The 43,132-nt window shown below is 63.9% G+C and carries 38 protein-coding genes and 1 tRNA gene (1 of these 39 cut by a window edge); 15 read left to right on the top strand and 24 right to left on the bottom strand.

Translation table 11 applies throughout. The features are described from left to right. Positions 1–56: 56 nt before the first annotated feature. The 4 genes from ACMZ6R_RS05245 to ACMZ6R_RS05230 form a co-directional block, all read right to left on the bottom strand. On the bottom strand, positions 57–656 hold the full coding sequence (locus tag ACMZ6R_RS05245) for a class I SAM-dependent methyltransferase (RefSeq protein ID WP_416109834.1): 600 nt from the start codon (positions 654–656) through the stop codon (positions 57–59). Positions 657–820: 164 nt separating this feature from the next. Then, positions 821–2,044: a M20 family metallo-hydrolase gene (locus tag ACMZ6R_RS05240; protein WP_416109833.1), complete on the bottom strand. Its 1,224-nt coding sequence runs from the start codon at positions 2,042–2,044 to the stop codon at positions 821–823. A gap of 246 nt (positions 2,045–2,290) precedes the next feature. After that, entirely contained in the window at positions 2,291–2,533 is a 243-nt protein-coding gene (locus ACMZ6R_RS05235; protein WP_416109832.1) for a PxxKW family cysteine-rich protein, read from the bottom strand. Positions 2,534–2,621: 88 nt separating this feature from the next. Continuing rightward, positions 2,622–3,956, bottom strand: a complete 1,335-nt coding sequence (locus tag ACMZ6R_RS05230) for an amidohydrolase (RefSeq protein ID WP_416109831.1) — start codon at positions 3,954–3,956, stop codon at positions 2,622–2,624. A 109-nt stretch (positions 3,957–4,065) separates the two neighbouring features. Here ACMZ6R_RS05230 and ACMZ6R_RS05225 point away from each other — a divergent pair, with 109 nt between their 5' ends. After that, a complete protein-coding gene (locus tag ACMZ6R_RS05225; RefSeq protein WP_416109830.1) occupies positions 4,066–4,581 on the top strand; it encodes an adenine phosphoribosyltransferase in 516 nt (171 codons plus the stop codon). 140 nt (positions 4,582–4,721) lie between these two features. Further along, the gene (mtnP, locus tag ACMZ6R_RS05220; protein ID WP_416109829.1) at positions 4,722–5,465 is read left to right on the top strand and encodes an S-methyl-5'-thioadenosine phosphorylase; all 744 of its coding nucleotides are present in this window, start codon (positions 4,722–4,724) and stop codon (positions 5,463–5,465) included. A 72-nt stretch (positions 5,466–5,537) separates the two neighbouring features. On the opposite strand, the gene ACMZ6R_RS05215 is transcribed toward mtnP, so the two are convergent. Next, positions 5,538–6,761, bottom strand: coding sequence for a DUF5343 domain-containing protein (locus ACMZ6R_RS05215; RefSeq protein ID WP_416109828.1), 1,224 nt, complete (start codon positions 6,759–6,761; stop codon positions 5,538–5,540). A gap of 340 nt (positions 6,762–7,101) precedes the next feature. Here ACMZ6R_RS05215 and ACMZ6R_RS05210 point away from each other — a divergent pair, with 340 nt between their 5' ends. Then, positions 7,102–9,951 carry an FAD-binding and (Fe-S)-binding domain-containing protein gene (locus tag ACMZ6R_RS05210; RefSeq protein ID WP_416109827.1) on the top strand — a complete coding sequence of 950 codons (2,850 nt, stop codon included), beginning with the start codon at positions 7,102–7,104 and terminating at the stop codon, positions 9,949–9,951. A gap of 316 nt (positions 9,952–10,267) precedes the next feature. Next, positions 10,268–10,513, top strand: coding sequence for a hypothetical protein (locus ACMZ6R_RS05205; protein ID WP_416109826.1), 246 nt, complete (start codon positions 10,268–10,270; stop codon positions 10,511–10,513). An 85-nt stretch (positions 10,514–10,598) separates the two neighbouring features. Here ACMZ6R_RS05205 and ACMZ6R_RS05200 read toward each other — a convergent pair whose 3' ends face one another. The 8 genes from ACMZ6R_RS05200 to ACMZ6R_RS05165 form a co-directional block, all read right to left on the bottom strand. Then, positions 10,599–11,384 carry a tRNA1(Val) (adenine(37)-N6)-methyltransferase gene (locus ACMZ6R_RS05200; protein ID WP_416109825.1) on the bottom strand — a complete coding sequence of 262 codons (786 nt, stop codon included), beginning with the start codon at positions 11,382–11,384 and terminating at the stop codon, positions 10,599–10,601. 672 nt (positions 11,385–12,056) lie between these two features. After that, entirely contained in the window at positions 12,057–12,779 is a 723-nt protein-coding gene (locus ACMZ6R_RS05195; RefSeq protein WP_416109824.1) for a TerC family protein, read from the bottom strand. A 49-nt stretch (positions 12,780–12,828) separates the two neighbouring features. Continuing rightward, positions 12,829–14,370, bottom strand: a complete 1,542-nt coding sequence (gene murJ, locus ACMZ6R_RS05190; RefSeq protein ID WP_416109823.1) for a murein biosynthesis integral membrane protein MurJ — start codon at positions 14,368–14,370, stop codon at positions 12,829–12,831. Between the two features lie 12 nt (positions 14,371–14,382). Next, complete coding sequence (gene mutM / locus ACMZ6R_RS05185; protein ID WP_416109822.1) at positions 14,383–15,228, bottom strand: bifunctional DNA-formamidopyrimidine glycosylase/DNA-(apurinic or apyrimidinic site) lyase; 846 nt, start codon at positions 15,226–15,228, stop codon at positions 14,383–14,385. Between the two features lie 4 nt (positions 15,229–15,232). Further along, the gene (locus tag ACMZ6R_RS05180; protein WP_416109821.1) at positions 15,233–16,453 is read right to left on the bottom strand and encodes a ChaN family lipoprotein; all 1,221 of its coding nucleotides are present in this window, start codon (positions 16,451–16,453) and stop codon (positions 15,233–15,235) included. 150 nt (positions 16,454–16,603) lie between these two features. Continuing rightward, positions 16,604–17,869, bottom strand: coding sequence for a phenylacetate--CoA ligase family protein (locus ACMZ6R_RS05175; protein ID WP_416109820.1), 1,266 nt, complete (start codon positions 17,867–17,869; stop codon positions 16,604–16,606). Positions 17,870–17,926: 57 nt separating this feature from the next. Then, the gene (locus ACMZ6R_RS05170) at positions 17,927–19,579 is read right to left on the bottom strand and encodes an ATP-binding protein (protein WP_416109819.1); all 1,653 of its coding nucleotides are present in this window, start codon (positions 19,577–19,579) and stop codon (positions 17,927–17,929) included. Positions 19,580–19,611: 32 nt separating this feature from the next. Next, entirely contained in the window at positions 19,612–20,505 is an 894-nt protein-coding gene (locus ACMZ6R_RS05165; protein ID WP_416109818.1) for a tRNA (adenine-N1)-methyltransferase, read from the bottom strand. Positions 20,506–20,517: 12 nt separating this feature from the next. On the opposite strand from ACMZ6R_RS05165, the gene ACMZ6R_RS05160 reads away from it, so the two are divergent. The 5 genes from ACMZ6R_RS05160 (at position 20,518) to ACMZ6R_RS05140 (ending at position 25,333) form a co-directional block, all read left to right on the top strand. Further along, positions 20,518–21,564: a radical SAM protein gene (locus tag ACMZ6R_RS05160; RefSeq protein ID WP_416109817.1), complete on the top strand. Its 1,047-nt coding sequence runs from the start codon at positions 20,518–20,520 to the stop codon at positions 21,562–21,564. 61 nt (positions 21,565–21,625) lie between these two features. After that, on the top strand, positions 21,626–23,086 hold the full coding sequence (locus ACMZ6R_RS05155; RefSeq protein WP_416109816.1) for an Rne/Rng family ribonuclease: 1,461 nt from the start codon (positions 21,626–21,628) through the stop codon (positions 23,084–23,086). Positions 23,087–23,090: 4 nt separating this feature from the next. Continuing rightward, positions 23,091–23,651 (top strand): epoxyqueuosine reductase QueH, encoded by a 561-nt coding sequence (locus ACMZ6R_RS05150; RefSeq protein WP_416109815.1) that lies wholly within the window; start codon positions 23,091–23,093, stop codon positions 23,649–23,651. Positions 23,652–24,040: 389 nt separating this feature from the next. Beyond that, positions 24,041–24,958: a CobD/CbiB family cobalamin biosynthesis protein gene (locus ACMZ6R_RS05145; protein WP_416109814.1), complete on the top strand. Its 918-nt coding sequence runs from the start codon at positions 24,041–24,043 to the stop codon at positions 24,956–24,958. A gap of 168 nt (positions 24,959–25,126) precedes the next feature. Further along, complete coding sequence (locus ACMZ6R_RS05140) at positions 25,127–25,333, top strand: cold shock domain-containing protein (RefSeq protein ID WP_416109813.1); 207 nt, start codon at positions 25,127–25,129, stop codon at positions 25,331–25,333. Between the two features lie 77 nt (positions 25,334–25,410). Here the strand turns inward: ACMZ6R_RS05140 and proC are convergent, their stop codons facing one another. The 4 genes from proC to ACMZ6R_RS05120 form a co-directional block, all read right to left on the bottom strand. Then, complete coding sequence (gene proC / locus ACMZ6R_RS05135; protein WP_416109812.1) at positions 25,411–26,211, bottom strand: pyrroline-5-carboxylate reductase; 801 nt, start codon at positions 26,209–26,211, stop codon at positions 25,411–25,413. 4 nt (positions 26,212–26,215) lie between these two features. Beyond that, entirely contained in the window at positions 26,216–26,632 is a 417-nt protein-coding gene (gene ndk, locus ACMZ6R_RS05130) for a nucleoside-diphosphate kinase (RefSeq protein WP_416109811.1), read from the bottom strand. 261 nt (positions 26,633–26,893) lie between these two features. Then, positions 26,894–28,132 carry a DUF190 domain-containing protein gene (locus ACMZ6R_RS05125; protein ID WP_416109810.1) on the bottom strand — a complete coding sequence of 413 codons (1,239 nt, stop codon included), beginning with the start codon at positions 28,130–28,132 and terminating at the stop codon, positions 26,894–26,896. Positions 28,133–28,193: 61 nt separating this feature from the next. Then, entirely contained in the window at positions 28,194–28,571 is a 378-nt protein-coding gene (locus ACMZ6R_RS05120; protein ID WP_416109809.1) for a fluoride efflux transporter FluC, read from the bottom strand. 274 nt (positions 28,572–28,845) lie between these two features. Between ACMZ6R_RS05120 and nifU the strand changes: the two genes are divergently transcribed. Both nifU and nifS read left to right on the top strand, forming a co-directional pair. Beyond that, positions 28,846–29,697 (top strand): Fe-S cluster assembly protein NifU, encoded by an 852-nt coding sequence (gene nifU / locus ACMZ6R_RS05115; protein WP_416109808.1) that lies wholly within the window; start codon positions 28,846–28,848, stop codon positions 29,695–29,697. Beyond that, on the top strand, positions 29,694–30,878 hold the full coding sequence (nifS, locus tag ACMZ6R_RS05110; RefSeq protein ID WP_416109807.1) for a cysteine desulfurase NifS: 1,185 nt from the start codon (positions 29,694–29,696) through the stop codon (positions 30,876–30,878). The genes nifU and nifS overlap by 4 nt, the downstream gene beginning before the upstream one ends. 198 nt (positions 30,879–31,076) lie before the next feature. Here the strand turns inward: nifS and ACMZ6R_RS05105 are convergent, their stop codons facing one another. Together ACMZ6R_RS05105 and murA are read right to left on the bottom strand one after the other, a co-directional pair. Beyond that, entirely contained in the window at positions 31,077–31,430 is a 354-nt protein-coding gene (locus ACMZ6R_RS05105) for a hypothetical protein (protein ID WP_416109806.1), read from the bottom strand. A 16-nt stretch (positions 31,431–31,446) separates the two neighbouring features. Continuing rightward, a complete protein-coding gene (murA, locus tag ACMZ6R_RS05100) occupies positions 31,447–32,697 on the bottom strand; it encodes a UDP-N-acetylglucosamine 1-carboxyvinyltransferase (protein WP_416109805.1) in 1,251 nt (416 codons plus the stop codon). Between the two features lie 155 nt (positions 32,698–32,852). Here murA and ACMZ6R_RS05095 point away from each other — a divergent pair. Next, positions 32,853–32,928 (top strand) — tRNA-His (locus ACMZ6R_RS05095). A gap of 376 nt (positions 32,929–33,304) precedes the next feature. On the opposite strand, the gene ACMZ6R_RS05090 is transcribed toward ACMZ6R_RS05095, so the two are convergent. After that, positions 33,305–33,754, bottom strand: a complete 450-nt coding sequence (locus ACMZ6R_RS05090) for a hypothetical protein (protein ID WP_416109804.1) — start codon at positions 33,752–33,754, stop codon at positions 33,305–33,307. A gap of 1,083 nt (positions 33,755–34,837) precedes the next feature. On the opposite strand from ACMZ6R_RS05090, the gene eat reads away from it, so the two are divergent. The 3 genes from eat to eutC all read left to right on the top strand — a co-directional run bounded on the left by eat (position 34,838) and on the right by eutC (position 38,471). Then, positions 34,838–36,211 carry an ethanolamine permease gene (eat, locus tag ACMZ6R_RS05085; RefSeq protein ID WP_416109803.1) on the top strand — a complete coding sequence of 458 codons (1,374 nt, stop codon included), beginning with the start codon at positions 34,838–34,840 and terminating at the stop codon, positions 36,209–36,211. Positions 36,212–36,298: 87 nt separating this feature from the next. Beyond that, positions 36,299–37,681: an ethanolamine ammonia-lyase subunit EutB gene (locus tag ACMZ6R_RS05080; protein WP_416109802.1), complete on the top strand. Its 1,383-nt coding sequence runs from the start codon at positions 36,299–36,301 to the stop codon at positions 37,679–37,681. Further along, positions 37,668–38,471 carry an ethanolamine ammonia-lyase subunit EutC gene (eutC, locus tag ACMZ6R_RS05075; RefSeq protein ID WP_416109801.1) on the top strand — a complete coding sequence of 268 codons (804 nt, stop codon included), beginning with the start codon at positions 37,668–37,670 and terminating at the stop codon, positions 38,469–38,471. Before ACMZ6R_RS05080 ends, eutC begins: the two co-directional genes overlap by 14 nt. Before the next feature lie 358 nt (positions 38,472–38,829). Here the strand turns inward: eutC and ACMZ6R_RS05070 are convergent, their stop codons facing one another. The 4 genes from ACMZ6R_RS05070 to ACMZ6R_RS05055 form a co-directional block, all read right to left on the bottom strand. Beyond that, entirely contained in the window at positions 38,830–40,749 is a 1,920-nt protein-coding gene (locus ACMZ6R_RS05070; protein WP_416109800.1) for a methyl-accepting chemotaxis protein, read from the bottom strand. Between the two features lie 206 nt (positions 40,750–40,955). After that, positions 40,956–41,831: a CoB--CoM heterodisulfide reductase iron-sulfur subunit B family protein gene (locus ACMZ6R_RS05065; protein WP_416109799.1), complete on the bottom strand. Its 876-nt coding sequence runs from the start codon at positions 41,829–41,831 to the stop codon at positions 40,956–40,958. Between the two features lie 2 nt (positions 41,832–41,833). Beyond that, complete coding sequence (locus ACMZ6R_RS05060; RefSeq protein WP_416109798.1) at positions 41,834–42,799, bottom strand: succinate dehydrogenase/fumarate reductase iron-sulfur subunit; 966 nt, start codon at positions 42,797–42,799, stop codon at positions 41,834–41,836. Continuing rightward, positions 42,799–43,132, bottom strand: the 3' end of a protein-coding gene (locus ACMZ6R_RS05055; protein ID WP_416109797.1) for an FAD-dependent oxidoreductase. Its footprint extends 1,379 nt past the window's final position; the window shows 334 of its 1,713 coding nt (coding positions 1,380–1,713); the start codon falls outside the window, past its right edge; its stop codon occupies positions 42,799–42,801. The genes ACMZ6R_RS05060 and ACMZ6R_RS05055 overlap by 1 nt, the downstream gene beginning before the upstream one ends.

Raw genomic sequence — 43,132 nt, 5'->3', positions numbered from 1 at the left:
TATCCATATATAACTATGAAAATTTTTTGGAAGGGGGTCCGGGGGGAACTTTTTTTTTAAAAAAAGTTCCCCCCGGCCGCCGGAGGCCCCTTCTTTCGCCCGACGCAGCAGATCCAGCCTTCCTCGGTGTGCTCGTAGACGCCGATGCCGTCGAAGCCGGCGGCGGTGAAGCAGTCGTGGAATTCCGTCGTGTCGAGGTAGGCCATGGGCGTGAGTTCCAGCCATTTGCGGTTGCGGGCGTCGAAACGGTCGCAACGGTAGATTTCGGCGATCAGCAGAAAGCTGCCGCCCGGCCGCAGCACGCGTAAGATCTCGGTCATGCCCTTGGTGATGTCGGGCCAGAAATAATGCGTCTCCACGGCCGTGACCAGATGGAAGCTGTCCGCCGGGAAAGGGAGTTCCATGACCGACGCCTTGCGGATGGCCACATGGCCTTGCTGGATGGCCTTGCGGTTGACGCGGCGGGAAAGGCCCAGGCTCTTGTCCGAGACGTCGATGCCGACGACCAGACCGTCCGGGGCGAGTCTGGCCAGCCGGCCGGCGGTACGGCCGCCGCCGCAGCCGATGTCCAAAATGAAATTGTCTTTCCCGACCAGGACGTGGTCCAGGCCCCAGCTGGTCAGCGGATAATGGTAGCGGTTCATGCGCCGGGCCACGTATTCGCCAAGAAGGCCTGACGGTCGGCGACATTGGCCGAGGCGTCTCTCTTTCAACCACTGCAGGAACCGCATTTCTCTCTACCCTTGTCAAGCGTGGAGGTGGACCGGGGGGGACTTCAGCCCCCCGGTGGGGTGCGGGGCGGAGCCCCGATTGCTTTTTGCTACTCGAACAACACCCGGGCCATGACCTTGGCGTCGCCCAGGGTCGCGCGGATGCTGGAGCGTTCGTTGGGCTGGTGGGCGTTGTGCACGAGGGTGGCCCAGACCACGGTCGGGTAGCCGCGCCGGCGCAGGTAGGCGGCCACGGTGCCGCCGCCGATGCCCATGGGGCGCGGATTGACGCCGTAGACCGCCCGGACGGCGTCCATGACTTTGCGCACGATGGGGGCGTCGTCCGGGGTGGCCGGGGCGGCCTGTTCCTGCTGCACGACTTCGTAGTCGATGGTCACGCCGCAGGCGGCCTCGACCTTGGCGCCGTCTTCGCGGATGGCGGCGAGCACGTCGTTTAGGGGATATTCGGGCAGTACCCGGCAGTCGACGTAGAAGACGTCGCGGCCAGGGATGGTGTTGATGTTTTCCACGTTGGCTTCTTTCTTGGTCGGCTCGAAGGTGGAGTTGGCCGGCTGGAAAAGCGGATTTCTGGCCGGGAAGCGGTCGTGGAGCTTGGGGATCTTGAGAATGAAAAGGGCGGCGGCGGCCAGGGAGTTGATGCCGGCTTCCGGGGTGGAGGCATGGCATTGCCGGCCGTTGACGACAATCTTCAGCCACAGCATGCTTTTTTCGGCCACCTCGACCATCTCGCTGTCGGCCTGACCGAAGTCGGGCACGAGAAAGAGGTCGTCCGGGGTGAAGAGGCCGTCGTGGTGTTCGGCCACGTAATCGAGGCCGTACCGGCTGCCGGTTTCCTCGTCGGCCACGAAGAGCAGGCCGTAATTGATGGGCGGCATCTCCCCGGCGTCGAGGATCGCCTTGCCGAGGGCCATGGAACTGGCGATGGCCTGCTGGTTGTCTTCCACGCCCCGTCCGAAAATGGAGTCGCCGTCCACGGCCAGGGTGTAGGGATCCGTTTTCCACAGGGTAAGGTCCCCGGGCGGCACGATGTCGATATGGGAAATGACCCACAGGGTGCGTGAGGTGTCCTGGCCCGGGATGACCACGGCCAGATTCGGCCGGTGACCGCAGGGCACGCGGGGATCGGGGGCGTTTATCTCCCGGGGCGCGGGAAAGCCCAAGCCGGCGAGCAGGGCTTTTAGGCGATCGGCCTTTTCCCGTTCGCCGGGGCCGCCGTTGTCCGGACCGAGGGCGGGGATGGCGGTCAGTTCGCGTTGCAGGTCGATGACCGTGTCGCGCATGGCGTCGAGCCGCACAAGCAGGGCGTCTAACATAGGGGCTCCGGGCGGTTGAAGGGACATTTCGGCATACCGTTCATGCATAGCCGCTTGGTTGGGCGATGGCAAACCGGACACGCAAACGCAAAAAGCCGGAAGGCAAAGCCTCCCGGCGCGGACACGAAAAACGGAATGGAATACCCGTAAAAGGTAAGAAATTGAGGAAGGGGAGAGCGCGAGAGGGGAGAACCCTTTTTAAAGGGTTTCCTCTCTCGCATTCTCCGCCTGCCTGTAAATTCTCGCCTAACGGCCGCGGGCGGCGCGCTTGGAAGCCTTCAAGGGGTTGATCTTGACCTTGCCGCCCTTTTCGACCTCGAGCTTGACGTGGGTGGCGAAGTTGCAGACTTTCTGAGCCCATTTGCGTTCGGGCATGGGATAGCTCTTGCAGTATTTGCCGCCGTCCTGCTCCAGGATGCGTTCGCAGCCCTCGCATTTTTCCACGATGGGATGGCACTCGACGCCATTGATGGTAATGACCTGGGACATTGGGAATAACCTCCGGGCCGCGCAGGATTGGGGCGCGGGAATGATTTCAGCGGAAAGCCAGCCTTTATTATGGAGTTGGCGGGTCTTGTCAAGAGGCCGGGCGCACCAGTCGTGCTGCGGTTTTCTTGAAGGCGGCCAGGAGGGCGGGATAGTCGCAGCCCGGGAACGCGCCGTTTCGGTAGAGCACCGTGCCCGCCACCATGGTGCAGGCGACTTCGCCGCCGTTTGCCGCGTAGACGGCGTCCGAGACGGGATCGAAGGCCGGGGCGAGCTGGGGCCGGTTCAGGTCCAGGGCGCACAGGTCGGCCGGACCTCCGACCGCCAGGCGTCCGAGCTCCGGCCAGCCGACGGCGTCCGCGCCGTCCCGGGTGGCCATGTCCAGGGCCGCGCCGGCCGAAAGCGTCGTCGGATCGCAGGCGGCCACTTTCTGGAGCAGGGCGGCGGTCTGCATTTCCGAAAAGAGGTTCAGGGTATTGTTGCTGGCAGCGCCGTCGGTGCCGAGCCCCACCGTCACCCCGGCCGCGCGCAGGGCGGCCACGGGCGCGATGCCGCTGCCGAGCTTCATGTTGCTTTTGGGGCAATGGGCCACGGACGTGCTGGTTGCGGCCAACATGCCGATATCGTCGTTATTAAGGGCCACGCCGTGGGCGAGCAGGGTTTGCGGGCCGAGCAGCCCCAGGCCGTTGAGGTAGGCAATGACCCGCGCGCCGTTGGCTTGGAGGCAATCCTCGTTTTCCCGGGCGGTTTCCGCGGCGTGGGTGGAGAGCAGCACATTTCGGGAATGGGCGAAATCGGCGCAGCGCGTCAGCGTTTTCGCCGAGCAGGTATAGACCGCGTGGGGAAAAATGGCCGGACGCAGCCGGTCGTTGCCGGCCAGCCGGTCGGCGAGCGCCCCGGCGGCGTTTAAGGCCGCGTCCACGGTCTTGAATCCGGCGTTTTCGATCTCGAATACGCCCTGGCTGATGACGGCGCGCATGCCCGAGGCTTGCACCGCGTCGGCGATGGCGTCGACGTAGAGGTAGGCGTCGCAAAAACAGGTTGTGCCCGTGGCCAGCATTTCGGCGCAGGCAAGCCGCGTGCCGAGCGCCACCGCCGCCGCGTCGAGCCGGGCCTCGGCCGGCCAGATGTGTTCGGAAAGCCAGACGTGAAGGGGCGCGTCGTCGCACAGCCCCCGGAAAAGCGTCATGGCCGCGTGCCCGTGGGTGTTGACGAGTCCGGGCAGGACCAGACAGCCTGACAGGTCGAGGGTTTCTTTCGGGGCGTATGCGTTGGCCAGGGCGTCGGCCGGGCCCAGGGCCGCGATGCGCCCGTCGGTTACGGCCAGGGCCGCATCGGCCAGGATTTGCCGGTCGTCGTTTTGGCTGACCAGGACACCGGCTGTCACAAGCGTGTCGCAGGGGATGGCGTGGTGTTGTGTTTGCATGCCGGCCTTTTAGCCCAGCTTTCCCTTCGGGCCAAGGGCGGCTTGACCGGGCCAGGCAAAATCCCTAATCCGACTCGGTACCACTCTGCATTTTCTCAAGGAGACGGCCATGGATCTGCGCAAACTCATCCGCGATATTCCGGACTATCCCAAGCAGGGCATTCTCTTTTTCGACATCACGCCGCTTTTGGGCGATCCGGAGGGGTTTCGCCGGGCCGTGGACGCGCTGGCCGAACGCTTTGCCGCGTCCGGGGCGACCAAGATCGTGGCCGCCGAGGCCCGGGGATTCATTTTCGGCGCGGCGCTCGCCTACAAGATGGGCATCGGCTTCGTGCCGGTGCGCAAGCCCGGCAAGCTGCCCTACAAGACGCGGTCCGTCTCCTATGACCTGGAATACGGTTCCGATACGCTGTGCATGCACGAGGACGCGCTGTTGCGCGGCGAAAAAGTGCTGGTCATCGACGACCTACTGGCTACTGGCGGCACGCTTTGCGGCGTGATCAAACTGGTGGAAGCGTTCGGGGCCGCAATCGTCGGCATCGGCGTGGTCATCGAACTGACCTTTTTAAACGGCAAGGAACAGTTCCGCGCCTACGACTGCGAAAGCATTTTGCAGATAGCCTGACATCAGATTCAAATCAGAACGTCAGGTTGGATTTGAAGAGTGAATGATACCACTCGGCGTCCGGCCGGCAGCGACAACTTGCAACACGGAGTCGGTCCGCTAGGCCTCGCCGGCCACGGACCGTCGGAGAGCGCAACAGCATGAAGATCGGCATTATCGGCGGTAGCGGCCTGGACGATCCCAACATCCTCGACAACCCCACCGACCTGGAGATCGACACCCCGTACGGGCCGCCGAATTCGACCCTGCGCCAAGGCAGGATCGGCGGCAAGAGCGTGGTGCTTCTGGCCCGCCATGGGCGTTCCCACACGGCCACGCCGAGCCACGTCAATTACCGGGCCAATATCCATGCCCTGCGCACGGTCGGCTGCGCGGCGATCCTTTCCACCACGGCTGTGGGTTCGTTGCGCCAGGAGATCGGCCGGGGCGACCTCGTCATCCTCGATCAGTTCATCGACTTCACCAAGCGCCGGATCGCGACCTTTCACGACCGTTTCGAGCCGCACAACCCGGCCCACACCCCCATGGCCGACCCGTTTTCCGGGCCGTTGCGCGAGCTTTGCATCAATGCCTGCCGCAAGTTCGGCTATCACCACCACGACAAGGGCACGGTGGTGACCATCGAGGGGCCGCGTTTTTCCACCCGGGCCGAGTCCAATATGTTTCGCCTCCTCGGGGCCGACGTCATCAACATGAGCGTGGCCACGGAGTGCGCCCTGGCCGTGGAGGCCGGCGTGCCCTACGCGGCCGTGGCCATGAGCACGGATTACGATTGCTGGAAGACGGACGAGCCGCCGGTGAACTGGGAAGAGATCGTCACGATTTTCAAGGAGAACGCCGAGAAAGTGACCAATGTGCTGGTCGAGGTCATCAAGAACATGTGACGGCGCGCGGCGTTGTTTTCAAGCAAAAAGGCGCTCCGGTCGGGGCGCCTTTTTGCATTTCGGCGGGGAGTCTTATTCGGGCTTCAGAAGCTGCCGCTTGAAGCTGGCGAAAATGGCTTCGTACACGGCCGGGTCCCGGGTCTCGGGCAGCACGAAATTGACGGTGCGGGGCTGGCCGTCGACGTCGCTTGTGCCGCGTATGGAAAGCCACTTCGCGGAGACAGGGACCGGGTCCGGCTCACGCGGGGAAGCTTCCGGAAGGTCTTCCAAAACGTGCTCGGAGGCCGGCGGCGTCTCCGGGGAAAAGGCGGCCTGGGCCGCCGGTTCCGGCGCAGGGCCGGGGGCCATGCCACCTTCCGGTATTTCCGCGTCTTGCACCGCTCCCGTGGCCTGTTTAAGCGGCGGCGCGTCTTCATCCAGGACAAGGGGCGGGAGGACATCGCTTTCCTGGATGTCGCCCGCAAGCCCCCCCGTATCCGCCGGGACGGCTGTCAGCGTCGGGTTCTGGGGGGCCGGAGCGGGCTCGGGCTGCGGCGTCGGCGTCTCCGGCATGCGCTCCGATGCGGCTGTATCGACCTGTTGCGGCTGCCGGGGCGCGTCAGGTTTGCGTTGCGGCATTGTCGGGGCCTCGGGCTCGGACGCATCCGAGCCGGCATCCCGGGGGGCGACCGTATCGGCTTGCTCGATTGGGCCGGCCGGTTCGGGCCGCGCCAAGAGGATGGGGGCTTCGGTCGCGTCGACCGGGACTGTCGTTTCCGACTGGTCGCGGGGAACTCCCGGTGCGGCCGGTCCGGGTGTGGCCCCCGGTTCGCTCTGGCCGGCGTCCCTGGACTGTACTTCCATGGCGGCGTGCAGCGGCGGGGGGTTGCGATCGATCTCCTCGGCGTATTGGCAAAGCGCTACGAACGTCTTGGCGATGCCGAGGATCATCATGTCGGGTTTGTTGCCGGCATAGAGCGTTTTGAGCGTTTCGAATATCTGCTTTTGCGGCTGGGCGCAGGCGTCGGGATCGGTTTCCAGGAGTCGTCCGTAGGCCTCGCGGATACCGTCAAGGAGTGTGGCGGAAGCCGCAATGCCGTCATGGAAGTCGAAATAGCGCCGTGTTGGCCGGCCGTTGGTATCCAGAAAGTGCAATTCCTTAAGGATGTCAATAAACGAACGGTCAATGGCGTAGCGGAATCCGATATCGGCAAAGAACGCCGCATTGAAAATATCGGGCACAGGCAAAGCCAGTAGTGCTTGGAAATATTTCGGAATGCTGCCCGTCTTCAAGGAATAGGCATTGGGCAAGGTCATGGACGTGTCCCGCCTATCCGATGCGGGCAGCATGGAATGCGGTATTGGGTCGGTGCCGGGTGTAAACAGATTGAAAAACAAGCGACTCTCCTTCCAAATCCGCCCGGTTGCGTCGGCGGTGAAGATTTAACGTTAGATTATAATCATCTCGCCTGTTTTGTCACCCATTTTACTTGGCGGGATATTCTTCAAAGAAAACCAAAATGATAGGAAATTATTCCGCACACATCACGATATCCCCAAGCCGTTGGGCCGCCCATTGCCCAACCTCGGAAAAAGGTGGCATAAGAAACCTTCATTCCCACCCGGCGACGCGCCGGGCCGCCAAGGAGCCTCCCCCATGACCCATACCGGCCACGACAGCACGTTGCCCCCGGCGCATAAGACGTTTTACGACCGCATTGCCGCGTTCCTCCCGGCGGACCGCATTTTCCTCGGGCCGTTTCACACCCTGGCCCTGGGGGATGACGCCAGCTTCTACCGGCTGGTCCCCAAGATCGTGGTCAAGGCCACGGACGAGGCGGAGGTGTCGCATATCCTGCGCGCCGCCTCGGACGCCAAGGTGGCCGTCACCTTCCGCACCGCCGGCACCAGCCTGTCCGGCCAGGCGCTCTCCGACTCGGTGCTCGTCTACCTTGCCGGCAATTTCCGGGGGTTGCGCATCCACCCCGGCGCGTCCCATGTCAGCATCGAGCCCGGCGTCATCGGGGCGGAGGCCAATTTCCGCCTGGCCCCCTACGGCCGCAAGATCGGCCCGGACCCGGCGTCGATTGGCGCCTGCATGATCGGCGGCATCGCGGCCAACAACTCCTCGGGCATGTGTTGCGGCACGGCGGAGAACAGTTACAAAACCGTGGAGTCCATGAAGCTTGTCTTCGTGGACGGCGACGCCCTGGACACCGCCGATCGCGTCTCCCGGGCGCGCTTCGAGAAGACCCATGCCGGGCTCCTGGCCGAGCTGGCCGCCATTCGCGACGAGGTCGCCGCCGATGCGGAACTTTCCGAGCGCATCCGCCGCAAATTCAAGATCAAGAACACGACCGGCTACAGCCTGAATGCCTTTGTGGATTTCACCTATCCCTTCGACATCCTGCTTCACCTCGTCGTCGGCTCCGAAGGCACGCTGGCCTTTATCAGCGAGGTCACCTACCGCACGGTCGTCGAGCATCCCCACAAGGCCTCGTCGCTGATGCTCTACCCGAGCATCGCCGACGCCTGCCGGGCCGCCGCGTTGCTCAAGTCCCTGCCCGTGGCCGCGGCCGAGCTCATGGACCGGGCTTCGCTGCGCTCCGTCGAGGACAAACCGGGCATGCCGTCCTACCTCAAGGGACTCGATGAGGACGCAGCCGCCGTGCTGGTCGAGGTGCGCGCGGCGGACAAGCCGGGGCTGCTCGCCCAGATCGAAGCCGCCCTGGTCCGGGTCTCGGAGCTTTCGCCCGTGTTTCCGCTCCTTTTTATGGACAAGAAGGAGGACTACGAGAAACTCTGGAACATCCGGCGCGGGCTTTTCACCTCCGTCGGCGGCGCGCGCAAACCCGGCTCGGCCGTCATCATCGAGGACGTGGTCTTCCCCATCGACAAGCTGGCCGAGGGCACGGTGGAGGTCCAGCGTCTCATGCGCCATCACGGTTTCGCCGAGGGCATCATTTTCGGCCATGCTCTGGAAGGCAACATTCATTTCGTCTTTTGCCCGGATTTCGGCGACCCGGTTTCCGTGGCCAATTACAAGAACCTGATCGACGACGTGACGGGCATGGTGGTCGGCCGCTACGACGGGTCGCTCAAGGGCGAGCACGGCACCGGCCGCAACATGGCTCCCTTTGTGGAGATGGAGTGGGGGGCCACGGCCTATGCCTTCATGAAGCGCCTTAAGCACGCTTTCGACCCGGACAACCTGCTCAACCCGGGGGTGATTCTCACCGACGATCCGCAGGTGCACATGAAGAACTTAAAGCCCCTGCCGCCGGTTAACCCGCTGATCGACCCTTGCATCGAGTGCGGCTACTGCGAGTCCATCTGCCCCTCGCGAAACGTCACCACCACCCCGCGCCAGCGCATCACCCTCCAGCGCCATATGGCCCTGGCCACCGCCAGGGGGGACAAGGCGGTCTTCGCCCTTTTTCACGAAGACTACCAATACTTCGGCAACCAGACCTGCGCCGCCGACGGGCTGTGCGCCACGGTCTGCCCGGTGTCCGTGGACACGGGCGTTTTCACCAAGGACTACCGCCGCCGCGAAGCAACCGAACGCGGACGCAAAATCGGCCGCTTTGTGGCCGACCATTACGGATTGGTCACGGCTCTTTCCGCCAAGGGGCTTTGGCTCTCGAGCGTCGTGCACCGCCTGCTCGGCACATCGGCCATGACCGCCATGACCCACGGGCTGCGCAAACTGAGCCGGGGCCTTGTCCCTTACTGGACGCCGTACACGCCCAAGGCCGCGCCAAAGGCCGTCTTTCGGTCTGCGTTCCAGGGCAAGGGGCGCAAAGTGGTCTACTTCCCGAGCTGCACCACCCGCGCCATGGGCCCCTCGGCCCTGGACCCCGACCAGCGCGGGCTCTTCGAGGCCACCATGTCGATCCTGGCCAAGGCCGGCTACGACGTCATTTTCCCGGAAGGCATGCGCGAGCTGTGTTGCGGGCTCACGCTCGAGTCCAAGGGCATGCACGGCGAGGCCGACCGCAAATCCAGGGAGCTCGAGGCGGCCTTGCGCAAGGCCAGCAATGACGGGGCGATTCCGATCCTTTGCGATGCCAGCCCCTGCCTCTACACCATGCGCACCCACATGGAACCGGGACTCAAACTGCACGAGCCCGTGGAATTTATGACCGACTATTGCCTGCCCTACCTCGACATCACGCCCGTGGTCGAGACCGTGGCCGTCCACGTCTCCTGCACCTCGGTCAAGATGGGGCTTTCGGCCAAGTTCACGGCCCTGGCCGAGCGCTGCGCCCGCGAGGTCGTCGTGCCGCGCGGCATCCACTGCTGCGGCTTTGCCGGCGACCGGGGCTTTTTCTACCCGGAACTCAACGCGTCAGCCCTGGCCGACCTGCGCGACAGGCTGCCGGCCACCACGACATCGGGCTACAGCAACAGCCGCACCTGCGAAATCGGCCTGTCCTTCCACGGCGGCGTGCCCTACCAGTCCATCGTCTACCTCGTGGACCGTGCCAGCCGGGCTGCGGAGTAGAGGAGAAGGCCTCGGGCGGCCCAGGGAAGATTCCTCCGCGGCCTTGTGGCAAGCCGGACGGCGCACGCCAAGCGCCTGTTTCCCTTTCGTGCCCGAAGCGCCGGTCGCCGCATCGGCGAGTTGCCGAAATATGGGCAAAGTGACGACCCGACGTGCCCATGCAATGGGCAGAAGCGGCTGTCGTTTGTGCTTGTTTTTGTATTGGTCTGTATTTAAACGTTATTTTTACGAGGGGTGCCTGGCATGGTTTTGGCTGGAGCAGGGGACGTGTTGAAAAAACGCCGCCTCGGGCGGCCAAGCGCAAGGAGGAATCGCCATGAAACGTATGCTGGGCGTTGTCGGCGTGGCGCTTCTCGGGGCGGGGGTGTACGTCTGCGATCCGCCTACGCTTCCGGCCTTGGACATCGCTCCCGCCGCCGCGACCGTGGAAGCGGTCACCAGCCAAGGCATGGTGGCGCGGTTGGCCGAAGCGGACATGGTCCTGCGGTACTCGTCGTCGCAACGGCCTGGGGACAATGCGCCCGATCCGGACCCAGGGAGACTTTTCCAAAAGAAGAAATAGGCGGTTGTCCGGAGGCGGCAGTGGGAAACCGGGAGCGTGTCGCGTCCGGTTGGGAAAGGGGGGGAGGCCCCTTTCCCGACCGCCGTTATTCCGCCGTATCGGCAGAGGTTCCGGGACCGGCGTTACAGGCCAGGAACGGACAGTAGCGCAAAGCTTGTTGCGACAGCCGGGTATGCGCGCCTTGGCCTTCATAGAGGGCCAGGGGCGGGTCCAGCCGCAGGCCGGGACGGCCGTTTTTGCGGGCCAGGACGAGCATCTGCTTGGCCGGGGCGTCCCGGCGCGGGGTGATGGGGAGAATCCGCTTGATTTCCAGATTGCGGGCCGCAAGGCTTGTCACGACATGGGCCAGCCGTTCGGCCAGATGCACGCAGGCGAAGCGTCCCCTGTTGACCAGGGCATACGCGGCCGCGGCGGCAAACGCGTCCAGGCCGCCGTCCGTCTCGAACCGGGCGGCATCGCGCCCCGGGGATGGGGGCCGTCGGCCCGAGTCGGGATGCCGATACGGCGGATTGGCGACCACCAGGTCCATGGATTCCGGGGCGATGCCGTCCGGATGGCCGCGCAGTTCCCGCACGTCGAGGAGCCGCGCCGCGAACCGGTCGGAAAAGCCCAGCGCGTCGGCATTGGCATTGGCCGCCGCAACCATTTGCGGGTCCTTGTCCAGGCCGAGCACCGTGCGCTGGGTGTCTTCGCCGGAAAGCAGCATGCCAAGGCCCACCGGGCCGCAGCCGGTGCCGCAGTCGAGCACGCGGCGACCGGGCAGGGCGGCGGCGAAGCAGGCCAGCAGCAGCGCATCCGCGCCGAAGCGAAATCCGTTCGGCGGCTGGACGAGGCCGCGCGGGAAGTTTTGCCGGGCCGATTCCTGCTTCATGATCCGGGTCCTCTTGACGCATCCACGCTCCGATGCAAAAAAAGCCGGGGCTGTTCAGGGGATGAGGCATCTATGCGGATACGTTTATCTTATTAACCAAACGCGGCAACAGGCAAACCCGGTTGCATTTGCTGACCATCGTGGTCGCGGAGCCGGGAAATGTGGAAAACCGCTTGCCGTTTCCATATAGGGCAAGTACGTTTAAAATTACTACTGGTGACAGGAGGGCTCCATGAGGTCAAACATGCGATTGGCCGTGGTGGCGTGCATCCTCATTGGTGCCAGTTTCGTTTTGGGGGACACGAATGCATTCGCGCAATGCCCGCCCGGAACGCACTGGTCCAACCGTTATTGGCAATGCGTGCGCAACAGGAGGCCACCGCCTCCTCCCGCACCATGTCCGCCCGGAACGCACTGGTCCGGTCGTTACGGGCAATGCGTCCGGAACAGGATGCCGCCACCACCGCCGCCACCGCCACCCCGCGGTTGCAACAGGAGCTATCAGAACTGTCTTATGGTCTGTGGTGGTGTTCCGGCATGTGTCCAAAACTGCAACATTGGGTATAATGCCTGCCGGCAACAGCGCCGAGGCTGGTAACCCTCAGGCTTAGCTTCCAGCCAGAACATTTCCGGCCTTCGATTTTAAAGCCGTCCGTGAGGTGCTCCCGCGCCTTACGGGCGGCTTTGTTTGCTGTCGGCCTTGCGTGCCCGCATATTGAGCATCTCCACCAGCAGCGAAAAAGCCATGGCGAAATAGATGTAGCCGCGGTCGATGGGTTTGCCCAGTCCCTCGGCGACGAGAAAGACGCCGATAAGGATCAGAAACGACAGGGCCAGCATCTGCACCGTAGGGTGCCGGGACACGAAATGGCTGACCGGGTCGGCAAAGCGCATCATGACCAGGACCGCCACGATCACCGCCGCCGCCATGACAAGGATTTCTCCGGACATGCCCACGGCGGTAATAACCGAATCGAGGGAAAAGACGATGTCGAGCAGGGCGATCTGGGTCACGGCGGGCCAGAACGCCCGGACCTTTTTTACGTGGAGCTCCCCGCCCGGGTCCGGTTCGATTTTTTCGTGAATCTCGAAGGTCGATTTGGCGATGAGAAAAAGGCCTCCCGCCAGAAGCACGATGTCGCGGCCCGTGACGGCATGGCCGAGCACGGCGAAAAGCGGCGCGGTGAGCCCCATGATCCAGGTGATGCCGAAGAGCAGCAACAGGCGCGTGCCCATGGCCAGAAGCAGGCCGATCCTGCGCGCCTTGGACTGGATGGCCTCGGGCAGGGCGTTGGTGATGATGGCGATAAAGACGATGTTGTCGATGCCGAGGATGATCTCGAGGGCGGCCAACGTCAGGAAGGCGATCAGGTTTTCCACGGTGAAAAGCGCCATGTGCGTTCCTCCTTATCGCCTTATGAGAGCCTGAAAACGCGCCTTCGCATCAGGCCCGGGCCTTGCGACGAAGCCTCCGGCGCACGAAATCCGTCAGCATCCGGGCTTCCTCGACCCGCAGCAGTGAGGCGAGGCCCATGTAGGCAACGGCCCAGACGAAAATGAGCGCCAAGGCCAGAAGCGGCCGGCCGGCCGTTGCGTACGCGCCAAGTCCCACGCCGCAGCTTAAGAGCGCCCCGATGACGGTCGTGCGTCCGGGCCGAAACCAGGAGCCGCCCAGGCGCTTGCGTAAAATGACGCCAAGGACCGCCACGTTGACCCAGGACGAGATGGACGTGGCCAACGCCAGCCCGACATGGGCCGTCGGTCCCATGAGGCTCAAGCCCGCGATGACGTAGACCACCAGACACACGGCGGCGGTGATGGCCGGGGTGCGGGTGTCGGTCAGGGCGAAATAGGCGGAGTAGAGCGGTCGCACGCAGGCAAAGGCGGGCAGGCCCACGCCGTAGGCCACCAGCGCCGCCGCCGTGGCGGACACGGCATGGGGGCCGAAGGCGCCCCGGCCGAACAGCACGTGCACCATGGGCTCGGCCAGGGCAATCAGCCCGGCCGCCGCCGGCAGGCAGATGAAAAGGGTCAGCCGCAGCGAGGCGTTGAGCGTTTCCGTAAATTCCCCGGTGTTTCCGCTCGAGGCCAGCTTGGACAGGCTGGGCAGGGCCACAGTGCCCACGGCCACGCCGAAAACGCCGAGAGGAAACTGCACCAGCCGGTCGGCGTAGTAGAGGTAGGAGATGCTGCCGGTGGGCAGATAGGAGGCAAGCAGGGTGCCGAGCACGATGTTGAGCTGGTAGACCGCCGCGCCGAAGGCCGTCGGCACCATGAGCCGGCCCATGCGGAGCACGCCCTTGTCCTTGAGCTTCCAGGGGCCGCGCCAGGAAAAACCGTACTTGCGCATCTGCGGCTGCTGCATGAGCACTTGGCCGAATCCGCCGACGACCACGGCCCAGGCAAGGGTATGGGGGACATTGAGCCCGAAAAGCCAGGCCACGCCCGCGCCGAGGATGATGATGGTGTTGAGCTCGGAAGTGGCGAGCGCGGGCGCCAGGAAGTGGCCGAAGGAGTTGAGCACGCCCATGCACAGGGCCACGACCGAAATCTCGATGATGTAGGGGAAGACGATGCGGGTGAGTTCCACCGTCAGGTCGAAAAGCGCCGGGTCGTTGGTGAAGCCCGGGGTGATAAGGCGTGTGAGCGGCCGGGCGAAGACGATGGCGAGCGTCGTCAGCACGCCCAGAATGATCAGCAGCCAGACCAAGGCCGATCGCGGCATGGCAAAGGCGCGCCGGTCGCCTTCCTCCTCGCGCAGCCGGGTGAAGACCGGCACAAAGGCCATGGTCATGGAGCCTTCGGCGAAAAGCCGTCGCATCATGTTGGGGAGCCGGTAGGCCACGTAGAAGGCGTCGGCGGATATGCCGGCCCCGAGCACGTAGGCCAGGATCATGTCGCGGAAAAAACCCAGGATGCGCGAGAGGAGCGTCGCGCCGCCGACGATGGAAGCGTCCTTGGCGATCTGTCTGACATGCTGCGGCATGATTTTCCTTACTTACTTTTGGCAGACGGGGCAAAACGTGGAAGTGCGGCCGGCGACCTTGACCGCGACGAGTTTCGTGCCGCAGCCCGGACAGGGCTGGCCGGCCTTGCCGTAGACGGCAAACTCGTTTTGGAAGCCGCCCTCCACCCCGTCCGGGGTGCGGTAATCGCGGATGGTGCTGCCGCCGGCGGCGATGGCCCGGGTGATGACGGCCTGGATGGCGGCCAGCAGTTTTTCGGCCCGGCGCGGGGAAATGTCCCTGGCCCGGGTTTCGGGGTGGATGCCGGCGGCGAAAAGCGACTCGTCGGCGTAGATGTTGCCGATGCCGGCAATGAGCGTCTGATCGAGCAGGGCCGCCTTGATGCGGGTCGCACGCCCGGACAGCGCGGTAGCGAACGCTCCGGGCGTCATGTCCCAGGGTTCGGGGCCGAGAGAGGCGTAAAAATCCCAGGCGGCAAGGCCCGCCGGCGAGAGCAGCCGGGCTGTGCCGAAACGGCGCAGGTCCGAAAAAACCAGGGAGTGGCCGTCATCGAGGGCCACCAGCAGCCGGGCCCGGTCCGGGACGGGAGCATTCGCCAAAGCGATGTGAAACCGGCCGGTCATCTTGAGGTGAAAGGCGAGCACGGCCGCCGCGTCGCCGGCAACGTCCGACTTTGGGCCCAGGCGCACCAGCAACAGCTTGGCCCGGCGGTCCACGGCCGTGATCGGCCGGCTGACGAGATTTTTGGCAAAGGCCGCCTTGGTCCGGGGACCGGCTAGGACCTTGGGGTCGGGCACGATAAGCCCCGTGACCGCGCGGCCCGTAAGCCCCGGGGCCAGGGCGCGGGCAATGGTTTCCACCTCGGGCAGTTCGGGCATGCGCTTACTTCTTGGCGGCCGAGGGCATTTTCAAGGGGATGGCGATGTCGATGGTCTCGCCGGCCCGGGAAACGGTCAGCGTCAGCGCCTTTCCGGCCATGAGCGCCTCCATGGCGGCGGTGTGGAGCACGGAGAGCGTGGTCGCTTCATGGCCTCCGGCGGCGGTGACGGCGTCGCCCGGCAAAAGGCCGGCCCTGGCGGCGGGGGAACCCGGGGCCACGGCGGTCACGAGCAGCGGTGCGGGCTTTTCGCCGGCGGCCGGTTCCTCCCGGGACAGCGTCATGCCAAGGCGGCTTCGGTGCACGGCCGGGCAGGCGTAAAAGGTCTGGGCGAGTTCGGCTTCGGGTTTTTCGCCGCCGCGCCAGGGCATGACGGTTGCGACCGTGGCCCCGGGATCGAGTTTGGCCAGGCGGCGGGCAATGCCCCAACTGCGCTCCACATGGCCGCCACCGGCGATGACCACCACCGGACGTTTGCTTGCGGCATGGGCGTACAGGGCGCGGGAGGCCATCTGCGTGTCCCAAAGCGACTGGACAGCCATGAAATCGGCGAAGCGGTCGCGGCCGTCGGTTTTCTTCTTGCCGGCCGTGCCCATTTTTTCGAGCCTGGCGGCGTGCTCGTCGTAAATCCCGCGTAGTTCCTTCACCTGGGCCGGGTCGGGAGGCTGGATGGTCCCGGGCAGGGTGGCCCGTTCGGCCGGGGTGAGGCTGTCCAAGCCATGACGGCCGACTTTGCGGGCCAGCCCTCGCGGGGCATTTAGAGCGTAGACGGGCAGATGGTAGGCGCGCGCCGTTTCGAAGATCGGTTCGTAAAGGGTGAAATCGTAGCCCCAGGTCTTTTTCCAATCCAGCGCCCGGGGCAGGTCGGCCACGGCCAGCTTGCCGGCATTGAACGCATCGAGGACGGGCTGGGCCTCGACCGGCAGCATTTCCAGGCCGATGGCCGGACGCATGCCGGCGGCGACGAGGCGACGGATGAGGGCATCCTGGGCCAGATGGTCGCAGGGATTGGGATGCTCCTCGCCGGCCAGGATGTAATCGGCCGAGAGAAACATGGCCGTAAAGTCCCGGGCCGAAAGCGGCGCGCCCAAGGCGCCGACCAGGGTCTCCGGGGCGACATGGCCCGAGGCCATGGGAGGCGTGACACTTTTTCCGGCGCAGCCGGCCAGGAGGAGTGAAGAGAAGAGGAAAAAGACAGGAAGATGCGAGAGGGGAAACCCTTTCAAAAGGGTTCTCCCCTCTCGCGCTCTCCCCTTCCTAAAGTTTATGGCGGTGAGGGTAGTTATGCGTAACATCCTATTACTATTGAAAGTCTTTGGAAAGGGGGTCCGGGGGAAAACTTTTCTTCAGAAAAGTTTTCCCCCGGTTCTTCTTCCCTAATCCCACTTGCGCTTGTCCTCGATGGGACGGATCTGCGGCGGCAGGGTGCCGGGCGCGACCACGGTGAGCCCGGGGCGCAGTTTGATCTTCTCCCGGAACTTGTGGAGCAGGTCTTCCTCGCGCTTGAAGTTGGAGGCTTCGACGATGAGGTTCATCTCGTCGATGCCGCCGGGGTTGGTGACCTCGATCTGCCAGCGCTTGATTTCCTCGAACCGGGTGATGACCTGTTCGACCTGGTGCGGGTAGACGAACATGCCCTTGATGCGGGCAGTGGTGTCCACACGGCCGACGATGGAGCCCAGGCGCGGCGAGGTGCGGCCGCAGGGACAGGGGGCGCGCTCGATGTAGGACAGGTCGCCGGTGGCGAGCCGGATCAGCGGGTAGGTCTTGTTGAAGGCCGTGACCACGATTTCGCCCACTTCGCCGTCCTTGAGCGGAATGCCGGTGTCGGGGTGGCAGATCTCGACAAAGGCCCGGTTGGCGATGTGCAGGCCCGTTTTGTGGAAGCATTCGTAGCCCACGCAGCCGACGTCGGCCGTGCCGTAGCCCTGGCGCATGATGATGTCGAACTTCTTTTCCAGGTTGGAGCGCAGCTTCTCGGAGAATTTTTCGCCCGTGACGAAGGCCACTTCCAGGTAGAGGTCCTTGCGCAGATTAAGCCCCATTTCCTCGCCCTTCTGGGCCAGGTGCATGAGGTAGCTCGGCGTGCCCACGTAGCCTGTGGCACGCAGCTTCTGCATGATCTCGAGCTGGGTGGTGGAGTTGCCCGGACCGGCCGGCACCACGGCGCAACCGAGGTTTTTAAGCGGCTCTTCGAACATGAGCCCGGCCGGGGTGAGGTGGTAGTTGAAGGTGACCTGGACCAGATCCCCGGAACGGAAGCCGCTGGCGTAAAAGCCCTCAGTCCAGCCCCAGTAGTCGTCCTCGCGGTCCTCGGGGTCGAAGATGGGGCCCGGGGACAGGAAGATGCGGCGCAGCTCGCCCATGTCCTTGGTTAAAAGTCCGCCCAGGCGGGGGCCCATGGACTGGAGGAAGATGAGCTCTTTTTTCTTGAGAATGGGGATGTGCTTGAGGTCCGAGAGCGTCTTGAACTTGGATGCCTGGAACTGGGCGCGGTCAAAACGTTTCTTGACGTCCTCGGAATAACGATAGGCGTACGAAAGCAGGTCCTTGATCTGGATCTGGTAGTATTGCCGGCGTTCGGATTCGTCGAGCACTTCCCGGCGGGAATAGATGCCCTCGGTACGGTCCTTTCGGGTCATGACTGATCTCCTTATGAAGGCGAAATCCCGAGGCGGGAAAAAGGAAGGCTTTATAACCTAGGCGGCTGGAAAGTTCAAGCAGTCCGTTCCCCGGGGACCCGGCATGGCGCGTTCCACGGCGGCAAGCAGGCTTTGGCGGGTGACGGGCTTGGTTATGGCGTTGGTCAGGCCGGCGGAAAGGACGCGTGGTGGATGTTCCTCGACGGCGGCCTGGGCGTACAGGCCGATGATGGGGATGTCGTCCGGCACGCCCTCGATTCTCCCGGAACGGATGCGCGCGATGCACTCCAGGCCCTCCGCGCCGGTCATCTGGATATCCAGGAGGATCATGTCCACCGGGCGACAGGGCAGAATATCCCGCAGCTTGTCGATGGTGTCGGCCAAAAGGACGCTATAGCCGCGGTCTTCCAGGATGCGGCGTACGAGCAATTGACTGACGGGCTCGCTTTCGACAAAGGCGATGGCCGCGCCCTGGCAGCGCAGGGGGGATTGGCGGGAGCGCCCGGCATCGTGCGCGTTTTGGCGCGGCTCGGGGTGGCGAAAAACAGTCGTGAAGGAAAAGGCGCTTCCCTGGCCGGGCACGCTGCGCAGCCGCATGCCCCCGCCCATTTTTTCCACGATCTCCTTGGAGATGGACAGGCCAAGCCCGGTGGCGCCGTAGCGTTTGCTCAGAAAATTTTCCGCAATGGCGAAGCGTTCGAAGATTACGTGCTGTTTATCCTGGGGAATGCCGATGCCGGTGTCGACCACGGTGAACTGCAGGGTGGAGCTTTCCCCGTCGTTCGTCGTGGACAGTCGGGAAACATGCACCGCCACCGAGCCCTCATCCGTGAACTTTACGGCGTTGCCGATGATGTTGAGCAGCACCTGGCGCAGCCGGGCCACATCGCCGACCAGGACTTCCGGGACGTCCGCGTCCACCACGACCGAGAAGGCCAGCCCGCGCCTCGCCGCATCCTCGTCGCAGGCCTCGAAAAGGTCGGCCAGCCCCAGGCGCAGTTCGAAGGCTTCCTCGGCCAACTCCAGGCGGCCCATGGAGATGTTGGTCATTTCCAGCAGATCGTTGACCACGCCGAGCAACTGGTTGGAGGCGTCCATGGCCAGTTCCAGGAACTGGCGCTGCCGTGGCCCCATTTCGCCCTGGAGCAGCAGGCTTAACATTCCCATGATGCCGTTTAGGGGGGTGCGCAGTTCGTGGCTCATGTTGGCCAAAAACGTTTGCTTGGCCGCGCCGGCCTTGGCGGCCGAACCGATAAAGGCGGTGAATTCCCTGTAAAAGGCCTTGAGCGTGGCATGACGGTCGGCCGGTACGCAGGGAATCTGAGCCAGGGCGGCGTCGGCGGCGGTGGAGCGCCCGCGCAGGCGTTCCCGGTCTCCGGCATGGAGGAAATACGGCCCGAGGGTGAGTACGCCCGTGTGCTCGTCGTCAAAGGGCACGGCGAACCGCCGCACGGTCATCCCGAGTGGGCAGGCCGCGGTGGGCTGGCCCCCGTCCAGGGGAATCCGCTCCGGAAAAGTCAGCAAGGGGCAGACCCCGCGCTCGGCGAATTCCCGGTGCAAAATGACATGGGCCTCCTGCCCGGGGTCGGGCCAGACGGGAATATCGGCCGCCGATTGGACGGCCACGGGGATGCCAAGCAACGATGACAGGGGATCGAGCAGGCGTTTTATGGACTGGGGCGGCTCGGCGCAGAGCACAATATGGGGCATGGTATGAGCCTTAGCTGTTGACACTGCCGAGGTCAATCGCCTTCGGCACTTTCCTGCGTTGTTCCGTTTTCCGGGGCAGGGTCCCAGCCTTCGGGCACGGCAGGCAGCGGCTGCGGGCGTTTGTAGGCCTCGCGACCGCCATGACGGGCGAAAACCAGAAAGCCCGTGTGGGCCACCATGCGGTCCTCCGGCCGCAGCCGATCGGCTACGGGCTTGTAATGGCGCACAAGGATTTCAAGCACCTCGACGTCATCGAAGGGGGACGTTTCCAAGGCGCGCAAAAGATCGCTGATCTGATTGACCGTGGGCAGCAAAAAGCCCACCGGCGCGCCAGGGCGCACCACCTCGGCGGCGGCGTCAAGATGGTCCCAGGGCGTGCGCACGTCGAGAAAAAGCGCGTCCGCGCCCGACGGATCGGTCAGCGGATTGCCGGGAATGTGCGTTTCCGGATAGAATCCGGTGGTGATGTCGTGGTGAAACCGGCTGACCCGGTCGGCAAGTCCCACGGCCTCGAGGTTATCGCCGGAGAGTTCGTAAAATTCCGGACGCCGTTCGAACGTGTAGACCCGGCCCGTCTCGCCCACGTGCCAGGCCAGGGCCAGGGTCAGGCCGCCGGAGCCACTGCCGGCCTCGATGACGCGTATCCCCGGCCCGATGCCCAATTTGAGCAGGACATAGCCGATCTCCTTGGGGTACATGATCTGGGTGGAGCGCTTGACGCCTTTGACCAGATCGTATGTCGACGGGCGCAGGATGCGAAACGTGTGGCCGAGGTGGGTCGTGACCGCGCCGCCGCAGCCCGCGGCGTCCACGTCCGTAAACCGGATCATGCCTTCCTGGGTGTGCAGGACCATATCCGGCGTAAACCGCTTCAGATATCGCTTGCCCTTGGGAGAGACCAGAAGTATCAAATCGCCTTGTTTCACGGTATGCTCCGTATGCCGTATGATCGATGGCCCTTGTCCACGCCCGGGGCTGCCCTGTCAAGCTGTCTGCGACGCGACAAGGAGGATCGCGCCACGAACGCACATAAATTCATTTTTGGCCCGGTTCGCTCGGGCCGCCTCGGGTTGTCGCTGGGGTTGGATCTGCTTGGCGCAAGAATTTGCACCTTCGACTGCCTCTATTGCGAGGTGGGTCCGACCGACACGTTGACCGTTTCCCGCAAGCCCTATATCCCGGCCGCGCGTCTCCTTGAGGAACTGGCGGCCGTGAAGGCGGCGGGATGTGGCCCAATCGACGCAATTACCCTTGGCGGGCTCGGCGAACCGACGCTCAATACCGATTGTGGCGCGATTATCGCCGGAGCCAAGGAACTTTTCCCGGACGTCCCTGTGGCCGTGCTCACCAATTCGAGCCTGCTGTCCGATCCGCAGGTGCGCCGCGACATCGCCGGGGCCGATATTGTGCTGCCCTCCATGGATACGCTTGTCGCGACCGAGTACCGCCGCGTCAACCGTCCCCATCCGTCCATGGATCTGGCCGCCATTCGCCGGGGGCTGCTCGAGTTCCGGTCCGGGTACGCCGGCCGGCTGTTCCTGGAAGTCCTGCTTTTGGCCGGCGGGAACGATACGGAAGAAAACTTGGAATTGTTGCGGGAATTTTGCCGGGAACTGGCCCCGGACCGGGTGGATGTGGTCACCATGTCCCGCCCGGGGGCGCATCCCGGAGCCGCCGCCGCCGCGTCCGAGGTCCTGGTCCGTTTCCGGCAGGCGCTTGGCGTTACGGCGCCTTCGCCCGCCGGAGAGGCTTTCGAAGGCCATGGACCGGCCGCCCTGCGCGCCCGGGTCCCTGCCGCCGGCCAAGCGGACGATCTCGCGGCCCGCATCGCCGCATCCGTCACCCGGCGTCCCCAGACGGCCCAGGGCCTGAGCCTCGCCCTGGGGCAAACGCTTGCCGACGTGCAGGCGGCCCTCGATACCCTGGAGCGGGACGGCGCGGTGCGCCGTGAGCGCGCGGGCGAGGAAATCTTTTACTCCGGTTAAACCGGATAATAGCAAATTTCGCCCCGGCGGACCTCCGCCGGCGGCAAGGAGTTTTTGTGTGATGAGCAGAGGAAAGAAACGCAAACAGAAGATGTTTATCAGCGTGCTGCCCGGTGAACAGGTCGAGGTGGCCGTGTCCGAGGATGGCCTGCTGTTGGAATATTACGTGGAGATGGTGCACCAGGCCAAGACGCGGGGGCACATTTACAAGGGCCGCATTCACAACATCGATCCGGCCTTGCAGGCGGCGTTCATCAATTACGGCGCCGAGCGCAACGGTTTTTTGCAGATCGACGAGGTGCACCCCGAATATTACCAGATCGTCCACACCGGGGAGCGCCGCCCCAAATATCCGCCCATCCAAAAGGCGCTCAAAAAGAACCAGGAACTGCTCGTCCAGGTGGTCAAGGAACCGACCGGCCACAAGGGCGCGTTTCTCACCACCTACCTGTCGCTGCCGGGCCGCTATTTCGTGCTGACGCCCGGGCGCGAGCAGCGCGGCGTTTCGCGCAAGATCGAGGACGAAGCCGAACGCAAGCGGCTCAAGGAAGCCATCTCCGGGCTCAAGCTGGAAGAGGGGCTCGGCATCATCGTGCGCACCGCCGCCCTGTCCCAGTCCAAGACCGCCCTGGAGCGCGACCTGTCCTATCTGAAGCGCCTGTGGAAGGACGTGCGCCAGCGCGGCACCACGGCCGAGACGCCAAGCCTCATTTACCAGGAGCTGGACCTGGCCTCCCGGGCCGTACGGGACTATCTGACCGACGAGGTGGGCGAGATCTGGGTGGACGAGCCGGAAACCGCCGACCGGGTGGCGGAGATGGCGTCCCTGATCTACCCGCGCCGTCCGAGCATCGTCAAACAGCACACCGACATGGACGTGCCGCTTTGGGACCGCTTCAACCTGCGCAAGCAGATCGAACAGCTCTACGGCCGCGAGGTGACGTTGCCGAGCGGCGGCGTGCTGGCCTTCGACCATGCCGAGGCGCTGACCGCCGTGGACATCAACTCCGGCAAGATCGGCGGCGAATCGAATTTCCGCGAAATGGCGCTCAAGACCAATGCCGAGGCGGCCGAGGAAGTGGCCCGCCAGCTGCGCCTGCGCGACATCGGCGGTCAGGTGGTCATCGACTTCATCGAGATGAAGGACCGCAAGCACGTGGCCGAGGTGGAAAAGACCCTGCGCGCGGCGTTTAAAAGCGACCGGGCCCGCACCGACGTCGGCCGCATCTCGCGTTTCGGGCTCCTCGAGATCGTGCGCCAGCGCCTGGGCTCCTCGGCCCTATCCATCACCTCCGAGACCTGCCCGCACTGCAAGGGTTCGGGCCAGCGGCGCAACCACGAATGGCAGGCGCTGACCGTGCTCAAGGATATCTACCGCCAGATGCGCAAGGATTCCGGCCAGGAGTGTGTCACGGCCAAGGTGTCCGAGGAACTGGCCCTGTACCTGCTCAATTACAAGCGGGCCCGGCTCTCGGCCATGGAAGAGGAATTCAAGAAAAAGATCATCATCGCCGCCTTGTAAGACTATGCCCGAACGCCTGTTGCTGCATATCTGCTGCGGGCCTTGCGCCATCGCGCCCTTATTGCGCCTCCACGAGGCCGGACTGCATGTGGTGGGACTTTTTTACAACCCCAACATCCAGCCGGTGATGGAATATCTGCGCCGCCGCGATGCCCTGGCCGAGGTGGCGGCGCGGCTCGACGTGGACGTGCTCTACGACGATTACGACCCGCTGCCGCATCTGCGCCGGTCGGTCGCCGACCCGGACGCGCGCTGCCGGCCCTGCTGGGACGAGCGGCTGGCCCGCACGGCCGAAACCGCCCGACGCATGGGCTGCGACGCCTACTCCTCCTCGCTGCTTTACAGCAAATACCAGGACCACGGCGTGCTCAAGTCCCTGGGCGAGAAGCAGGCCGCGGCCCATGGCGTCCCGTTTTACTACCGTGATTTTCGCGTCGACTGGGACGAGGGGGTGGCCCTTTCCAAGGAATGGGGCATCTACCGGCAGCCGTACTGCGGCTGCGTCCTGAGCGAATTCGACCGCTTCTCCAAAAAACTGCGCCGCCCGCCTGTGGTGGCGCGGTAGTTTTTTTGCCTCCGGCGGCCAGGGGGAAACTTTTTGGGAAAAGTTTCCCCCTGGACCCTCTTCAAAAACGTTCAATAGGGAATCTGGATAATCGCCGGATACGTCGTGAGATGCTCTTTCATTGCGGGAGGGCATGGCGTCGTTGTTTGTTGCAGGGGCGCGGCTTCGTACTGACGGGGTGGGATTGCTGTTGGGTATTGGGTATGGGGCGTGTGTCCAGGGCCGGCGGGGGGAGGACGGACGCGAAGGCGTATTCTTCGAATATGCGCCGCACGCGGTGGTCCTGCCCCCGCCGGCCTGCCATCAGAATAATCACATAACTGCACAAGTGGTTGTCCCCCCCCTCCGCCGGCCGGTCGGTCGCATAACCACTCTTACGGGAATATGGCATGCATGAAGCAACATGGATGATCGTCCTGGCCGTCGGGCTCGATCTGGCCCTGGCCGATCCGCTCTGGCTGCCGCATCCGGTGCGGGCCATTGGCGCGGGCTATGCGGCCCTGGACGCGCTGGCCGACCGGTTGGGCCTGCGCACGCGCCTTTTTGGGGTCTGCTGCGTGGCGCTGGTTGCGGCGGCGAGCGGCGGCGTCGTCTGGCTGGCCGGCCGGATACCGGGCATCGATTTTTTGTGCGCGATCTATTTCGCCTATGCCGGCCTGGCCTTGGGCGGGCTTTGGCGCGAAGGCCGCAAGGCAGCGGCGCTGCTTACAAAAAATCAGGTGGAAGCGGCCCGGACGGTCGTTGCCGGGCTGGTCAGCCGGGACGTGACCGGCCTCGATGCGGCCGGGCTGTGGCGGGCCCTGGCCGAAACCGTGGCTGAAAATGCCAACGATGCCTTCGTGGCGCCGTTTTTTTGGCTGGCCGTGGCCGGACTGCCCGGACTTTGGGCATACAAGGCCATAAGCACCGCCGACTCCATGTGGGGCTACCGCACGCCGCGCTACCGCGACCTGGGCTGGTTCGGGGCCAGGGCCGACGATGTCCTGGCCTGGCTGCCGGCGAGGATAACCACCCTTGGCATGTGGATTGCTTCCAGGATCATGGGGCTGGGCAGGGGCGTGCGCTTCGACGATGTCGCCGCCGACGCGAAAAAAAGCGCCAGTCCAAACGCCGGCTGGCCCATGGCTGCCGCGGCCTGGCTCTGTGGCGCGTCCATGGGAGGACCGTCCGTGTATTTTGGCCAACTGGTGCGCAAGCCGGCCTTGGGGCCTGTCGGCAGACCCTGGGATGCAAAACGGTTTGCAATGCTGCTGCGACTGGTATTGTTTGCAAGCGGAATTGTTGTCGTAGTAACTGTTTTATTGTAACAGCAATAGCATGTGGACAATTCCGAATTATTCCCCCTGTGCGTATTTCGAGCCCTGCCGGGTGATGGTGTGTTTCGGATTTTTATCGGACGAGATGGGTTTTTTGTTGACGCAAACAAAACTCCGGTGCTAGACAGTAAGGTACGATTTTTTCAGGAGGGCAGACGTATGGGATTTGAAGGCACCGTCAAGTGGTTCAGTGACAAGAAGGGCTATGGTTTCATCATGCGCGAAGGTGAGGACGACGTGTTTGTTCATTACTCGTCCATTGAGGGAGACGGGTTTCGTACCTTGCGCGAAGGCGAACTTGTGCAATTCGAAATCATCCAGGGTGAGCGGGGGCCCAAAGCCACCAATGTGGTGAAAAACGCCTGACCGCCGCTCTATAATCCCACGAAAAAAGCCCCCGGCGCCGCATGGCGCCGGGGGCTTTTGATTTGGAGAAGGGCCGGTCAGGCGCCGAGGGCCTTGGAGCGGTCACGCGAGGCGGCTACGGCGTCGATGACTGCCGCACGCACGGCCTTGCGGTCGAGGTGCATGAGCGCCTCGATGGTGGTGCCGGCCGGCGAGGTGACCATCTCGCGCAGTACGCTCGGATGATGCCCGGACTCGGCGACCAGCTTGGCCGTGCCCTCGATAAGGCCGGAAACGATATCCGTGGCCTTGTCCCGGGGAAAGCCCACGAGCACCCCGGATTCGATGAGCGCCTCCATGAAATAGAGGACGTAGGCCGGGCCGGAGCCGGCAAGGCCGGTGAAGGCGTCGAAGAGCTTTTCCTCGAGCACGTAGGTGCGGCCAAGCTTGTTAAAAAGCCCGTGGACGAAGGCCCGGTGCGCCTCGCCCAGCTTCGGGTCCTCCAGGCACAGGGCGAACTGGCCCGCGCCGACCAGGGCCGGGGTGTTGGGCATGATGCGCACCACCGGGCATTTGCCGGAGGTCAGCTCCCGCAGCCGGGTCATGGTCACGCCGGCGACGATGGAGCAGACCACCGCCTCGGGCCGCAGATGCGGCGCCAGGGCCTTCATGGCCGAGGCGAGGTACTGGGGCTTGACGCACAGGATCAGGTAATCGGCCCCCGCCGCCAGCGCCTCGGGGGTCGCGGCCGGCGCGGCCAGATTCTTGTCGGCCAGGGCCTTCACCTTGGCCGGGTCCACGTCGTAGGCCAGGGCCGAGACGTCGGGAACGGCGGCAAGGCCCTTGATGATGGCCCCGCCCATGTTCCCCGCGCCGAGAAAACCGATGACGGCGGCCATGGCCCTAACCCACCATTTCCAGGGCGCTGAAGAAGTAGGACGTCTCGAAAGCGGCGGTTTCCGGGGCGTCGGAGCCGTGGACGGAGTTTTTCTCGATGTCCAGGGCATAGGTCTTGCGGATGGTGCCTTCCTCGGCGTTGGCCGGGTTGGTGGCGCCCATGAGCTTGCGGTAGCGGGCGATGGCGTCGTCGCCTTCGAGGATGGAGACGACCACCGGGCCGGAGATCATGAAGTCCACCAGGCTGCCGAAGAACGGGCGTTCCTTGTGCACGGCGTAAAAGCCCTCGGCCTCGGCCTTGGACAGCTGGATCATCTTCATGGCCACGACCGTAAGCCCTGTGTCCTGGATCATTTTGAGGATGGCTCCGGCCAGATTGCGGGAGACGGCGTCGGGCTTGATGATGGAAAGGGTACGTTCCATGGGTGTTGCTCCTTGCGTTTTATTGGAATGTCCGGCCTTGGTTGGATGGTGTCATGTCATGACACGGCCGGGCAGGGCGGATTTATCGTGAATCGCGTGCCATGGCAAAGGGTGAATCCAGTCCGCACTCGCCTGCCTGGCCTTGGCCGTATGAGGAGACTTTTTCTCGTGCGGGGATGTTAGCGTTATGAAATTTCGGAAGGGGAGAGCGCGAGAGGAGAGAACCCTTTGTAATGGGCTTCCCCTCTCGCATTTTTTTTCTCAACGCGCGCCGGCGATGACCCGGAGAATCGCTTCGCGGTCGACCATGCCGAGCAGCTTGCCCGCGTCGTCCACGACCACCAGCCGCTTGACCTTGGCCGCGAGCATTTTTTGCAGCACTTCCATCAGGGTCGCGTCCTCGTGGATGGTAAGGACGTTTGGTTCCATGACCTCGGCCGCCGAACCGGTGGGGCAGGCGCCGGCCTCCTCGGGCTTGCCGAAGGAGAAAAGGGCTTCCACCAGGCCGGGTTTCCGGGCCGGACCGCAACGCCGGAGCAGGTCGCTGTCGAGAACGATGCCGCGCACCGTCCCGTCCGCGTCAACGACGACCACGCGCCGAAGCGGCGAGGCGACGATGGCGGCCACCACTTGGTGCAGCGGCGTGTCCGGGGAGGCCGCGGGCACGTCGGTGATCATCACGTCCCGGGCCTGCTGGAAAAGTCCGGCCGTGAAGCGCGGCAAGGCCTGGGCCGAGGGGGCCAGGTCCGAGGCCGCGCGCAGGATGTCCACCCGGCTGACCAGCCCCACGAGCTCGCCCGCGGCGTCCACCACCGGAAGCCGTTTGAGGCCTTTCCCGGTCATGAGCTGGGCCGCGTCGCGAAGGCTCGTCCGGTCATTGATCGTCACAACCGGGCTGGTCATGACCTCGCCGGCGGTGCGTCCCGAAATCTTGTCGCGCTCGTTTTTGCGGATATCCTCGGGCAGGATGTCCTGCAGGGAAAGCCGCGCCGCCATGCCGCCGCGCATGAGGACGTCCCCGCCCGTGACGATGCCGGCCACTGCGCCGTCGGGTTCGATGACCAGCACCGCTTTGTTGTCGTGGGAAACGAGCATGTCCATGACCACCGGCAGCGGCGTGTCCCGACTCGCCGTGGCCACGGTGGTGGCCATGACGTCGCGCACCCGGACCGGGCAATGGAAGCGCGCGGTGATGCCGCTTTGGCGTGTGATGAGCCCGCCCCTGATCACGGCCTCGATGCGGGGCAGCACGGCATCGATGCGCTCGGGGCGGTCGACGATCTCCACCACCATGGGCAGGTCCTCGGACAGGCGCAACAATTTGGCCGTGTGGACGAGGCTTCCGGCTCCGAACCCGAGCACCCCGCGCAGCACGGTGGCTCCGGCCGCGCCGTGCCGGCGGGCTTCCTCCACGATCACCTCATAGACAGGCCGCCCGTCGCTGCGGTCGGATTCGCCGCAATACACGCGCAACACTTCCACCTCGGCGTATTCCGTCATGGCTTTCTCCCAAGGCAGGCGTCAGCATCCCGTCGCGGACGCCGATCCCCCGCATTCTACGCTACAACATCCGGCCAAGCATCAGCCCGCCGAAAAGGGCGGCAAAGCCGAGCACGGTCTGGAAACCGACATTGGCCAGGGCTACCAGGTAGCGGCCTTCCCCGATCAGGCCGCCGCTTTCGAAAATGAAGGTGGAAAAGGTGGTGAACGCGCCCATGAACCCTGTGAGGATGATGGCCCGGGTTTCGGCGCGGATGAGCATCCGGCCTTCGCCGAGCTGCCAGATAAAGCCGAACAGGAAGCAGCCGAGGATGTTGGCGGCCGCCGTGCCCCAGGGGAATTGCCGGCCGGCCAGACCGTACACCAGCCCGGAAATCCAATAACGGGCCAGGGTGCCGGCCGCGCCGGCCAGGGCGATAAGGCCCAGTTTTTCCAGCATCGCGCCTCTCCGGAGGCGACGGTATCGCCGCCATGCTGTGGTTGTCTCGTTCCCGGGCGTCGTCAGCGGCGTCAGGGGGTGATTCGAGGCGATTTTCAGTCGGATTGATAGCGCAGGGGGCAAAAAGGGTAAAGCAGGCGATTGACTTCACTATTCCTATCGTTAGAGTAGGAAATTGTATGGGCGCTCAAAGCGTCAAAACCCCTTTTCGCGGCACGGCAAGCGGCCTATACTGGCGCGTCGCCTGCAACCGCCAGGGCGATCGGAGGAAACTATGTGGGAATATACCGATAAAGTCAGGGATCATTTTCTCAATCCCCGCAACGTGGGCAGCCTCGATGACGCCAACGCCGTGGGCGAGGTGGGATCGCTGGCTTGCGGGGACGCGCTCAAGCTGTATCTGAAGATAAGCGACGCCGGCGTCATCGAGGACGCCCGCTTCCAGACCTTCGGCTGCGCCTCGGCCATCGCCTCCAGTTCGGTCCTGACCGAACTGCTCAAGGGCAAGACCATCGGGGAGGCTAAAAAACTGACCAACAAGGATATTGCCGATTACCTCGGCGGGCTGCCCAAGGAAAAGATGCACTGCTCGGTCATGGGGCAGGAGGCCCTGGAGGCGGCCCTGGCCGGGTATCTGGGCGAAAAGGCTCCGGAGCACGAACCCGAGGGCGAGCTGGTGTGCAAGTGTTTCGGCGTCTACGAAGGCCAGATCCGCCGGGCCATCCGTGAAAACGCCCTGACCAGCGTGGAGGAGATCACCGACTTCACCAAGGCCGGCGGCGGCTGCGGCGACTGCCAGGAACGGCTGCAAGCCATCCTGGACGAGGAGCGCGGTCGGCAGGCCGGCGCCACCGCCGGCGCGGCGAAAACGCCGGCCAGGGGACTTACCAACCTGGAGCGGGTCAAGCGCGTGACCCAGGTCATGGACGAGGAGATCCGCCCCAGCCTCAAAAAGGACGGCGGCGACATCGAACTGGTGGAAATCGAAGGCAAGACGGTGCTGGTGGCCCTTCGCGGGGCCTGCCATGGCTGTCCGGTCAGCAACGTGACGCTGACCGAATTCGTGCAAAAGCGTCTGCGGGAGCTGGTGGAGCCCGACATTACGGTCAAGGAGGCTGGCAAATGAACCCGGTGTATCTCGACAACAACGCCACGACCATGGTCGCGCCGGAAGTGCTTGCGGAAATGCTGCCCTTTTTCGGGGAGCTGTACGGCAACCCTTCGAGCATGCACACTTTCGGCGGCGAAGTGGGGCATCGCCTGAAAAAGGCCCGGGCCGACGTGGCCGAAACGCTCGGCTGCGCGCCCGGGGAGATCATCTTCACCTCCTGCGGCTCGGAATCCGACAATACGGCCATCCGCAGCGCCCTGGCCGCCCAGCCGGACAAACGCCACCTCATCACCACCCGGGTGGAGCATCCGGCCGTGCTGAGTCTGGCCAAGCATCTCGAGGAAAAAGGCTACGAGGTCACCTCTCTGGGCGTGGACGAGAAGGGCCGGCTCGATATGGGTGAACTGTCCCACGCCATCCGCAAGGACACGGCGCTGGTCTCGGTCATGTACGCCAACAATGAAACCGGGACCATTTTTCCCGTTCCGGAGATCGCCGCCCTGTGCAAGGAACGCGGCGTGCTGGTCCATACCGACGCCGTCCAGGCCGTGGGCAAGGTGGATATCGATCTGGCCAAACTCCCCGTGGATATGCTGGCCCTCTCCGGCCACAAGCTCCATGCCCAAAAGGGCGTGGGCCTGCTCTACGTGCGCAAGGGAACGCCCTACCGGCCGTTTCTTATCGGCGGGCACCAGGAGCACGGCCGCCGGGCTGGTACCGAAAATACCGCCGGCATCATCGGCCTGGCCAAGGCCATGCGCCTTGCCCACGACAACATGGCCGAGGAAAATACGCGCGTCAAAGCACTGCGCGACCGGCTGGAGCAGGGCATCCTGTCCAACGTTCCCGACACCATCGTCAACGGCGATCCGGACAACCGGCTGCCCAATACCGCGAGCATCGCTTTCAAATACGTGGAAGGCGAGGCCATCCTGCTCATGCTCGACCAGTACGGCATCTGCGCCAGCTCGGGCTCGGCCTGCACCTCGGGCAGCCTGGAGCCGTCCCACGTGCTGCGGGCCATGGGCGTGCCCTTCACCTTCGCCCACGGCTCCATCCGCTTCAGCCTTTCGCGCTACACCACCGACAGGGACGTGGATCTGGTGCTGGAGGTGATGCCCAAAGTCATCGACACCCTGCGCCGTATGTCGCCCTTCAACGAAAAAACGCCCCCCAAGCAAGCGTGCACTTGTTGAAAGGGGAAAATCTTGAGGGAAAGACAGTGCGAGAGGGGAAACCCTTTGAAAAGGGTTCTCCCCCTCTCGCGCTCTCCCTTTCCTAAAGTTTTTACCTTTACAACGTATTGCTGCGTAACATCGAGCCATTATTGAAAGTCTTGGGAAAGGAGGTCTGGGGGGAAACCTTTCTTCAGAAAGGTTTCCCCCCAGATTCATTTATTCTCCCACAAGGCCTTCGTTGCGGATTTTTTGGGCGTCCTGGCGCAGGTCGGGGCCGGGCTGCATGATGTTGTTTTCCATGCCGGGCGCGACCTGCCACCGTTTTTCCCAATGGCCGGTTTTTGGGGGGTAGTAGGGCGCGCCGTCGCAACGGCCGGCGCAGGCCGGGCAGGAGGTGTTGCACAGGCGCGACGGGGTGAATTCGGTCATGTTGCCGGTATCCACCACGCAGACCTGCCGTCCGGCCCCGTCCACGCAGACGAAAAGTCCCACCGCGCCGGCGGGGCCGGTGATGAGGAAGAGTCCCGCCAGAAAAAACGCCATTGCCGCAACGATGCGAACCCGTGCCATGATCTGCCTCCGTGCGTCAGGCGAGGCGTTCGATATCCGCCCCGACGTTGCGCAGTTTGACTTCCACCGCCTCGTAGCCGCGATCCAGGTGGTAGACGCGCTGGATAAGCGTTTCGCCCTTGGCGGCCAGGCCGGCCAGGACCAGCGAGGCGCTGGCCCGCAGGTCCGAGGCCATGACCGGCGCGCCGGTTAAGCTTTTCACGCCGCGAATAAAGGCGCTTTGGGCCGAGATGCGAATCTGCGCGCCGAGGCGCACCAACTCCTGGACGTGCATGAAGCGATTCTCGAAAATGGTTTCACGCACCGAGCCCGCGCCCATGGCCACGCACATAAGCGCCATGATTTGCGCCTGCACGTCGGTGGGAAAGCCGGGATAGGGCTGGGTGGCCACATCCACGCCCACGAGCTGCTCCCGGCGGCGCACCAGCACCCCGGCGTTGGTGGCCTCGAAGTGCAGGCCCATTTCCCGCAGTTTGGACACCACGGCGTCGAGTTCCATGAACGGGCAGCATTCGAGCCTGAGTTCGCCGTCGGTGATGGCCGCGGCCATCATGTAGGTGGCCGCCTCGATACGGTCGGGCATGACGCTATACGAGCCGCCCCCAAGCCGGGAGACTCCCTCGATGGTGATGATCGCGGTGCCGTGGCCGGTGATCTTCGCGCCCATGGCATTGAGGAAATCGGCCAGATCGGCCACTTCCGGTTCGCGGGCGGCATTTTCGAGCACCGTCGTGCCTTCGGCCAGGCTTGCGGCCATAAGCAGGTTTTCCGTGCCGCCGACGGTGGGGAAGTCGAAGACGATATGCGCGCCGGTCAGCTTGTCGCAACGCCCCTCGATATAGCCGGCCTCCAGGTTGAAGGTCGCGCCCATCTTTTCCAGGGCGGTCAGGTGCAAATTGACGGGCCGCGCGCCGATGGCGCAACCGCCGGGCAGCGCCACCCGGGCCTGTCCGACCCTGGCCAAAAGCGGGCCGAGGACCAGCACCGAGGCGCGCATGGTGCGGACGAGGTCGTAGGGGGCCTCGGGACTGAGCTTTTGGCTCGGTTCCAGGGTGACGGTGTTGCCGTCGAAGGTGGACGGGCAGCCGAGCATATCGAGGAGCCGCAGCGTGGTGTGGATGTCGCGCAGCCGGGGAACGTTTTCGATGACTGCCGGTTTGGTGAGCAAAGGCGCGGCGAGCAGGATGGGCAGGGCCGCGTTTTTCGAGCCGCTGATGCGCACGGAGCCGAAAAGGGGTTTGCCGCCCCGGATAAGCAGTTTGTCCATGTATGTGATCCTTGGCTGAATTGCGTGATAGTGGCAAGGGCGACGGCGCGCTTGCACCAACCACGATACCCTGGGGGAAGGATATGGGCAAGAGAATGAAAAAGATGTTGACGGGACGGTGGGGTGGGGCTAAAGAAATCGTTCTCCAGTCGATGGTGGCTGTAGCTCAGTTGGTAGAGTCCCAGGTTGTGGCCCTGGTTGCCGTGGGTTCGAGTCCCACCAGTCACCCCACCAAATTCCTTGCAAAAGGCCCGGTTACAAACCGGGCCTTTTCGTTTTCCTCGCCTATTGCGAGCAGGTGGCGAAAAGGTCGTCTGGGCTCGGGGTGGAGCGCGTTTCCTTCCACGTTCACTTGCCCCGTGGTGGTCACCAAAACGCACGGTGCCGACCACAAGGGGCGGACCTCACAAAAAAACATATCGGCGGGTTCTATGATGAGGGCGACTACCCGGAAAAAACGAGGGCCGCCGGCCGTGATGTTGAACCAGAGAAAACCTGAGAGCGCCTGCAGGTGGCTGGACCGCTATCTGTGAAAACTTGTGCCCGGCGCTGGCGCCGCATGTGGACCTGTTAAAACCAGTCATCCCACGCGCGAGTAGGGGCTAGGTCATTTCCCAATAATGAAATCAAAGCTTTCGTCGGCAATTTTCCCAGAACCAGAACCGGAGAAACCGCCAGTGACAAAGGCGAATGTGCCCAGCCGCCCGTCTTCGCACTGAACTTTGCCGCTGCCTTTACTCCAGCTTTCAAAGGCAAAATTGCCCATACAGGCTATACCCTTACTTGTCGCGAGCTTTAAATTCCCTTCGCCGTTGAGATGCACTGTCGCCGTTCCGGTGAAAGTCTCGGTGCTGTTTTTCACTGCACCGCGGATTGGAAGAGACATTGCTTGAACAGCAGAAATGCTGATAAATAACATTAGGATTGATGTAACGATAAATGAAAAAAAAGTCTTAAATAAATAGGGTGCGCAAATATTCACTTTGAATAACCTCTTGAATAACATCCGGAAAAAAATGCTGCGCAGCAGTATTGTAGAAAATACGCCTGTGGGCATCGAATTTTATCACTATCGCACTAGCAAACTGGGCGGTGGTTATCATGTCGGCCCGTATTTGTCACCGAATTGTTGCGTGCCCGTTTGATTGCCGAGACACCGTAGGTCGCCCGTCTTGTCGGGTCCTGTTTCAGGATAGGTGAAAATCTCTCTGCATTGTTTTCAACCCGGAGGGGTGGCATCGTTTTCGAGACACCCCAACTTGAGCATTGTTGCTGAGAGGTCGCTTTCCGGGCTTTTCTGGTTACTGCCGTGCCCGTGCAAAGCATTTGTCCGTATTGCTTCCCGTGCCCCGGGACTGGGGACCTCCAGGCAAAGTTTCCATGGAGGTTACCACCAATTTTTCCCCACGAGGGCTGGCAACCGGACGGGGGGAAAGTCTGGAGCCGCCATGCCGGGAACCGGCCCGCTCCATTTGCTTGGAATTTCGTTCTGATTTTTGGGTCCGTATCTTCGGGGACCCGGCCTCGCCCGGATCACCTCATCCGCAGGCTCACATACTCCAAGACCCGTTCCCGCATGTGGTAGACGGACGGCGCGTCCAGCCCTCGCTGGTGCAGCTCCCGGACTTCGTCATGGCGGCGACCTTTCGCAATGTGGCCCCGTCACGCGGGATGTCGGCCCTTTCTTGTGCCCCGGAAGAAATGCCCGGCTGGCTTGGTCCCAATTTTGTCGGACAATTTTGTTTCTTGAAACAACAATTGTGTACGATAGCAGGTGACGAACTGTCGACTTGAGCGATTGGCCCACGCCCTCCGTGTTTGCCTTCCCAAACTTTGCCCCAGGCACAAGCCAGGCCATTAGCCCGTTGGATCGGAGTCTGGCGTATCACTATAACATGTCGTTATAAATACAATTTTGTTAATTTTTGCACGCCATCCGAACGCACGGCGTACGGATCTTCGCCACCGCCCCGTAACGGTCTTTCTTGCCATGCTCCAGACCCTTGGCATGTCCGATGCAAATACTCCCTGTTATTTCGCGAAGCTGGGCCAAGATCTTGCCCAACGGGTTCACGGCCGGGACAGCCCCCCGAGGGAGGGGACGTCCATCCCCATTTTCACATTACTGGAGGTCGGAGTTATGAGTGGTGACAAATCTACGCAACTGGAACGAAAGCTAGGCCCATGGATGTTGTGGGGACTCGGAGTTGGCTACGTGATCTCCGGGGAATACTTTGGCTGGAACCTGGGACTGGAACAGGGCGGTACGCTGGGCTTGGCCATTGCCACCGGATTTATCATCCTCATGTATCTGACCTTCACCTTCTGCTACACGGAGTTGGCCTGCGCCATCCCCAAGGCTGGCGGGGCGTTTGATTACGCCACCCGGGGACTGGGCCGGAAAATCGGCGTTCTGGCGGGCATCGCCCAGGTCATCGAATTCGTGTTCGCGCCACCGGCCATCGCCGCCGCCATCGGCGCCTACTTCAACCTGTTTTTTCCCGATGTGCCTTCCACGGAAATCGCCATCGCCGCCTATATCCTGTTCACGGCCCTGAACATTTACGGCGTTCAGGCCGCCGCCGGGTTCGAACTGTTTGTCACCGTGCTGGCGGTTGGCGAACTTTTGCTCTTTTGCGGCGTCACCGCCCCCAGCTTTCACTGGCAAAATCTGACCACCAATGCCCTTCCTCACGGCATAAGCGGCGCCTTCGCCGCCATCCCCTTCGCCATCTGGTTCTTCCTGGCCATCGAGGGCGTGGCCAATGTGGCCGAGGAAACGGTCAATCCCCAGCGCAACATCCTCATCGGATTCGGCTCGGCCATCCTCACCTTGGTGGTCCTGGCCGTGCTCACCTTTGCCTGCTCCGTGGGCGTGTCCGGCTGGGAAGCCATTGTCTACCCCACCCCGGGCGCGGCGCCCTCGGACTCCCCCCTGCCTCTGGCCCTGAGCCACATCGTGGGCAACAGCCATCTGCTCTACCACATGCTTATTTTCGTGGGCCTTTTCGGGCTCATCGCCTCCTTCCACGGCATTATCCTGGCTGCCGGCCGGGCCGTGATGGAAATGGGCCGGGTGGGCTACATGGCCCCGATACTCGGGAAGGTGAGCAAGCGTTTCAAGACGCCGGCCAATGCGCTGATCGCCAACATGGTGGTGGGCATCATCGCCTTGCTTTCCGGCAAGACCGGGGACATCATCACCCTGTCGGTGTTCGGCGCCCTGACCCTTTACGTCATTTCCCTGATTACCTACTTCGCCCTGCGCCGCAACGAACCGGACATGCCCCGGCCCTTCAAGGCTCCCTTCTACCCCGTGGCCCCGGCCGTGGGTCTGGCCATCGCCGTGCTGTGCCTGGTGGCGGTGACCATCTACAACCTCTCGCTGGCGGTGATCTTCTTCGCCATTCTGTCTGCCTCCTACCTCTACTTCAGACTCTTCTCCAAGGATGCCAGGGAAGAAGAGGTGCAGGAAGAGGGCGTGCTTGAACCGGTCTTCGTCGAGGAGAAATAACGACCGCCGCGAGAACCGCCCCCCGCGCGCCTTCCCGAACAGAGGCGCGCGGGGGGACGCAACCCAAACCCCAAGAGGGCAACAGCTGTGTACTCCCTGACCATCGGCCCTCGCCGTTACAGCTTTGACGGGCTGCGCCAGCTGTTGGCCAAGGCCACGCCCGAACGCTCCGGCGACCAGCTCGCCGGCATCGCCGCCCAAAGCGCCGAGGAGCGGGCGGCCGCCCAGATGCTCCTGGCCGACGTGCCGCTGGCCGCCTTTCTGGAAGAGCCGCTCATTCCCTACGAAGCCGACGAGGTCACCCGACTCATCCTGGACAGCCACGACGCCGCGGCCTTTTCCCCGGTCAAGCACCTGAGCGTTGGAACCTTTCGCGAATGGCTGCTTTCGGACCAGGCCGACGAGGCCAGCCTGGCGGCGCTGGCTCCGGGGCTCATGCCCGAGATGGTGGCGGCCACCTCCAAGATCATGCGCAACCAGGACCTCATCCTGGTGGCGGCAAAGGCGCGGACCGAATCGGCCTTCCGAACCAGCATCGGCCTGCCCGGCCGCCTGTCCACCCGGTTGCAGCCCAACCATCCCACGGACGACCCCAAGGGCATTCTGGCCACGATCATCGATGGCCTGATCCTGGGCTCCGGCGATGCCTGCATCGGTATCAATCCGGCGACGGACAATCTTCAGGGTGTCATCCGTCTCCTGGTCATGCTCGACGAACTGCGCCAAAGCTACGCCATCCCCACCCAAAGCTGCGTGCTCACCCACGTGACCACCACCATCGCGGCCATGGCCAAGGGCGCTCCGGTGGACCTGGTGTTCCAGTCCATCGGCGGCACCGAGGGCGTCAACGCCAGCTTCGGGGTGAACCTGGCCCTCCTGGAGGAGGGACGCCAGGCAGCCCTGGCCCTGGGACGCGGAACGGTTGGGAACAACGTCATGTATTTCGAGACGGGGCAGGGCTCGGCACTTTCGGCGAACGCGCATCACGATGTGGATCAGCAGACCATAGAGGCCCGGGCCTATGCCGTGGCGCGGGCCTTTTCCCCGTTCTTGGTCAACACCGTCGTGGGCTTCATCGGCCCGGAATACCTCCTGGACGGCAAGCAGATCATCCGGGCCGGGCTCGAGGACAACTTCTGCGGCAAGCTCCTGGGCCTGCCCATGGGCGTGGACGTCTGCTACACCAACCACGCCGAGGCCGACCAGGACGACATGGACGTGTTGCTCACGTTGCTCGGTGCGGCCGGCTGCGCCTATATCATGGGCATTCCCGGCTCGGACGACATCATGCTTAACTACCAAACCACCTCCTTCCACGACGCCCTGTACCTGCGCCGGGTCCTGGGGCTTCGCCCCGCGCCCGAGTTCGAGGATTGGCTCGTGGACATGGGCCTTTTCGACCGCGACCTGCGGCCGCGGCCCCTGAACCGGGAGAACATGAGGTTGGGTCTTCCCCATGCCATTGCCTGAACACGATTCCAAAGCCATCGTCACGCCGGCCCCCTGGGACCGATTGCGCCAGTTTACCGCCGCCCGGGTGGCCCTGGGCCAGGCCGGCGTCAGCCTGCCCACGGCCGCCCATCTGCGCTTCACCCTGGACCACGCCAAGGCCCGGGACGCCGTGCACCACCCCCTGGATACGCCCGGATTTTTCGACGACCTGGCGAAAGAGGGGTTTGCGGCCTTGCCCCCCCTGGCCAGCCGGGTCCGGGATCGACGGGAATATCTGGCCCGGCCGGATCTGGGGCGACGCCTGTCCGAGGCCAGCGCGACGACCCTGCGTCAAGCGAACATAGCGCCTGTGGACCTCGCCATGGTCGTGGCCGACGGGCTCTCGTCCTTTGCGGTGCAGCGCCAGGTCGTGCCCTTGCTCGCCGCGTTTTCGCCCCTGGCCATGGCCAGGGGACTTCGCTGCTCGCCGGTCATCCTGGTCCAGGGCGGACGCGTTGCCGTGGGAGACGAGGTCGGGGAGATTTTGGGGGCGCGGGTGGTCATCGTGCTTATTGGCGAGCGGCCGGGACTCAGTTCGCCGGACAGCCTCGGCGTCTACCTGACCTACGCCCCGAAGCTGGGGCTGACCGACGAGCGACGCAACTGCATTTCCAACATCCGGCCCCAGGGACTGCCCCATGATCGGGCGGCCCGGACCCTGGACTATCTCGTTGCCAGGTCCCTGGCCCTGGGCCTTTCCGGAGTGGACCTCAAAGATGAGCAACAGATTACGGAAGGCGATCGTCAGGAACTCCCTGACGCGCTTTAACCTGCCAATATTTGCGCCGATACGGGTGGTGCCGGGCCGGGAGAAAATGTAACAGGAAAAGGACCCTCATATTTCTGCCCGGCCCATCCTTCCTCGAACATCTCCTCGACCCTGATCCCAAGGGTTCTCACGAGACAGCCAGGCCGCAGCGCCCATGCGCGAGACGGTTTTTAGTCCCTGGTATCCGACGCTGCGACTTTATATGCCCGGTCGCTCCCCTCTCGTGCGCAGCCGCGACAACCAGGGCCGCCGGCGATAGGACCGAAGCGAAGCCCGGGGCCGGTCCGCTCCAGCATCCAGGGCCCGCGTGTGCGTGTCGGGTCTATCCCCAAACGGCGCGCCATGCCTCATGAGGATGTCACCGGACCGGCCGTCCCTCCGATCGCGGCCTTTTGTCGGCATCGCCGTCATGCTGCAGCTCCCCGATCAGGGCGGAAAGCTCCTCGACCTGCGTGGCCACCGAGGCGACCACGTCGTTCGATTGATGCATGGCGTCGGTGGTGGTCGCAGAGATGGCGCTGATGTCCCCGATGCTTTGGTTGATGGCCTCGCTTGTGGCCGATTGTTGCTCGGCGGCCGTGGCGATGGCGTGGACCTGATCCGCCGTGGAATCCGCCAGCGCTTCGATCCGGCTCAAAATCCGGCGGGATTCCTCGGCCAGGGCGACGGTCTTGTCGATGGTCGCGGCATCGTGGTCCACGGCCTGGCTGCTGTGGCGCGTCCCGTCCTGGATATCGCGGATCGCCTTGTCCACCTCCTTGGTGGCGTGCATGGTTTTTTCGGCCAGCTTTCTGACCTCGTCGGCGACGACGGCGAATCCCCGGCCGGACTCGCCGGCCCGGGCCGCCTCGATGGCCGCGTTGAGCGCCAGCAGGTTGGTCTGGTCGGCGATATCGGAGATGATGCCAAGGATGCGACCGATGTCTTCCGTCTGCCGGCCGAGGCGCGTCATGCGTTCGCGGGCGTGGGCGGCATCGGCCTTGACCTGCTCCATGGACGCCACCACGTGGCCCATGGTGGCAGAGCCTTCCCCGGCCTTTTCCCTGGCCTTGGCGCTGTCGGCCTGGCGCGAAGCTTCCTCGGCCTTGTCCGTGGCGGCCTGGCAGGCCAGGGCCTTTTCCTCGGCTTCACGGCTTTTGGCCCGCACGCTGGCCATGGTTTCGCCAAGCCGGCCCGCCATGGCGCCTAGCGCGGCATACATGGCCGCGATCTCGTCCTTGAAGCGCGGCGTCGGCAGGCGTGCTTCATACCGGCCCGCGCTGACGGCCTGCAAAAATTCCCCGACCCGCGACAAGGGGCGAATCACCGACCGGTCCATGAAAAGCCAGATGCCGCCGACGACCAGTGTCAGGCTGGCCAGCGCCACCCAGGCGATGGTCGTTACGGTCGCGCGGGCCGGCTGCATGAGCTCCCGCTTGGCGATGCAGCTGACGAAGCGCCAGCCGGTTTGCGGCGCGTCGAACACATTGGCCACATAGGTTTCGCCGCCAAGCGCGACCTCGACCTTGCCCGCCGGACCCGAGAAAAGCGATTCCAGGGAGGCGTCCCCAAGTTCCGTCAGTTTCTTGAGGCTTCGTTGCGGCTGCCCGGTATCGGCGATGATGGTGCCGTTGCGGGTGGCCACGATGACGAAGCCGGTTTTGCCCGGACGGATATCCGCCACCATGTCGGTGATGACGGAAAGGGAGATATCGGCCGAGACCACGCCAAGGATATGGCCGGAGGCGTCGGAAAAGGCCCGGGCCGCGCTGATGGAGGCCCGTCCGTCGGTGGAGCGGAAGGGTGCGGACAGGACGGCCGTGTCCGGCGCTGCTGCCGCGGCCTTGTACCAGGCGCGCCCGCGCGGATCGTAGACGCCGCGAGGGGCGTCCGAGCTGTTGACGAAGCCGCCGAACCGGCTGCCCAGATAGACCTTGCGGTAGTTGGGATGGGACTTTTGCAACAGGCGGCAGTGCTCCCGCAATCGCCGGCCCAGGGCGTCGTCCGCGCGCGGCAGGGTGGCGACCTTGCCCGTGACGGACAGGAAGTCGGTCAGGCCGGCATCGATGCCGCGCAACTCCGGATACGAGGCCAGATGATCCATATTGGCCTTGGCCTCGTTTAAAAACAGCGCAATGGCCGTGTTCGTTTCGGCAAGATCCCTTTTGGAATCGGCAATGTAATTGTCATAGGACAAAACGACGATATCATAGGCGGTAATGCCCAGGATGCACAAAAAAGGCATGATGATGATGGCGATGACGCCGCAGAGCAGTCTGACTTTGATGGAGCATCGCATGGCTCACCTCCTTTGTCCGTTTCCCATCGACCCGGGTCCGGTGCGGCAGGGTTGCATTCCATGAAGAGAGGCCCGGCGTGTCTTTCCCTACTTGCAAGGGGCGGGCGCCTAAAAAAAACGGGGCGGCGTTTGCCTGCGCCGCCCCGTTGCGAATACGGGCAATCCCGCCGAAACAAGCGCCGAAACGCTTGTCGACGCTTCGCGCCCTAGGCTCGACCAGCGCTTTCCGCCTGACGCAAGGCCGGCCTGGGGTCGACGATATGCCGCCCCAGCGCCATGTCCTTTTTGCCGAGCCCCAGGGCCTGCCCGACAAGCTGGGCCAGATGCAGCACCGGCACGGGCTTTTCGCCGCAGGCAGCGGAGAGCGCGTCCGGCTGGTACATGTCGAGCTGCATGTGGCACAGCGGGCACGGCGTCAGCAGGCAATGGGCTCCGGCCTTGGCCGCGCTGGTCACGGCCGAGGCTGTCATGCGCATGGCCGTGTGCTCGGCCGGGAACACGGCGTGGAAGCCGCAACAGCGCAGGCGTTCCGGAATGGCCACGGGAATGGCCCCGCAGGCCCGGATGATCCGCTCCAGGCTCTGGGGATTGAGGTGGCTCTCATAGTTCATGATCTCCGGCGGCCGCACGGAATGGCAGCCGTAAAACGGGGCCACACGCAGGTTGTCCAAGGGTTTTTCGACCTTGGACGACCAATCGTCGCAGGTGTCAGCCAGAATCCACAGGAAGTGGCTGACTTCCGACGTTCCCCGGAAACGCAGGCCGATGTCGGCCAGCCGCTCGTTGACTTTGTCCATGGCCCCGGCCAGCAGCTTGGCCCGGGCCTGGCGCAGCATCAGCGCGCAGGTGCTGCAGGCGGTGACGACCGGCAGGCCCATGCTTTCGGCCAGGGCCAGGTTGCGGGCGTTGGCCAGAAGCGCCGCCTCGGGATCGACGTCCTGCACGTGGCTGGCCCCGCAGCAGGACCAGCCGGGGATTTCCACCAGTTCCATGCCGAGCCGTTTGGCCACGGCCAGGGTGGAGACGAGCGCCTCCTTGGCCGCGGCGTGGAGGACACAACCGGGAAAGAACGCGTATTTCATGGCTAGTTCCTTTCGGGGGCGATGACCTTGCGCAGGTCGTCGATGTTTTCCACGGGGGGATTGTCGGCCACGAACAGGCGGGCCGCTTCCACGACGCCGAGTTTGCCCTTGGCGAACATGCGCAGGGTGAAGGGCAGGTGCTTGGTGGCGGCGCTGGCCATGCCCTCGGTGCGGGGGACGAGCCTGACTTCGTTGAGCCGGCCGGTCTTTTCCAAGTCGGTGCGGAAGGCCTCGGCATGGCGCGGTCCCGGACCGTCGGTGTGGCCGGAAGCCACGGCCATGTGGCGCATGGCGGCGATGTCTTCCCCGGGGCGGATGTGCTTGGGGCATTTGGTGATACATTCCATGCAATGGACGCATTTCCACAGGCCGTGGGCCAGGACGCTTTCCACGTGGCGCATGGGGTCGGCCGAACGGGAGTCCTCGGCGTAGCGGGCGGCGTGGGTGAAGACGAAGGGTTCCAGGAAATCCTCTCCGGAGTCGGAGAGCTTGTTGCATTCCGAGGCGCAGCTGCCGCACAGGATGCAGTCCCACTGCTTGGCCACGGCCTGCATCTCCTTCGGGGCCTGCCGGCATCCTTTTTCGGCCGAGAATTCATGCTTGGCCAGCAAGCCCGGCTTGGCCAGACGCAGGTGTTCGATCTTTTCCTCCCACGCCACCACCAGGTCGCTTATGATCTTGGCGTTGCCAAGCGGGCTTATGCGCAGCGCCCCTTCGCCCCAGATTTTGAGCAGGTCGTCGACCATGGTGTCGCAGGCGAGCACCGCGTTGCCGTTGACCCGCACGGCGCAGGCCCCGCAGATGGCGCTGCGGCACGAGGCCGTGAAGTTGAGCGTCGGGTCCAGGTGCTCCTTGATGTGAATCAGGCAGGCGAGCACCGTCATGCCGGGCCGGTAGGCGAACGTGTAGCGCTGGCACCAGGTATCCTTGCCGTCGAACCGGTCGATGAGAAAGGCCAGGGTATCCATCAGTATTTACGCTCCTGCGGTTGATGGCGGGTGATGGCCACCGGGCGGTAGTCGAGGCGGTAGTCGCCGTCCGCGACGGTCACCAGGCTGTGCTTGAGGAAGCTTGCGTCGTCGCGGGCGGGATAGTCCTCCCGGGTATGGGCTCCGCGGGACTCCTGGCGGGCTGTTGCCGCGACCAAGGCGCACCGGGCCAGGGTGAGGAGGTTGCCCACCTCCAGGAAGTGGGCATAGGCCGTGTTGCAGACCGGATTGGCGTTGCCGACCACGGCGGTCCCGTATTCCTTTTGCAGGTCGGTCACGGCGGCCAGGGCTCCGGCGAGCTTTTCCTCGGTA

Source organism: Solidesulfovibrio sp. C21 (assembly GCF_047785625.1).
Classification (GTDB): Bacteria; Desulfobacterota; Desulfovibrionia; order Desulfovibrionales; family Desulfovibrionaceae; genus Solidesulfovibrio.
The sequence above is the reverse complement of the archived record's forward strand: the minus strand, read 5'-3'. Positions and strand labels throughout refer to the sequence as shown.

What these genes read in the sequence shown, in the direction of transcription:
- eat (WP_416109803.1), top strand. Translation starts at nt 34,838, where the DNA reads ATGAGTGGTGACAAATCTACGCAACTGGAACGAAAGCTAGGCCCATGG.
- ACMZ6R_RS05195 (WP_416109824.1), bottom strand. Translation starts at nt 12,779, where the DNA reads ATGGCGCTTTTCACCGTGGAAAACCTGATCGCCTTCCTGACGTTGGCC.
- ACMZ6R_RS05215 (WP_416109828.1), bottom strand. Translation starts at nt 6,761, where the DNA reads ATGACCTTGCCCAATGCCTATTCCTTGAAGACGGGCAGCATTCCGAAA.
- ACMZ6R_RS05230 (WP_416109831.1), bottom strand. Translation starts at nt 3,956, where the DNA reads ATGCAAACACAACACCACGCCATCCCCTGCGACACGCTTGTGACAGCC.
- ACMZ6R_RS05175 (WP_416109820.1), bottom strand. Translation starts at nt 17,869, where the DNA reads ATGACCCGAAAGGACCGTACCGAGGGCATCTATTCCCGCCGGGAAGTG.
- eutC (WP_416109801.1), top strand. Translation starts at nt 37,668, where the DNA reads ATGCCATTGCCTGAACACGATTCCAAAGCCATCGTCACGCCGGCCCCC.
- ACMZ6R_RS05120 (WP_416109809.1), bottom strand. Translation starts at nt 28,571, where the DNA reads ATGCTGGAAAAACTGGGCCTTATCGCCCTGGCCGGCGCGGCCGGCACC.
- ACMZ6R_RS05070 (WP_416109800.1), bottom strand. Translation starts at nt 40,749, where the DNA reads ATGCGATGCTCCATCAAAGTCAGACTGCTCTGCGGCGTCATCGCCATC.
- murJ (WP_416109823.1), bottom strand. Translation starts at nt 14,370, where the DNA reads ATGCCGCAGCATGTCAGACAGATCGCCAAGGACGCTTCCATCGTCGGC.
- ndk (WP_416109811.1), bottom strand. Translation starts at nt 26,632, where the DNA reads ATGGAACGTACCCTTTCCATCATCAAGCCCGACGCCGTCTCCCGCAAT.
- ACMZ6R_RS05090 (WP_416109804.1), bottom strand. Translation starts at nt 33,754, where the DNA reads ATGCCCACAGGCGTATTTTCTACAATACTGCTGCGCAGCATTTTTTTC.
- nifU (WP_416109808.1), top strand. Translation starts at nt 28,846, where the DNA reads ATGTGGGAATATACCGATAAAGTCAGGGATCATTTTCTCAATCCCCGC.
- mutM (WP_416109822.1), bottom strand. Translation starts at nt 15,228, where the DNA reads ATGCCCGAACTGCCCGAGGTGGAAACCATTGCCCGCGCCCTGGCCCCG.
- ACMZ6R_RS05240 (WP_416109833.1), bottom strand. Translation starts at nt 2,044, where the DNA reads ATGTTAGACGCCCTGCTTGTGCGGCTCGACGCCATGCGCGACACGGTC.
- murA (WP_416109805.1), bottom strand. Translation starts at nt 32,697, where the DNA reads ATGGACAAACTGCTTATCCGGGGCGGCAAACCCCTTTTCGGCTCCGTG.
- ACMZ6R_RS05205 (WP_416109826.1), top strand. Translation starts at nt 10,268, where the DNA reads ATGAAACGTATGCTGGGCGTTGTCGGCGTGGCGCTTCTCGGGGCGGGG.
- ACMZ6R_RS05125 (WP_416109810.1), bottom strand. Translation starts at nt 28,132, where the DNA reads ATGACGGAATACGCCGAGGTGGAAGTGTTGCGCGTGTATTGCGGCGAA.
- ACMZ6R_RS05065 (WP_416109799.1), bottom strand. Translation starts at nt 41,831, where the DNA reads ATGAAATACGCGTTCTTTCCCGGTTGTGTCCTCCACGCCGCGGCCAAG.
- ACMZ6R_RS05150 (WP_416109815.1), top strand. Translation starts at nt 23,091, where the DNA reads ATGCCCGAACGCCTGTTGCTGCATATCTGCTGCGGGCCTTGCGCCATC.
- mtnP (WP_416109829.1), top strand. Translation starts at nt 4,722, where the DNA reads ATGAAGATCGGCATTATCGGCGGTAGCGGCCTGGACGATCCCAACATC.
- ACMZ6R_RS05160 (WP_416109817.1), top strand. Translation starts at nt 20,518, where the DNA reads ATGCCGTATGATCGATGGCCCTTGTCCACGCCCGGGGCTGCCCTGTCA.
- ACMZ6R_RS05145 (WP_416109814.1), top strand. Translation starts at nt 24,041, where the DNA reads ATGCATGAAGCAACATGGATGATCGTCCTGGCCGTCGGGCTCGATCTG.
- nifS (WP_416109807.1), top strand. Translation starts at nt 29,694, where the DNA reads ATGAACCCGGTGTATCTCGACAACAACGCCACGACCATGGTCGCGCCG.
- ACMZ6R_RS05060 (WP_416109798.1), bottom strand. Translation starts at nt 42,799, where the DNA reads ATGGATACCCTGGCCTTTCTCATCGACCGGTTCGACGGCAAGGATACC.
- ACMZ6R_RS05225 (WP_416109830.1), top strand. Translation starts at nt 4,066, where the DNA reads ATGGATCTGCGCAAACTCATCCGCGATATTCCGGACTATCCCAAGCAG.
- ACMZ6R_RS05200 (WP_416109825.1), bottom strand. Translation starts at nt 11,384, where the DNA reads ATGAAGCAGGAATCGGCCCGGCAAAACTTCCCGCGCGGCCTCGTCCAG.
- ACMZ6R_RS05140 (WP_416109813.1), top strand. Translation starts at nt 25,127, where the DNA reads ATGGGATTTGAAGGCACCGTCAAGTGGTTCAGTGACAAGAAGGGCTAT.
- ACMZ6R_RS05210 (WP_416109827.1), top strand. Translation starts at nt 7,102, where the DNA reads ATGACCCATACCGGCCACGACAGCACGTTGCCCCCGGCGCATAAGACG.
- ACMZ6R_RS05235 (WP_416109832.1), bottom strand. Translation starts at nt 2,533, where the DNA reads ATGTCCCAGGTCATTACCATCAATGGCGTCGAGTGCCATCCCATCGTG.
- ACMZ6R_RS05105 (WP_416109806.1), bottom strand. Translation starts at nt 31,430, where the DNA reads ATGGCACGGGTTCGCATCGTTGCGGCAATGGCGTTTTTTCTGGCGGGA.
- ACMZ6R_RS05170 (WP_416109819.1), bottom strand. Translation starts at nt 19,579, where the DNA reads ATGCCCCATATTGTGCTCTGCGCCGAGCCGCCCCAGTCCATAAAACGC.
- ACMZ6R_RS05155 (WP_416109816.1), top strand. Translation starts at nt 21,626, where the DNA reads ATGAGCAGAGGAAAGAAACGCAAACAGAAGATGTTTATCAGCGTGCTG.
- proC (WP_416109812.1), bottom strand. Translation starts at nt 26,211, where the DNA reads ATGGCCGCCGTCATCGGTTTTCTCGGCGCGGGGAACATGGGCGGGGCC.